This is a genomic window from Vibrio owensii CAIM 1854 = LMG 25443 (assembly GCF_000817815.1).
Classification (GTDB): domain Bacteria; phylum Pseudomonadota; class Gammaproteobacteria; order Enterobacterales; family Vibrionaceae; genus Vibrio; species Vibrio owensii.
The window spans coordinates 115,343-173,013 of record NZ_JPRD01000005.1 but is presented as its reverse complement, the minus strand read 5'-3'; the positions used below and the strand labels follow the sequence as shown (position 1 = coordinate 173,013).

Annotated in this window: 48 protein-coding genes (1 of these 48 cut by a window edge); 17 read left to right on the top strand and 31 right to left on the bottom strand. The window is 45.2% G+C overall.

Annotation, left to right across the window (positions count from 1 at the left end; all coding sequences use genetic code 11):
- Positions 1 to 1,009, top strand: the 3' end of a protein-coding gene (locus H735_RS02225) for a LysM peptidoglycan-binding domain-containing protein (protein WP_020196419.1). The gene continues 1,553 nt to the left of window position 1, outside the view; only the last 1,009 of its 2,562 coding nucleotides appear in the window; its start codon lies beyond the left edge, outside the window; the stop codon is at positions 1,007 to 1,009.
- A gap of 35 nt (positions 1,010 to 1,044) precedes the next feature.
- Here the strand turns inward: H735_RS02225 and H735_RS02220 are convergent, their stop codons facing one another.
- The gene (locus H735_RS02220; protein WP_020196418.1) at positions 1,045 to 2,124 is read right to left on the bottom strand and encodes a formylglycine-generating enzyme family protein; all 1,080 of its coding nucleotides are present in this window, start codon (positions 2,122 to 2,124) and stop codon (positions 1,045 to 1,047) included.
- A 306-nt stretch (positions 2,125 to 2,430) separates the two neighbouring features.
- Between H735_RS02220 and H735_RS30680 the strand changes: the two genes are divergently transcribed.
- A complete protein-coding gene (locus tag H735_RS30680) occupies positions 2,431 to 2,607 on the top strand; it encodes a hypothetical protein (RefSeq protein WP_155399391.1) in 177 nt (58 codons plus the stop codon).
- 200 nt (positions 2,608 to 2,807) lie between these two features.
- Here the strand turns inward: H735_RS30680 and H735_RS02210 are convergent, their stop codons facing one another.
- From H735_RS02210 to gmtY, 5 genes are read right to left on the bottom strand one after another with little or no spacing between them, the layout of a single operon-like run.
- A complete protein-coding gene (locus H735_RS02210; RefSeq protein ID WP_020196416.1) occupies positions 2,808 to 4,973 on the bottom strand; it encodes an AAA family ATPase in 2,166 nt (721 codons plus the stop codon).
- Positions 4,970 to 5,407, bottom strand: coding sequence for a VPA1267 family protein (locus H735_RS02205; protein ID WP_020196415.1), 438 nt, complete (start codon positions 5,405 to 5,407; stop codon positions 4,970 to 4,972). Before H735_RS02205 ends, H735_RS02210 begins: the two co-directional genes overlap by 4 nt.
- Positions 5,407 to 6,084, bottom strand: a complete 678-nt coding sequence (gmtX, locus tag H735_RS02200) for a gamma-mobile-trio protein GmtX (protein WP_020196414.1) — start codon at positions 6,082 to 6,084, stop codon at positions 5,407 to 5,409. Before gmtX ends, H735_RS02205 begins: the two co-directional genes overlap by 1 nt.
- Positions 6,084 to 8,753, bottom strand: coding sequence for a gamma-mobile-trio integrase GmtZ (gene gmtZ / locus H735_RS02195; RefSeq protein WP_020196413.1), 2,670 nt, complete (start codon positions 8,751 to 8,753; stop codon positions 6,084 to 6,086). The genes gmtX and gmtZ overlap by 1 nt, the downstream gene beginning before the upstream one ends.
- Complete coding sequence (gene gmtY / locus H735_RS02190; RefSeq protein WP_020196412.1) at positions 8,753 to 10,210, bottom strand: gamma-mobile-trio recombinase GmtY; 1,458 nt, start codon at positions 10,208 to 10,210, stop codon at positions 8,753 to 8,755. The genes gmtZ and gmtY overlap by 1 nt, the downstream gene beginning before the upstream one ends.
- A gap of 217 nt (positions 10,211 to 10,427) precedes the next feature.
- On the opposite strand from gmtY, the gene imuA reads away from it, so the two are divergent.
- Genes imuA through H735_RS02175 form a run of 3 tightly spaced genes read left to right on the top strand, consistent with a single transcriptional unit; the run spans position 10,428 to position 15,630 of the window.
- Positions 10,428 to 11,120, top strand: coding sequence for a translesion DNA synthesis-associated protein ImuA (gene imuA / locus H735_RS02185; RefSeq protein ID WP_020196411.1), 693 nt, complete (start codon positions 10,428 to 10,430; stop codon positions 11,118 to 11,120).
- A gap of 4 nt (positions 11,121 to 11,124) precedes the next feature.
- Entirely contained in the window at positions 11,125 to 12,528 is a 1,404-nt protein-coding gene (locus tag H735_RS02180; protein WP_020196410.1) for a Y-family DNA polymerase, read from the top strand.
- 27 nt (positions 12,529 to 12,555) lie between these two features.
- The gene (locus H735_RS02175) at positions 12,556 to 15,630 is read left to right on the top strand and encodes an error-prone DNA polymerase (protein WP_020196409.1); all 3,075 of its coding nucleotides are present in this window, start codon (positions 12,556 to 12,558) and stop codon (positions 15,628 to 15,630) included.
- Positions 15,631 to 15,946: 316 nt separating this feature from the next.
- Here H735_RS02175 and H735_RS02170 read toward each other — a convergent pair whose 3' ends face one another.
- On the bottom strand, positions 15,947 to 16,903 hold the full coding sequence (locus tag H735_RS02170; RefSeq protein WP_020196408.1) for a chemotaxis protein CheV: 957 nt from the start codon (positions 16,901 to 16,903) through the stop codon (positions 15,947 to 15,949).
- Between the two features lie 232 nt (positions 16,904 to 17,135).
- Positions 17,136 to 18,353 (bottom strand): sugar metabolism global transcriptional regulator Mlc, encoded by a 1,218-nt coding sequence (gene mlc / locus H735_RS02165; RefSeq protein WP_020196407.1) that lies wholly within the window; start codon positions 18,351 to 18,353, stop codon positions 17,136 to 17,138.
- Between the two features lie 318 nt (positions 18,354 to 18,671).
- Here mlc and pyk point away from each other — a divergent pair, with 318 nt between their 5' ends.
- Entirely contained in the window at positions 18,672 to 20,114 is a 1,443-nt protein-coding gene (pyk, locus tag H735_RS02160; protein WP_020196406.1) for a pyruvate kinase, read from the top strand.
- A 67-nt stretch (positions 20,115 to 20,181) separates the two neighbouring features.
- On the opposite strand, the gene H735_RS02155 is transcribed toward pyk, so the two are convergent.
- Both H735_RS02155 and cydH read right to left on the bottom strand, forming a co-directional pair.
- Positions 20,182 to 21,327, bottom strand: coding sequence for a patatin-like phospholipase family protein (locus H735_RS02155; protein WP_020196405.1), 1,146 nt, complete (start codon positions 21,325 to 21,327; stop codon positions 20,182 to 20,184).
- A gap of 18 nt (positions 21,328 to 21,345) precedes the next feature.
- Positions 21,346 to 21,438, bottom strand: a complete 93-nt coding sequence (gene cydH, locus H735_RS30675) for a cytochrome bd-I oxidase subunit CydH (RefSeq protein ID WP_005444835.1) — start codon at positions 21,436 to 21,438, stop codon at positions 21,346 to 21,348.
- A gap of 127 nt (positions 21,439 to 21,565) precedes the next feature.
- Between cydH and H735_RS02145 the strand changes: the two genes are divergently transcribed.
- The 3 genes from H735_RS02145 to H735_RS30670 all read left to right on the top strand — a co-directional run bounded on the left by H735_RS02145 (position 21,566) and on the right by H735_RS30670 (position 24,196).
- A complete protein-coding gene (locus H735_RS02145; protein ID WP_020196404.1) occupies positions 21,566 to 22,156 on the top strand; it encodes an outer membrane beta-barrel protein in 591 nt (196 codons plus the stop codon).
- Between the two features lie 481 nt (positions 22,157 to 22,637).
- Entirely contained in the window at positions 22,638 to 24,098 is a 1,461-nt protein-coding gene (locus H735_RS02140) for a sodium-dependent transporter (protein WP_020196403.1), read from the top strand.
- Positions 24,098 to 24,196, top strand: a complete 99-nt coding sequence (locus H735_RS30670) for a MetS family NSS transporter small subunit (RefSeq protein ID WP_005536518.1) — start codon at positions 24,098 to 24,100, stop codon at positions 24,194 to 24,196. Before H735_RS02140 ends, H735_RS30670 begins: the two co-directional genes overlap by 1 nt.
- A 69-nt stretch (positions 24,197 to 24,265) precedes the next feature.
- Here H735_RS30670 and H735_RS02135 read toward each other — a convergent pair whose 3' ends face one another.
- The 15 genes from H735_RS02135 to yceD form a co-directional block, all read right to left on the bottom strand.
- Positions 24,266 to 24,667 carry a hypothetical protein gene (locus tag H735_RS02135; protein WP_009707021.1) on the bottom strand — a complete coding sequence of 134 codons (402 nt, stop codon included), beginning with the start codon at positions 24,665 to 24,667 and terminating at the stop codon, positions 24,266 to 24,268.
- A gap of 289 nt (positions 24,668 to 24,956) precedes the next feature.
- Positions 24,957 to 26,387, bottom strand: coding sequence for a PTS glucose transporter subunit IIBC (ptsG, locus tag H735_RS02130; RefSeq protein ID WP_005439576.1), 1,431 nt, complete (start codon positions 26,385 to 26,387; stop codon positions 24,957 to 24,959).
- 445 nt (positions 26,388 to 26,832) lie between these two features.
- Positions 26,833 to 27,600 carry a TatD family hydrolase gene (locus H735_RS02125; RefSeq protein WP_005439577.1) on the bottom strand — a complete coding sequence of 256 codons (768 nt, stop codon included), beginning with the start codon at positions 27,598 to 27,600 and terminating at the stop codon, positions 26,833 to 26,835.
- A complete protein-coding gene (locus tag H735_RS02120; RefSeq protein ID WP_020196400.1) occupies positions 27,591 to 28,553 on the bottom strand; it encodes a DNA polymerase III subunit delta' in 963 nt (320 codons plus the stop codon). Before H735_RS02120 ends, H735_RS02125 begins: the two co-directional genes overlap by 10 nt.
- Before the next feature lie 24 nt (positions 28,554 to 28,577).
- Positions 28,578 to 29,210: a dTMP kinase gene (tmk, locus tag H735_RS02115; protein WP_042979413.1), complete on the bottom strand. Its 633-nt coding sequence runs from the start codon at positions 29,208 to 29,210 to the stop codon at positions 28,578 to 28,580.
- Positions 29,207 to 30,223, bottom strand: a complete 1,017-nt coding sequence (gene mltG / locus H735_RS02110; RefSeq protein ID WP_020196398.1) for an endolytic transglycosylase MltG — start codon at positions 30,221 to 30,223, stop codon at positions 29,207 to 29,209. Before mltG ends, tmk begins: the two co-directional genes overlap by 4 nt.
- The gene (gene pabC / locus H735_RS02105; RefSeq protein WP_020196397.1) at positions 30,220 to 31,035 is read right to left on the bottom strand and encodes an aminodeoxychorismate lyase; all 816 of its coding nucleotides are present in this window, start codon (positions 31,033 to 31,035) and stop codon (positions 30,220 to 30,222) included. The genes mltG and pabC overlap by 4 nt, the downstream gene beginning before the upstream one ends.
- 107 nt (positions 31,036 to 31,142) lie before the next feature.
- Positions 31,143 to 32,390: a beta-ketoacyl-ACP synthase II gene (gene fabF, locus H735_RS02100; RefSeq protein WP_020196396.1), complete on the bottom strand. Its 1,248-nt coding sequence runs from the start codon at positions 32,388 to 32,390 to the stop codon at positions 31,143 to 31,145.
- 93 nt (positions 32,391 to 32,483) lie between these two features.
- The gene (gene acpP / locus H735_RS02095; RefSeq protein WP_004406112.1) at positions 32,484 to 32,717 is read right to left on the bottom strand and encodes an acyl carrier protein; all 234 of its coding nucleotides are present in this window, start codon (positions 32,715 to 32,717) and stop codon (positions 32,484 to 32,486) included.
- A 245-nt stretch (positions 32,718 to 32,962) separates the two neighbouring features.
- Positions 32,963 to 33,697: a 3-oxoacyl-ACP reductase FabG gene (gene fabG, locus H735_RS02090; RefSeq protein WP_005444803.1), complete on the bottom strand. Its 735-nt coding sequence runs from the start codon at positions 33,695 to 33,697 to the stop codon at positions 32,963 to 32,965.
- Between the two features lie 34 nt (positions 33,698 to 33,731).
- Positions 33,732 to 34,655, bottom strand: coding sequence for an ACP S-malonyltransferase (fabD, locus tag H735_RS02085; protein ID WP_009707028.1), 924 nt, complete (start codon positions 34,653 to 34,655; stop codon positions 33,732 to 33,734).
- 75 nt (positions 34,656 to 34,730) lie between these two features.
- Positions 34,731 to 35,681 carry a beta-ketoacyl-ACP synthase III gene (locus H735_RS02080; protein WP_009707029.1) on the bottom strand — a complete coding sequence of 317 codons (951 nt, stop codon included), beginning with the start codon at positions 35,679 to 35,681 and terminating at the stop codon, positions 34,731 to 34,733.
- A 5-nt stretch (positions 35,682 to 35,686) separates the two neighbouring features.
- Positions 35,687 to 36,712, bottom strand: coding sequence for a phosphate acyltransferase PlsX (plsX, locus tag H735_RS02075; protein ID WP_009707030.1), 1,026 nt, complete (start codon positions 36,710 to 36,712; stop codon positions 35,687 to 35,689).
- 10 nt (positions 36,713 to 36,722) lie between these two features.
- Positions 36,723 to 36,893, bottom strand: coding sequence for a 50S ribosomal protein L32 (gene rpmF / locus H735_RS02070; protein WP_005396978.1), 171 nt, complete (start codon positions 36,891 to 36,893; stop codon positions 36,723 to 36,725).
- Positions 36,894 to 36,952: 59 nt separating this feature from the next.
- A complete protein-coding gene (gene yceD / locus H735_RS02065; protein ID WP_005439592.1) occupies positions 36,953 to 37,477 on the bottom strand; it encodes a 23S rRNA accumulation protein YceD in 525 nt (174 codons plus the stop codon).
- Between the two features lie 149 nt (positions 37,478 to 37,626).
- On the opposite strand from yceD, the gene H735_RS02060 reads away from it, so the two are divergent.
- On the top strand, positions 37,627 to 38,208 hold the full coding sequence (locus H735_RS02060) for a Maf family protein (RefSeq protein WP_020196394.1): 582 nt from the start codon (positions 37,627 to 37,629) through the stop codon (positions 38,206 to 38,208).
- A gap of 375 nt (positions 38,209 to 38,583) precedes the next feature.
- Here the strand turns inward: H735_RS02060 and rluC are convergent, their stop codons facing one another.
- The gene (gene rluC / locus H735_RS02055; protein WP_020196393.1) at positions 38,584 to 39,528 is read right to left on the bottom strand and encodes a 23S rRNA pseudouridine(955/2504/2580) synthase RluC; all 945 of its coding nucleotides are present in this window, start codon (positions 39,526 to 39,528) and stop codon (positions 38,584 to 38,586) included.
- A gap of 638 nt (positions 39,529 to 40,166) precedes the next feature.
- On the opposite strand from rluC, the gene rne reads away from it, so the two are divergent.
- Positions 40,167 to 43,256, top strand: coding sequence for a ribonuclease E (gene rne / locus H735_RS02050; protein ID WP_027726713.1), 3,090 nt, complete (start codon positions 40,167 to 40,169; stop codon positions 43,254 to 43,256).
- Between the two features lie 325 nt (positions 43,257 to 43,581).
- Positions 43,582 to 45,141, top strand: coding sequence for a SulP family inorganic anion transporter (locus H735_RS02040; protein WP_005439600.1), 1,560 nt, complete (start codon positions 43,582 to 43,584; stop codon positions 45,139 to 45,141).
- Positions 45,142 to 45,221: 80 nt separating this feature from the next.
- Here H735_RS02040 and H735_RS02035 read toward each other — a convergent pair whose 3' ends face one another.
- Complete coding sequence (locus H735_RS02035) at positions 45,222 to 45,671, bottom strand: low molecular weight protein-tyrosine-phosphatase (protein ID WP_020196390.1); 450 nt, start codon at positions 45,669 to 45,671, stop codon at positions 45,222 to 45,224.
- 117 nt (positions 45,672 to 45,788) lie between these two features.
- Here H735_RS02035 and cobO point away from each other — a divergent pair, with 117 nt between their 5' ends.
- Positions 45,789 to 46,394, top strand: a complete 606-nt coding sequence (gene cobO / locus H735_RS02030) for a cob(I)yrinic acid a,c-diamide adenosyltransferase (protein WP_020196389.1) — start codon at positions 45,789 to 45,791, stop codon at positions 46,392 to 46,394.
- Between the two features lie 75 nt (positions 46,395 to 46,469).
- Here cobO and H735_RS02025 read toward each other — a convergent pair whose 3' ends face one another.
- The 3 genes from H735_RS02025 to apbC all read right to left on the bottom strand — a co-directional run bounded on the left by H735_RS02025 (position 46,470) and on the right by apbC (position 50,649).
- Complete coding sequence (locus H735_RS02025) at positions 46,470 to 48,560, bottom strand: AsmA family protein (RefSeq protein WP_020196388.1); 2,091 nt, start codon at positions 48,558 to 48,560, stop codon at positions 46,470 to 46,472.
- Between the two features lie 189 nt (positions 48,561 to 48,749).
- Complete coding sequence (gene udk, locus H735_RS02020) at positions 48,750 to 49,391, bottom strand: uridine kinase (protein WP_005439612.1); 642 nt, start codon at positions 49,389 to 49,391, stop codon at positions 48,750 to 48,752.
- 181 nt (positions 49,392 to 49,572) lie between these two features.
- Positions 49,573 to 50,649, bottom strand: coding sequence for an iron-sulfur cluster carrier protein ApbC (gene apbC / locus H735_RS02015; protein WP_020196387.1), 1,077 nt, complete (start codon positions 50,647 to 50,649; stop codon positions 49,573 to 49,575).
- 158 nt (positions 50,650 to 50,807) lie between these two features.
- On the opposite strand from apbC, the gene metG reads away from it, so the two are divergent.
- Positions 50,808 to 52,868, top strand: a complete 2,061-nt coding sequence (metG, locus tag H735_RS02010) for a methionine--tRNA ligase (RefSeq protein ID WP_020196386.1) — start codon at positions 50,808 to 50,810, stop codon at positions 52,866 to 52,868.
- A 212-nt stretch (positions 52,869 to 53,080) separates the two neighbouring features.
- Positions 53,081 to 53,887: a hypothetical protein gene (locus H735_RS02005; RefSeq protein ID WP_020196385.1), complete on the top strand. Its 807-nt coding sequence runs from the start codon at positions 53,081 to 53,083 to the stop codon at positions 53,885 to 53,887.
- A gap of 85 nt (positions 53,888 to 53,972) precedes the next feature.
- On the opposite strand, the gene fadR is transcribed toward H735_RS02005, so the two are convergent.
- On the bottom strand, positions 53,973 to 54,812 hold the full coding sequence (gene fadR, locus H735_RS02000; RefSeq protein ID WP_005439619.1) for a fatty acid metabolism transcriptional regulator FadR: 840 nt from the start codon (positions 54,810 to 54,812) through the stop codon (positions 53,973 to 53,975).
- Between the two features lie 639 nt (positions 54,813 to 55,451).
- On the opposite strand from fadR, the gene nhaB reads away from it, so the two are divergent.
- Both nhaB and dsbB read left to right on the top strand, forming a co-directional pair.
- The gene (gene nhaB / locus H735_RS01995; protein WP_005439621.1) at positions 55,452 to 57,038 is read left to right on the top strand and encodes a Na(+)/H(+) antiporter NhaB; all 1,587 of its coding nucleotides are present in this window, start codon (positions 55,452 to 55,454) and stop codon (positions 57,036 to 57,038) included.
- An 86-nt stretch (positions 57,039 to 57,124) separates the two neighbouring features.
- Positions 57,125 to 57,661: a disulfide bond formation protein DsbB gene (dsbB, locus tag H735_RS01990; protein ID WP_020196384.1), complete on the top strand. Its 537-nt coding sequence runs from the start codon at positions 57,125 to 57,127 to the stop codon at positions 57,659 to 57,661.
- Positions 57,662 to 57,671: the final 10 nt, after the last annotated feature.

Here is a 57,671-nt window from a genome sequence, read left to right as displayed (position 1 = left end):
GAGCATGGGCAACGCAGGAGGTGGTCAAATAGGCATCAAGGCCAGTGTTTTTGGTGGTGGCCAGTTAAGTGGAGAGTTTGCAGGTGGCGTTCAATGGAAAGCGCCAGAAATAGATCAAATCACAAACTTTAACTCTTTGGCTGAAATTCAGACCGAAGGTAATGTTTCCGTTGGTGGTGGTTATAACGCAGATTTTGAGCTTTATTTAGATGGTACAAAGTTCTTCCTTAAAATCTCAGCCAAACTGGTTTGGGGGGCTGGCGGCGGCGGTGGCTTTTCTGTCGCTATAAACGCAGAAGAAATTTGGAATCTAGCGAAAGTAATCTGGCAAGGACTTCAATATGTGGATTATCGGATGCTACAAAACATTAATTCTCTGGCTTATGAATATTTAGTTGACGCTACTTACTTTGCGTTTGCCCTTGCCAAAGGTTTTGTCTCCCCACACGATGCATTAAAAAATGCCATTGCTAAAGGCGAGGAAACTATAGAAAAAATTAGGGTTGCTCGGGAAAAAAGGCTTGATCTAGAAGCAGAAGCAATTACGTTAGCTGACAGAGTGTTGAACGATTCGGCACGTAGTGGGGTACCTTTTGACCAGCTTCTTCCCGAGGCGATAGGCAGAATGCTAGATACATTAACTCGGACCTTCACATTCAACTGGGAAGAGAAACAAGAGGCAGCGATTTGTAAACTACTCGAAGAAAGTACCTACAGTTGGCATAAGTTTGAAGAGATTCTCGCACGAATGAATGATAAGGGGATAAAAGTTTCGGGGGAACAAACTCTTTTTAAAAATATTCAACGAATTAATGCCTTACTTGACGGTAAGCAACAAACTCAGTTCAATAATTGGGTAGCGACCTTAGCAGAAACGAACTCGGCAGTTAAAGTTGCAGGGGCACCTTTTACTCCCTACGATAACAGTGCTTTTACTCTAAAAAGGGAACGGGTACAGCAACAATATGCTTCGCTATTCGGTAGTAACGGTAGCTACCCTTACGCATAAACATAAACAAACTGGCCCCGTAGGCCAGTTTAAATTTACTTCGTTATTGGTTTCGGTTGCTGAATTGAACAACGAAAGCTCAGGCTTGGATTATAGGTATCCGACTCTATATCTTGTCCGCTACGTCCAAAGGTCATTTTGTTGCTTACGCTATCACGTATAACTTTTTGGGTTCCTGTTTTTGGACCTAAAGGGTTCGCTTCCACTGAACTCAGGTAATAGTCTTTTTCGTACCAATCATTAACCCACTCATAAATCCCATTACTCATTCCATAAATACCAAGCGGATTAGATGGCCAACGTCCAATATATTCCTCGCTACTTCTGCCAGTATTTACTTCCGATGCCTTTACATCTATGTATCTCTCCGCTGTTGGAGAGAAATATTGCCCTTCAGAAAGAGAGCGGTAACCGTCATTGGTCGCATAGTAGTAATGCTGTCCACGACTTCGTGCGGCATATTCCCATTGCGCCTCTGTGGGAAGATCAAAAGGCAAGCCTGAAACTTCCCCAAGCCACTGACAGTAGTCTTTGCTCTCTTGCCAAGTTTTTGTTTGAGCTGGTTTGTGGTTTTTATAATGCCATTTCATTAACTCAGAGTATTCTTCTGTGTCGCGTTGGACGATATCTTTAAGTTGTGCGTAGCCTTCCCATTTGTTCGCACCTACTGGTAGTTGATTAATCTGTCGCATCCACTCCATATCGATAAAGCTTGCTTCATACTTAGATATCGAATAGGAGTCGAGGGTCACTTTGTGTAAGTACTGAGCACCAAACATACTACTCGCAAAATGACTTAAACATTGCGCATCAGGAGACCAATCTAAACGGTTCTCAGATTTTGTTGGGAAATCACAATCCATCTTGAAATCGCCCATATCAAAGCTTCCGCCTTCGACGAACACCATGTTCTCGATAGCTCGTACCACCACTTCTGCCGCTTTCTGCTTTTGCTCTTGGGTTGCCTCTGGGTAGAGCTTATTGATGTTCGACACAATTGTATCGATTTGCTTTTGTGAAACGGTCTCGCTAGACACCTTAATTGCTGAACTTTCGCTATTGCACGCAACCAATAAAGGAAGCACACAAGCCATACCTAACCATCTGTTTTTCATTTGGTATTCCTTTTACTTTATGAGCATATTTTACGCAAAAATAAAAGGAGAGAACAGTTTCAAAGCCACTGTATGACTAGTTATAACGACTGCGTTCCTGTTTTAGGAAAGAGTCTGGTTGTTGCGAATTCTAAAGCATACTGCCTTGTTAAGTTTTATCTCAATAGCAGACGTATCGATCCCAAAATGACCTGTGACTTTGCCTATTGTATGAATAGATGCTTAAATTGCATACAGAAACGCTTATATTGGGACGAAGAACTGCATGATTTTGTCCTATACGGGATCGGTTATTGGGAATTGAAAGTGGAAAAAGTTGAATCAGAAGATGCGCCAAAGATTGATGTGAAAGAAGTCATTGAACAACGTAGACTTAGTAAAATAAAGATGGCTAACAAACGTCTTAAGCAGGCATTTAAGCAATCCTCTATGACGTACTCAAAAGTTACCGTTAGAAAAATGAAATTCCCCCGAATACTGTAAATCAAGATCATGAGAGTCTGTGTAACACTTAAGTGCTTAAATCAGGTTTAAGATACCACGCCATTGTTGCGCAATTGCGAAACAGTTTGATTCTTGAATTTCATGCCCTGAATTTAGTCAAAAGGCTGTTGAACAAATTGTTCTTATGAGATTTTACTGCGTTCTAAACACATTTTGGGGCAAAAACGAGTTTGAAACTGCTAACCGAGTAGCTCTTTCAGATAGCTATTCCGCTTGTGAGAGTGACTAGGTGCCTCGGTGATCTGCTTCATGTCATCACTACTACCAACGATATGGATTTCACTTTCAGCTCTCGTGATTGCCGTATAGAGCCATGCTCTATCTACTATTCTTCCGTTTTGCAGCGCGATAATGATGCGTGGGAACTGTGAGCCTTGGGCTTTGTGTAAGGTAATTGCATAGCCCAGTTCCATGCAGTCAAGAACGGATTGTGTTATCTCGATCTTTTCACCTGTATCTAGCGTCACTTTACCGTAACTATCACCAGAGGGGTTGACGCTGGTTAGTGTGCCAAGTGAGCCATTCTGAATGCCTTTGTCATAATGATTTTGTGTAAATAACACCGTATCATTAAGGCGAAGTGGCAGAAAGAACCTGTCGCCATTGATTTCGAATTCAAGGCTGATGCTATCTGGGTTAGCCGCTTGCTGAATGAGTTTATTGATTTCTGATACGAGTGTCTTGGTTGGAGCCATGACGCGACTGTTATCAGGGGACTGTTGGTAAAGCTCACAACAGACTTTGGCAATGTCTGTTTTACTAGTTTCGTGAAAGTGTATTGCTCCCGTACTTAATCGATCAGGCACCACACCTTGATTGATGAGCTTTGAGTATTCGGGGATACCCGTTGAACCTTCCTGTCTCTTGACGATATCTAACTTCGTATTAGCCACCGTTTTTGCTTCAACGATGTCTGCCAACACCTTGCCGCAGCCGATTGGTGGAAGTTGGTCGGGGTCGCCAGTGAATATCAATCGTACAGAGGGGTGAGTGTGATTTACAAGACGATACATGGTTGGCAAGTCAATCATGCTTGCCTCATCAATCACCAGTAGGTGATTTGTTTGCTCGACACTGGGTTCTATGGGGTCTTCACGCAGCAATTTGGCAATGGTTGAGGTAACAAAACCGATGGACTCATGAAGTCTCATTGCAGCACGACCGCTGAGCGCAACGGCGTGGATTTCAAATCCAAGTTGATGATATGCCCTGAGAGCCGTTTTGAGTACCGTTGTCTTGCCTGTTCCTGCACCGCCCGTAATACAGCTTACCGAATTATCCAGACACGTTGTTACGGCTTCGATTTGTTTAGGAGTTAATTCGTAGGGAAGCTCCGCAACCGCAGAGCAATACGCAGCATTGGCGTTTTCATCAAATAAGTCATTTCGCTTAATCAGTGTATTTAGCCGTTTGGCAACGACACTTTCCATCAGAAGTTGCGCGGTTGGATGGTAGGCTCCTGTGTCGGGATTCAAAATATACTGAGCTTTATCATGACCTGATTGGAACGCCTGAGTGACCAGTGTTTTGTCTTTCAATAGTTTGTTGAGGTAAGGGCGCACATTGGCATGAGTGGTATAGGTGTGACCTTTTTCAATCTCCTTGCGAATCGCCATTTCCAGAGCAGCGCTGAGCCTTCTTGGGTCATCCTTCGCAACATCGCTCTTAAAATCCGTTACCTTGATAATATCTTCAATGGCACTGAACGAAAGGCCAAAGCCCATCAAAGCATAAGGATTATGCTGGATGACCTCTATGGAGGCTTCACCGTGATGCTTGAGCAGCCGTTGCTGCACACTGGCGGGGATGTTGTGCTCACTCATCCAATTGCAATGCGCCAGATTTTTGTATTTGACGTACCCCTTAAAGAGCGATTCCACTGAATCTTCACTCAGAATCGATGTCAGACGCTTTCTGGACTCTAGGGTGTCATTTCTCAGTGTGGCATGGAAGTCTTTACCCAAGAGCTGCCAGAGCGCCCTAGCTTTGCTTTCGCCAATGCCCTTGAAGTCACTTTCTCTGGCGATAAAGCGTATCAGTTGCTCACCCGTTTCGGGCAAGGTGCATTCAATATGTTTGGGTGATTCATACGTGTGCTGCTGCATCACATAATCACCCATCTTCATATTTTCTATCTGGCGAGCGCCCTTGACTGACCAATGCTGACCCAACGTGGGTAGCACAGGGATGCTGTCGGGGTCGGCTTTGATAGTGACGTAATACTTGCCACTATTGGTTTTATAAGAGTTCTTCGCCAGCGGCACACCGCTGAATATCACCATCTTGGTCGAGCGGTAAGGGATACTGGTCACGCGCATCTGGTCTTCATGCAAAGCAATACTCATCGTGGCATCAATCCCATTTCAGACAAGGTTTCAGATAGCTCACCGAAGCGCTCAAGTCGCTTTTCAAGCTCCTTGACCTTGGCTTTCAATTCAATATTTTCAGCCTCTAACGAAGAAACCCGCTTCGAATCAAGCAACTTACGGGTCGCGGTATTATCGTAGGCTTGGGGTTTGCCCTCATTCTTCTTGGCAGCGTCGCTCAACGGTGGCAGGATACCCTTCATGCGCAGCTCGTCCTCTAAGGTTTTAAGTGCTTTCTTGAGGGCAGGATTTTGGTTTAACGCCGATTTGCCACAACCAATACCCTTTGCCACTTCGATACGATTAAGCTGACCTCGGAATACGATTTGTTTAAACTCATCGTCCGTCTGCGTGGCTTTCCAGACCTCAAATGCCTCAAGGTTTTGCTGCGCTTTCTGCTGCCCACTTGCCATTAGTCATCTACCTCACCCAATAGTTTGCGAAGTCCTGTGACAAAGCCTCTAGGGAATACTTCACTGTTGTATTCCATCTCTTTCACCTGACCCGCCTGAGTAGTTTGCCAGTTGTTCTTGTCCATACATTCATCAGAAATTGCATACGCTAAGGCTTTTTTCTCTGATTCGGTGAGTACGCCTGATAGGGATGGCAGCACTTCCACGCTTGGTTCTGTGGTGGTGTCAAACTGGCGTACAGGGCGTTTGTCGATGGTGATATTGGCGTGTTGCTTGAGCAAATTGACCTCTTTGCGGTAGCGGTTACGCTCGGCAATGATTTGACCAAACAAGGCGCGTACCGCAGGATCTGGGATGCGTTCTAACAGTTTATTATCCGCAGGTATGGATTTAGACCGTGAGGTGTTGGATAGCGGTTTTTTGGTACTGGTATTGCACTTTGCTGCCCATGCTTCGATGAGCGTTCGGTAGTGCTTATTACGGGTAGCACGCAAAGCCTCATACGCCAATCCGCCATTTTCAGCAGATACTCGCCCAATTTGCGTAATAGAGAAGTCGCGCTGACCTGATTCTGCATAGGCTTTCAGCGTGTCGTTGAGCTTATCGAGGTTTTGTTGCGTGCGAGGCACTTTACCTTCTTTTAAGTCAGCCAGAATGACATCAATATCAAGTTCCATTAGTCCTCCAATAAGTTCGGCAGTGCGATGCCATCTAGATTAATGGCTTTATCAGTCAGTGCATGAATACCCTGAGAGAGCAGTTTGTTATCGGTCAGGTATTCACCCGCTTCGATGTAGTTCGCCACCTTGCGGTAGCCTTCAAGTTTGTCGTCAGGGTCAGCGATTTTCGCCATTTGGCGGAGCATGGCATTGGCAGCGATGAGCTGTTGTTTGTCGTCCATTTCCATGAAAATTGGCTCAAAGCCTTTTTTCATTAGCACACGACTGAGTTGCATCGAGCGCTTTTGAATAGCAGGGGTTTTACGCAGTTCGTCCTGTAAATCAGGAAAGAATTCTGCATCATCACAAAGCAGTGATAGATGCAGTAACTCAGAGTCGGTTTCGATAAACTTTAAGGCATGGCTGACATCTTGCTCAGAGCCAACCGCAATCAGTTTATCTTTGCTGTCATCTTCATTTCTGGTCTCTTCAACACGAATGATTTTGTTGATAAGTTCAAAGCACGCAATCCAGTCTTTGGCGTATTCATCCGCTTCGACTTGCTGTTTTTCATAGCGGCGCTGCAAGGCTTGCAGTTCATCGTGTTTGATAAACGGCTTACCTTGATCTTCACAAAAGAACTGTTCGTCTTTGAGGGCTTCCAGTTCACCTTCAATCTCAACAGATAGGTTCGCGGCCTGATGCGCTTTGTAACTTAGTTGATTGAAGTGCGCATTAAGCGCAGGTAGGTATCGTGCTTCGGTAATAAACCAACGGCAGCGGATACAGTTTTCAGAGCCGTGTGGCACGCTGGCATAAACCCGATTGGCAGCGGTTTTTGAATCTTTAATCAACTCTCCACCATTCCAGCAACCACCAAGAGTACTCACTTCATCCGATTTCACTGTGTTGCCCCCGACCAAACACAATCCACACGAGCGTTCTTCCCAACCGATTGGATTGCGGTTAGCCAAGACCGCCTGAATGCTGTCATCGCTGTGATACACCATCTTGCATTGGATTTGTTCCATTGAGGCATCCTTAAGGAAGTTGCGCACTGATTGTTTGGATTTGGCATCCAATTCACCATGCGCTTCATCCATTTTCTCTGCCATCACGGACGGGGTAATTTTGTTGTAATAGATGGTCATCAGCAGGCGTGTATGCCCAGCTAATAGCTTAGAAATCACAGGCAGTGGTAATTGCGTGTCCATCGTATACGCCGTGATGAGTGAGACTCGCAAACAGTGTAAAGGAAAGAGTGTGGCAACCTTATTCCGTTCTGGCGTACCCTCTGGGTAGTCCACAACCAGTTTCAAACGTTCTCCGTTATCCAAGGCATTACCTTGCTCTGCGAGGTGATTTTCTAATGCCAATAGGAGTCGATACCATAAAAACGTAGGAGATATATCTTGGACTGGCTTGTATTTATCTTCTCCCTTGGCTGCTGCATCACGAAACAGAAAGGTAATTTCCCCCATACTTTCTTGCTGTTTATTCGATTTTTTAAAACCAATGTGCTTTTTGAGCAGGGTGGCGCAATCGGTAGGTTTTGTAATCGGGTTGTATTTTTCTTGCCAGTTACGTAACTTTTCCAACCAGTACAACACTTCCTCGTTTTGCCAAGAAATAATGTAACCCCGCTCAAGTTCGTCTTTATTTTGGTCAGCGGTTTTGTTGGTGTTGATGTACAAGCCTGTGGAGCACAGTCCTGTCATGGTGTCGTGTATGCGGCGGAAAATACCTTTCCCAAATGGGCGTTTTTCGTTGCCAAGTACGAAGGCATGTTTGGTGTTAAGTACCCATTGCCCTTGCTCATAGCGCCATGTATCGGCCTCACCACTGTCCAGCATACGCACCTGATAGGTACGCAATGGCAGGTGTAGCTTAATGAAAATTACCATCGCTTTAACGGGCGACCAAATTTGGTGAAGGGTGATACTCTCACCTTTGCGAGTCACTTCTTTAGTACGCCACACGCAGTCAGGGTCGGTTTTATCAATCAGCTCTGGGGCTACTTCAAACCAGTAACCATCGCCACCTCTTTTTCCTTGTCCTGATTGCTGCTGCGCCCATGTCCAGTGTTTGAAATCGCGGTAGTGATAAGCAGGTAATAAAGTTTCACCTTGTTTAAGATTTTGCTCAATGACGGTGAGTTCGGTTTTGTCAGGTAACGGGCAAAGGATTTGGCGTAAGTCCTGAATGTAGCGATACGGCAGAGGGTTACGGACGGTTTCAGTCGCTTTACCTTGCTTTTTGACCCTACTGAGCGGGTTTTTAACCAATGGAACAAGGTTGCCATTGTCATCTTCTTCCGAGAACACTTTTTCAATAACAAAATTAGTGAATTCAACACTAATATTTATGTAATCCGCAAGAGATCTATAATCTGAGAGGCCTTGCTGTGTTAAAGCTTTTTGGAACTCCTCAGAATTGCAATAATGTCCTTTATATCCAGTGAAAAACAATGAAACATCGCCTGCTGCATAAGGCGCACACTCAAGAAGATAAGTTTCAAAGAATTCTACCAAAGCTTTTCGCTTGCGGTCAGTCGATGTAATTTGTATCGCCATCCACTCTGCCGCTAGCTCTTGCCATTGTTGCCACTCCGCACCAAGCGTGGTGAGCATCCATGAGAAGGTTAAATCCGTTGAGCGTCCGTCCTGTTTTTTGCCTTTTATCGCCATTATTTGCCCCTCAATTTTGGATGTTTGCCAGTGAAGTAACCCTGCGGGTCGATGTCATCAAAACCGTGCTCGACCAGTGCTTTCCAGTCGAGCGCGTTAATTTTGGATTCAGGGTTTGCCAGTTGCTGTGTGGCTTGGGTGAGTTCGTCAGAGATTTCCTGCTGACCTTTGCCTGTGTAGGGTATTTGTGAATCTAGGGACTTATGGTGCATACAGCGTCGAATCACCAACGGGTTCAATCCTGAGCATTCTAATCGTCTACCGTAATTATGACGATGCCCGTGAGGGTCTTTACCTTCAGCCTTGCTTTGCTCCAAACCAATGCGTTTCAAGCCGTTGGCGTAATTATCATGGAAAGCGTTGATGGTGTAAGGGTTGCCGAAGGCACTGTGATGAAAAGAAATAAACGCATAAGGGTGGTGACAGTCGATGTTGGCGCGGTACTTTTGATAGTTTTTCCACAGTGACATAAACACTTTGCCATAGTCGGTGGGAAACCACTGAACCTGTATGTAGTTGTCTTTATGGTCAACCACACGGTTTTTCCAACCAAGATGTGCTGTGCCTTTCATGCGCTGGCGAGGGATACGTGCATACTTTTCTTTTAAGTACGTCTCTCTAGTTTGATTTTTAGAACGAACTTCAGGGTCATTTGGCGCTTTGCCATCGACTTCATTGTAAATTCGAACGATTGCACTATCTGGGTTATAGGGATCTTCAAACACATCTGTCACCCAAAGGGTTAAAGCCTCGCTTTCGCGCAGTCCGCCACCGTGCATGAGTAGGAGTATTAATTTGTCCCTGAGTGCCACTCGTGGATCGCTTGCGCCACCAATACCGTTCATATAAAAATCTTCCCAATGCTTTTCAGGAAAGGCGATAGCGTCATCTTCGGTTTTGGTGAGAGGTGTGCGTCCCTTAATGGTTCGCGCTTTACGGATGGTTTTATTGACGGTCTTATCTTCAATATGACCAAGGAAGTCATTTTGGTTTTTGCGATACCATGCAGCGTAATTCAATCGTTGCTCATGCGGGGTGGCATCACGCAAGGGATTCATCGGCGCAGTGCCTTGCTTGTCTGCCAACCAATTGGTGAATGCCGTCAGTCGGTGAATATGTTTATTGACATTACTGGTTGAACTTGGCACCCAATACAAACCTGATGGGTCAAGTCCATCCTCACCAATCGTTCCTGTATACAACCGCTTAGAAAAGGTCTGAAAGAGCAACTTCGGATCGTCAAACAACCCTCTGTTAGCTTCCATATAATCCAGCAACAAGGACACCGCTTGAATAAACCCATTCATGACGGAGATACTCACACCGTCCGCCTCTAGCTTGAGTAGGTAGTCTGTGACCGTACTTAACTCTCCTTGCTCAGTTAGCAAGATAGGCAGTTGGCTTTTGATGCCCGTATTGTCCTCTACAATCGTCGCTCTGACTTTTACTGATGACAAATTATGCTTTCTCTATACATAATGTACACGTAATACACTATATACCCGCATTAATAATTGAGCAATAAAAAGGCAGATTTCTCTGCCTTAATACACAATATACACCCTTTAAGTTACTATATATAACAAACGCTGCCTTTTTTCGTATTTCTGCCTATAAAAATCTTGCGACTTTCCATTACAGAAATATACTGTACATATATACAGGTATTTATTTATGCAAGACATCATCCAACACTTAAAAAGCCAACACCTTGTTTGGCAAGCAAATTTGACCAAAGCGGACGAGCATCAGTTCCTTAATAGATCAGGTTTCCCTGAACTCGACGCCCTGCTTGGCGGTGGCTTTCCTCCTCACGGCGTGGTGGAAATGGAATCTGTTGGCAGCATTGGCGAACTGCGCTTACTTGCGCCTTATTTAGAAGCGTCTCTTTCGAGAGGGGTGACGGCATTCATTCAACCACCAGCGTTGATGAATTCATTGTTCCTACACAGCATTGGCTTGGACATCAACCAAGTATGGGTAATCACGCCTGAACATCAACGCGATGCGCTGTGGGCAGCAGAGCAATGCCTCAAGAGCGGCGTGTGTACCAACGTTTTGTTATGGCAAGATGAGCTAGAGATCCACCACGTAAAACGCCTGCAAGTGGCGAGTGAGCAAGGCTCCTGCCCTCTGTTTATGCTCAAACCTAACATGACAAATCGCTTGTCTTTGCCTGTTTCATTGAGCCTAAAGCTACAAGGTCATGAGCAAGGTGTGAGTGTAGAAGTTCTCAAACGAAAAGGCGGTTGGAGCAAAGGCAGCGTCGATATCAACTTCCAGCACCACTATCCGCAACTGGTGATGCCAAGCACAACTCGTATTCCATCCACGGTGGTCAATTTCCCATTGGCGAACCAAGGTTAGTGATATGGCTTTGTGGATATACTTGCACTTCCCTCGCCTACAGTTAGATGCCCTCTTTGGTGATAACCAAGAGCAGCCTGTGGTGATTGTAGAAAGCCAACGTTGTCGGATCATTCAATACAACGAGATTGCCGCGCAACAAGGTATTAAGCCAAATATGGGCTTGGGTAGCGCGGCTTCTTTGTGCCGAGATTTGCAAGTGCATCCTTATCATCCGCAAACCGAATTGAGCAAGTTACAAGAAATTGCTCAATGGCTGTATTTGATTACGTCTGATGTCGTATTGATGCCAAGCCAAGGTATTCTGCTACGCGCAACCCCGATGCTTAATCTGTATGAAGGGCTACAAAACTATTGGACTAAAGTCAGTGCTCATTTATCGGAGCTGAAACTGAGTTTTCAATTCGGGTGTGGCTTTTCGCCTTTTTCTGCCAAATTGATGGCATTAGCAGGAGCGAACTTCATCAGTGAAGATAGGTCTGTCATGCAACAAGCCTTATCACCGCTGCCACTAACATTGACGGATTTATCAAGCACTACCGTAGAGAAACTACAACGTGTAGGTGTCACCACACTGCAAGGGTTACTTGAACTACCACTGCAAGACATCGCGCGTCGATTCGACATTGATTTGGTGAACTATGTTGGTCGCCTGACAGGGCAATTTAAACATCCTGTCGACTTTTATCATCCAACCGAATCCTTCCAAGTCTATTTGGAACTGTTGTTTGAGATTGAAAACGTCCAATGGGTGGAGAAACCACTAGCTAAATTGCTTCGTCAACTCGAAACCTTTCTCAAACTGCGCGATAAAGTCGCGTTTGAGCTGTGTTTAACCCTGCATCAGCGGGATAAACAAGCACAGCACCTTCAGCTCACATCCGCGCAAGGCGATTACTTGTGCCAACGCTGGCAACAATTGGCGAGTTTGAGTTTGGAATCCGTCACGTTAAACGGTCCTGTTATCGGCCTGACGTTAAAAGTAGAGCGCCAAGGTGAACCTTTAAGCTCTGCTCGTGATTTCTTTGCCGGGCAAAAAGGGCAAATGAACGCGCTAGAGCTGCTTTCTTTACTGCAAGCTAAATTGGGCAAAAGCGCGGTACTCAAACCCAATATAGCCTGCGATCCAAGACCAGAGAAAGCCAGTCAATATCGCCAAGCCGATGAGCCGGATGTCCCGATTAACACCATCCCTGCTCTGCTGCGCCCAGCGATGCAATTACCCGCCCCTATCGCGCTACAAGAGCAAGTATCTCTAGTACATGGACCTGAGCGGATTGTCTCAGGATGGTGGGATGGTGACGAGATCATGCGTGATTATTACATTGCGCATACCAAGCAAGGTCGCTGGTTATGGGTGTTTCGCGATCAGCACAAGCGCTGGTTTCTCCATGGCTATTTTTGTTAAATCGACAGTTATTTTTGTTAGGTCGTTATGAGTTACGCAGAACTGTTTTGTCAGTCCAACTTCTCCTTTCTCACTGGCGCTTCTCATGCAGAAGAGTTGGTGCTGCAGGCGGCATTTTATCGCTATCAAGCCATTGCGATCACCGATGAGTGCTCAGTTGCAGGCGTAGTAAAAGCTCATGCGACCATCGAGCAACACAAACTCGACATCAAACAAATCGTCGGCAGCATGTTTTGGCTCAATGGCGAGTGCCAAGTCGTGCTGCTTTGCCCTTGCCGTAAAGCTTACGCTGAGCTGTGCCGTATCATCACCAATGCCAGACGACGCAGCGAGAAAGACACTTATCAACTGTCGGAGTGGGATTTGATGTCGATTCGTCACTGCCTTGTGTTGTGGCTCCCGACTCATCAAGAGAATGACCATTATTGGGGGCGCTGGCTCCAGCAGCATCACGCTCATCGCTTATGGGTCGCGATTCAGCGTCATTTAGGTGGCGATGACGATGCTTACACCACACACTGTGAATTATTAGCAAACGAGTTCCAACTGCCGATTACCGCTTGTGGTGGCGTTTTGATGCATGCTGTTGAACGCTTACCGTTACAACATGTCCTGACAGCAGTAAAACACGGTTGTAGCGTTGATAAGCTCGGCTTTGGTCGTTTATCCAATGCCGAACGAGCATTGCGTCCATTGAACAAACTGTCTCGAATTTACAGACCCGAATGGTTGGCAGAAAGCACCCATATTGCGAGCTTGTGCGAATTCAACCTCTCAGATTTGAAATACGAATACCCGACAGAGCTCATCCCTGACGGTCACACTCCAACCTCTTATCTGCGTCTGTTGGTCGAGCGTGGTAAGAAACTGCGCTTCCCTGAAGGCGTACCCACAGACATTCATCAGACCATCGAGAATGAATTAACCCTCATTGAAGAGCTGGAATATCATTATTACTTTCTGACCATTCACGACATTGTAATGTTCGCTAAGCAGCAAGGCATTCTCTATCAAGGACGAGGCTCTGCGGCAAACTCGGTAGTGTGTTACTGCTTAGAAATCACCGCTGTCGATCCTAGGCAAATCTCGGTTCTATTCGAACGCTTTATTAGTCGAGAGCGAAAAGAGCCGCCAGACATTGATGTCGACTTTGAACACGAGCGCCGTGAGGAAGTGATTCAATATATTTACAAAAAGTATGGCCGCGAGCGTGCCGCTTTGGCAGCCACCGTGATCAGCTATCGCTTTAAAAGTGCCGTGCGTGAAGTGGGCAAAGCGTTGGGGATTGAAGAAACTCAGCTAGACTTCTTCATCAAAAACGTCAATCGCCGTGATCGTAGCCAAGGTTGGCAAGCGCAAATCATCGAATTGGGGTTACAACCAGAGTCGTTAAAAGGGCAGCAGTTTATCCAGTTGGTGAACGAGATCATCGGATTCCCGCGCCATTTATCTCAGCATGTAGGCGGCTTTGTGATTTCATCTGGCCCTTTGTATGAACTGGTGCCTGTCGAGAATGCTTCGATGGAAGATCGCACGATTATTCAATGGGATAAAGATGATTTAGAAAGCTTAAAGCTGTTGAAAGTCGATGTACTTGCACTCGGCATGTTGAACGCGATCCGTAAATGCTTTCAATTGGTCGAGAAGCACCACCAGCGATCCCTGTCGATTGCTGAGATCACGCGCCTGCAAGACGATCCGCACGTATACCGCATGATCCAAAAAGCCGATACCGTTGGCGTATTCCAAATTGAGTCTCGCGCGCAGATGAGCATGTTGCCACGCTTAAAGCCTGCACGTTACTACGACTTAGTCGTGCAGATTGCTATTGTCCGCCCGGGCCCAATTCAAGGTGATATGGTGCATCCGTTTCTAAAAAGGCGCAACGGTGAAGAACCTATCAGCTATCCATCGGAAGAAGTGAAAAGCGTACTAGAACGCACTATGGGCGTACCGATTTTCCAAGAGCAAGTAATTAAACTCGCGATGGTCGCCGCTGGGTTCAGTGGTGGTGAAGCCGATCAACTGCGCCGAGCAATGGCAGCATGGAAGAAGAACGGCGATCTTGCCAAGTTCAAACCTAAGTTGATCGACGGGATGCGTGAGCGTGGTTATGACTTAGAATTTGCGGAGCGAATCTTCGATCAAATCTGCGGTTTTGGTGAATACGGTTTTCCGGAAAGCCACTCAGCCTCTTTCGCAGTGCTGGCTTACTGCTCTGCATGGTTGAAGTTTTACTACCCTGCTGAGTTCTATACTGCCCTACTCAATAGTCAACCGATGGGGTTTTATAGCCCTTCGCAATTGATTCAAGATGCGCGCCGACACGGTGTCGAAGTGCTGCCTGTTTGTATCAACCACTCGTCGTATCAGCATCATTTGGTCAAACGTCCTAATGGTCGTCTTGGTGTACAACTGGGCTTTCGCTTAGTAAAGGGCTTTAATCAAGAAAGCGCTTCTCGGCTGGTCGAGCGCCGACCAAACAATGGCTATCGTACTATCCAAGAGGTGAAACAGATCTTAAGAAACCGCCGTGATATTGAACTGCTCGCTTCTGCCAATGCGTTTCAGATCCTTTCAGGTAATCGATATAACGCTCGTTGGGCTGCGATGGATTCGTTATCAGATTTACCCTTGTTCAACCACATGGAAGAGCCAATGGCGAATTACCAAGCTCAACCTTCTGAATACGAGAACTTGATTGAAGATTACGCCAGTACAGGGTTATCACTGAGTCGCCATCCGATTACTCTGCTAGAAGAAGCAGGAAAGTTACCGCGCTTTACTCGGATGAAGCAGTTAGTTGAAAAGGAGCATAAATCTTTAGTGACGGTCGTCGGTGTCGTGACAGGTAGGCAATCTCCTGGCACCGCAGCAGGTGTGACTTTTTTCACTTTAGAAGACGATACGGGCAACATTAATGTGGTGGTCTGGCGAGCAACCGCCCGCGCTCAAAAGCAAGCGTATCTCACTTCAAAAGTCTTGATGGTTAAAGGGACTTTAGAAAGAGAAGGAGAAGTGACACATATAATTGCAGGAAAGCTCATCGATTGCACACACAACCTTGCTGAGCTAAAAAGTAAGTCACGCGATTTCCATTAAATCATCATATTTTGAGGGCTGGAAAACACATTTCGCCGAAAAAAGTAAAGGGAGGTAAACCCTCCCTTTTTCGATTCTGCTGAATTAATCCTCAGCCATCGTTTCCGTACGCTTACTCTTGTATTTCCTATACAGTAACAAGGATAAAGTCATAATGACTTTAGATGTTAGCCATATCATTAAACGGAAGTACCCTAGGTTAATAGGTGAAAAGTGACGTGATATACCTACATATTTCATTGTCAGAAATATGTAAAATAGTATAGCAATCGCACTTCAATTAATTACCTACCCCTATGGATTAATTCTTCGCCGATTAATTAACGCCCGTATATAAAACTTGACGCATTCTATCTTGTGAAACTTCAACGAGAAGGTCCGGTTGGAACTTAGAAATAAAGCGGTCGCAGCCCACTTTCTGCACCATGGCCTCGTTGAAACTACCACTTAAGGAAGTGTTCAGCGTAATGAACAGTTTGGACATTCGCGGGTCAGAGCGCACTTCATGCGTCAGTCTGTAACCGTCCATTTCTGGCATCTCTGCATCCGTGATCATCATCAGCAGTTCTTTCTCGACGTCTTTACCTTCATCACACCAACGTTTAAGGACCGTCAATGCTTCTAGACCATCGCGGCATTCAATGATGTTCAAACCAAGCTGAGACAAGGTATCTTTCACCTGATTACGGGCCGTTGAAGAATCATCAACAATCAGAACATTACGACCAATCATGGCTTGCGCTAACTCTTGATCTAAAATGCCATCAGAAATGGTGACGTCGTAATGGACGATTTCCGCCAACACTTTTTCTACATCAATGATTTCAACGATTTGTGATGAATCACCGTCCTTCACTTGCGTGATTGCTGTTAGGTAGTTAGAGCGGCCAGATGTCGATGGCGGCGGCTGAATCTCTGTCCAAGCGGTATTGATGATGTTACGCACGGGTCCGACAAGGAAACCCTGAATAGAGCGGTTGTATTCGGTGATGATCAAGTTTTCTTCTTCTGCTTCACCACGCAGTGGTGGGAAGCCAATCGAGTAACGCAGATCAATCACTGGCACGGCTTCGCCGCGCAAAGACGCTACACCACGGATGTTGTAATGAGAGCCCGGGAGTTTCGTCAGTGGAGGCAGCTTAATCACCTCTTTCACTTTAAAAACGTTAATCGCAAACAATTGGCGACTATTCAGTGTGAACAGCAAAAGCTCCAGTCGGTTTTCACCTACTAGATTCGTACGCTGATCAACCGTATTTAACACTCCGGACATACCACTACCTAACTTTGAACGACAACCTATCACTCTTTACAGAAAACCGTGTTGAAACAACAAAGTAAACCTTTTGTATGAGTGCTCTACATTACTTACGTAAAATTACATTAATGCTATAGATATAGCAATGAAACAGCGCCCAGATTGGCGTTTTCGGCACTGAGAAGATCAAAAAAGGGCGAACTGTAACGCTCACCCTTTTCTTCAAGTTCAGTTGATGCAAGAAAGATTAACCTTCAATCACCTTCATCAACAGTTGTCCATCGTATAGCGCCTGTTTCACTAGCGCAGCGCCCGGCATCGTCGCTTGCTTATAAAAACGAGATTCCACCAGCTCAAGGTCTTGATGATAAACAGGTAAACTTTGCTCTTCGATACAACGACGAATCGCAGGATAAAGCACATCTTTAGCTTGGTTGATTACCCCACCAATCAAGATTTTCTCTGGGTTGAATAGGTTAATCACAATCGCAATCGCAGAGCCTAAATAGCGACCCAATTTCTCAATCACATCAACCGCAAGAGGATCACCATTCGCCGCCGCTTCACAAATACTCTCGATGCTAATTTCTTCGTGCTCAGCAAGAATAGAAGCTTCACCGTTAGCAATACGAGTAACCACCTCTTCGCGGATTGCTTGCGAACTCGCCACCGTTTCAAGACAACCAATGTTGCCACAATGACAGCGCTTGCCGTTTGGATCGATTTGGATATGGCCAAGTTCGCCGATGTTACCGTGACGACCTTGCAGCACGCGACCATCTAAGATGATACCCGCACCTAAACCGTGGTGGATGGAGATAAGCACCGAGTTATCGTTCTCTTGAGAATGTCCGAACAACTTCTCTGCCAGCGCCCAAGCGCGCGTATCGTTGGCAATAAAAACAGGTAAGCCCGTTGCTTTATAGATTTCTGGGCCTAACGCCAAGTTCTCAACATTGTAATGCGGCATTTGCAATACGATGCCCTGCTCTGAGTTCACCAGACCAGGCAAAGTAATCGCGATACTGGTGACACGATCGAGTTGATCAGCATAGGTTTGGAAGAATTCATCAATTTCGTAGAGTAAGCGTTCAAGCACGTCGTCTTGGTCGCGTTCATGGATATCGATTTTGGTATCGATAAGAACATCACCGCCAAGCTCGTGCAGTGCAATGGTCAAGTACCCTCGACCTAAGCGCATCGACAAGAATTGCCAACCTTCATTATTGACCTGTAAACCCACTGCAGGACGGCCACGGCTCGTCGCTTCCTGAACAGTAGTTTCATGAATCAGATGGGCTTCAATCAACTCTCGAGTGATCTTAGTGATACTCGCAGGCGCAAGCTCACTTTGCTTGGACAAATCGATTCGAGATATTGGACCCTTCAGGTCAATTAGTTTGTATACACGACCAGCATTGACCTGTTTGATATGATCAATATGGCCCGGTTGAGCCATGTACATCTTGCACTCCGAAATTCTATAACGGGATAATTTTTTTACTTTGCGAAGTAATTGTGAAGTGAATTGATAAATCCCCGTGACAAGCATCACGTATAAACATGTTTGTTTGTGTATTCAATCAAATAACCAGAAATCTACTCCTGTTAAATTGTTTGAAAAATAACTTATTTTATTCATCAAATTAGGTAACAAAGCCTGCGCCTTAATGTTTTTCAGCACTTTGACCTAAATGCGAACAATCTGCGCATACTGTGCATATACTTAGCGAGAATAGAATTCGAGTTATCTAGTCCTACACCTGCATTCTTCGGAGAATCTATGACTTCCATATTAAGAAGAACAAAAATTGTCACAACGCTTGGCCCATCAACCGATAAAGACAATGTCCTTGAGGAGATAATCAAAGCTGGAGCAAACGTCGTTCGTATGAACTTCTCACACGGTACCAGCGATGACCACGTTCAACGTGCAGAAAAAGTAAGAGCTATCGCGGCGAAGCTTGGTCGCCAAGTGGCGATACTTGGTGACTTACAAGGTCCAAAAATTCGCGTTTCCACCTTCAAAGACGGCAAAATTCATCTCAACGTCGGCGATAAATTTACGCTAGACAGCGACCTACCAAAAGGCGAAGGCGATCAAGACTCCGTTGGCTTAGATTACAAAGAGCTCCCACAAGACGTCTCTCCTAATGACATCTTGCTGCTTGACGATGGTCGCGTGCAATTGCAAGTGACTAGCGTTGAAGGCAACAAAGTCCACACCCGAGTAACGGTCGGTGGCCCTCTTTCCAACAACAAAGGCATCAACAAAAAAGGCGGCGGCCTATCTGCGGATGCACTTACTGAAAAAGACAAAGCTGACATCCTCACCGCTGCCAAAATCAAAGTCGATTACCTCGCTATCTCATTCCCTCGCAATGGCGAAGATATGCATTACGCTCGTCGTTTGGCGCGAGACGCAGGTCTTGAAGCGAAACTCGTGGCAAAAGTGGAGCGTGCTGAAACCGTCGCTACCACAGAATCCATTGATGACATCATCTTAGCGTCTGACGTTGTTATGGTTGCTCGTGGCGACTTGGGGGTCGAAATTGGTGACCCAGAGCTTATCGGTGTACAGAAGAAGCTTATTCGCCGTGCTCGCAGCTTAAACCGTATCGTGATTACTGCGACCCAAATGATGGAATCGATGATGGCTGCACCAATGCCGACTCGTGCGGAAGTCATGGACGTAGCAAACGCTGTCCTAGACGGTACGGATGCAGTGATGCTTTCTGGTGAGACTGCTGCGGGTCTATACCCTGTGGAAACCGTGAAATCCATGGCGGAAGTATGTATAGGTGCAGAGAAGATGTCGGAAGCAAGCCTGTCGACTTACCGATTGGACCGCACCTTCGCAACCGCTGAAGAGACCATAGCTATGTCGACAATGTATGCAGCCAACCACATGGAAGGCGTCAAAGCGATGGTTTCTCTGACCGAATCCGGTCGAACTGCTTTGATGATGTCTCGCTTAAGCTCTGGTTTGCCGATTTTCGCACTGTCGCGTAATGAATCAACGCTAAACCGAGCGGCATTGTATCGCGGCGTCACACCTGTGTATTTTGACTCCAAAGGCGGTGCTGGCTTAACGACGGCTCATGCGGCGATCGTGACATTGAAAGAGCAAGGGTTATTGGATGAAGGGGACTTGGTGATCTTCACTCAAGGTGATGTGATGGATGTAGTAGGTTCGACCAACTGTATGCGTATTTTGTCCGCTTAGTACCTTCCCAAAAAACCATAAAGGCTCCACAAGGAGCCTTTTCTTTTTTCAGATACTTGATTTCAATCTAAGCCGTTTCTCGACCATCTATGTTCAATTTGTCATAGAGTTGAATCAAATTAAAACCCGTTTGTAGACCAAGTTGATAATCGTGCTCTAACGCTTCTGGATCGCTCAACAAAGACGATGACTGTAACTCTTCTTTAGGTGCCAATTGCAGAATAAAGGTATCGTCTGGCGGAGCGGTTAAGAACGCTTGTGTCAATTCGAAGGTTTGGTAGTGAATCATCAACATGTCAGCCAATCCAGAATCGAAGTTTTCACCAATCAGGTGGCTCAAGCGATAAAGATTATCCGCCCCAAACAACCAGCGTCCGCCATTGAGCAGCTTTCTACCAGACAATTTCGACTGATGAGCCGCATTAATTTTCTGCTGCAAGAAGCTACTCCAGTCCTCTTTCCATTGGTGAACCTTGTGTTGCCAAGACTCTTGCACAGAGTTGATAGACTCACGGTACCACTTGATCCCCTCTTCACCAATCTCGGCTTGTACTTTGGCTTCTGCCTCAGAAAAAGGCTCGGTACGAATCACAATGATATTACGCGCATTCTTTCTCCATGCTTCTTGCACAGGAATCGAGGCAGAGACCCCACCATCAACATAAGGATGCCCATTTACATCCACAGGCCCCAGATACAATTTAGGGATCGCGCAAGTGGCAACCATGGTATTGACCCAGTCCCCACCGAGTATCGGCAAGTATTGATCAGAGAGAGTATCGACATTTGTCACCGCAGCAAACGCACCACGGGCACCTAACGCAGTTTTCCCCATATCGAGGTCAAGTTTATAAGGGTAATCTTGAATGCGCTCTAAGGCCCATTCCAAGCCCAAATATTGCTTCTTGCGGATATAACGGAAAAGATTAAAGAATTCGTTGGAAGTAGTGAGATCCGTAATGAAAGCCTTGCCCATGCCGTGTTGACGACAAAGGTAAGCACACAAATTCAGAGCTCCGGCTGATGTGCCATAGAATTCATCGAATGGATCGAAATTAGAAAGAAGGAATGCATCCAACACTCCAGCGGTAAAAATCCCTCTCTGCCCTCCTCCTTGTGCGACAAGGGCAGTTTTGCCATTTCTATAGCGCTCATACATCTCAATGTCGAGCTCTGCATGGCGATCAGTGATAATACCGCTGTTGCGTGTCATAGGCGTATCGCCAATGCATTAAGCCGTAGTAATCGCAATGATGCCGAAAGAGAGTAAAACTGCGAATACTGTAACGACGATGAGTAGGGCTGATTTTAGATCGTGTTCCATAGACACCTCCTTTAGTTGTAACAAATTAATAACACCAGTGTGAATTATGTTCAAGAATTGCCTAATTTAGTCGCACGATTTTGGCTAAGGCATCACAATTAGCTTAGTCATAATAAGGAGATAGCAAATGAACTATAAAATTGACTGGCTAGTTGGGAGTGTATTATTGAGCTGTTCTATGGCTGCTCAAGCGACGGTTATCGTCACGCCCTATGTCGGCTTTACAGGAGGCGGTAAAGTAGAGGATGAGAATGACCGCACCTACGATTTAGACCCTTCAATCAATTATGCTTTGTCAGTTGAAACCCCTTTTGAGATGGGTCGCATCGGTTTTTTCTATTCCAATCAGTCGTCAGAATTGCAAGACATTAATAACTCGGCAGACATTCACTATCTTCAATTTCAAAGCAGCATTTACTACCCTCTCGCTCAGGGCTGGCAAACCTACGTTGGATTGGGCATAGGCGCGTCATACGCCGACGTAGACTGGGTAAACGACAAGTATGGCTTTTCTGGCAGTGCATTCGCCGGCCTTGAGTACGAATTCTCGAAAACCTTTGCAATGACCGCGCAAATCCGTTGGTTAGGCACAGTTGTAGACAACGACACCTCAGGTGCTTGCGTCGTACCAACGGACGGTTCGTCTTGTATCATCAAGTTTGAAACCGACTGGATGAACCAATTCCAATCCAACATTGGCTTTCGTTTCCGTTTCTAACGACTTTCACTTCTAATGTGTCGTTTTAACGAAATATTCTCTATTGGGTGTGTCTAACACAGAGATACACCCTAATAGCCAAAAAGAGTTTATTTGACCAAGATCACATCGACCATACAGTCATTTATTTCAAAACCTACCCAACTTTACCGATCAGATAGCCTACCAAATCACTAATTAACAATATTTAAACCAGATAAAATATCGACATTAACATTTAGAGTCTATTGCGCTAAATAATGTAAAAAGTTAGTCTGAACACAGAAAGCAGAAGAATATTTCAGCTTTTGCAAACACACATCAAAATTTAAAGCATTTAATTCTATTTCTTGTTAGGTAACACAAAGCAAAACACCAGAATTTTATAACAATACCGAACATCGAGCAGAAAACTGACGGATAACAGTTGCTCTTTGCTCTACTGGTGTTGCACGTTGCCGAGAAGAGCTTCATTCCTTAGGGAGTTGTACAGGAGTCAAATATGAAGCGAGAACAATGGGGATCCCGTGCGGGATTCATCTTAGCAGCAGTCGGTTCAGCCATCGGCTTGGGTAACATCTGGCGTTTCCCTTACATGGCCTATGAGAATGGCGGCGGTGCCTTCTTTATTCCTTATCTTTTCGCCATGATCACCGCAGGTATTCCATTCATGATCCTTGAGTTCAGTATGGGTCAAAAATACCGCGGTTCTGCACCAAAAACATTGGCAAAAATCCACGCGAAATTTGAATGGCTTGGTTGGTTCCAAGTTGGCGTTGCTGCCGTCATCGCCGTTTACTATGTTGCGGTTATTGGTTGGGCAATTTCTTACTTTGGGATGTCGTTCACTCAAAGTTGGGGTTCCGATACCAACGCCTTCTTCTTTAGTGAATACCTAAAACTTGGTGATAACTCTCCAACTGATTTAGGCAGCATTCAATGGAAGATCGCCGTATCTATGCTGATTGCTTGGGCAATTACCTATACTGCGATTGTGAGCGGTGTTAAATCAGGTATTGAACGCGCATCTAAGATCATGATGCCTATATTGTTCATTATGGTGATCTTCTTGATCGGTCGCATGATTTTCCTTCCTGGTGCGCTAGACGGTGTGAACTACATGTTCGAGCCAGACTTCAGCAAAATCTGGGACGTAAAAGTGTGGGCAGCGGCTTACGGCCAGATCTTCTTCACACTAAGTATTGGCTTTGCCATCATGCTGGCTTACTCAAGCTACCTGCCAGAGAAATCAGACATCACCAATAACGCCTTCATGACGGTATTGATCAACTGTGGCTTCTCTATCCTTGCCGGTATCATGATTTTCTCGGTATTGGGTTACATGGCCCAAGAACAAGGCAAACCGCTTACTGAGGTAGTCTCTGCGGGTGTAGGCTTGGCATTTGTGACGTTACCTGCGGCAATTAACCTACTACCAGCGCCATACATCCTTGGTCCTCTGTTCTTCTTTGCTTTAGTTGTTGCAGGCTTAAGCTCGCACATCTCAATCATGGAAGCGGTAACCTCAGCAGTTATCGACAAATTAAAATGGAGCCGTAAGAAAGCTGCAAACGTAGTAATCGGTATTGGATTTGTTGTCTCGATGGCATTCGCGACCAACGGCGGATTGCTTCTGCTGGACCTTGTCGACCACTTCGCAAACAACGTTGGTATTATGGTTGGTGGCCTAGTAGAAATCGTTCTGATGGCTTGGTTGTTGAAGCAAGTGCCTGAAGTTCGTAACTACGTAAACGAGCGCTCTGACTTCTCTGTTGGTCAATGGTTCGAAATCTGTTTACGCTTTGTAACACCAATCATGTTAGCAATTATCTTGGCAACCAAGCTGTACGCACTTCTCACCGAAGGTTACGGTGGCTACGACCTAACGCTGGGTTGGGTAATGATTGCCGCACTGTTTGTGTTTGGCGTATTGATTAACGTAGCGAGCAAGGAGAAAGCGTAATGACTACAAGTGCAATCATCATGATGGTTATCGGACTTGGCATCACTTGGGGTGGTGCTGCGGTATGCATCAAACGAGCAATGAATAAACAGCAGTAAAGCTAACTGCCAGCGAAATTAAGGCTCACAAAACAAAATGCCGGCTCAGTGCCGGCATTTTTGTATCTGTTAGAAATTGTACTTGATACCAAGCGCCCCACCGATTTGCAGATCAGGCCCTTTGTAGAAGTCCACTTCAGGATGGATTTGCGCGTACAGATCCCAGCCTTTTGATAGATCCCAATTTAAACCTAGTGGGACACGAACACCGAATTCATCATCCCACTCGTACCAGCCACCAACACCGACATACCAAGTTAATGGCATGCTTTGATCAAATGTACCGCGCTTCGCTATGTAATCAAACGCCATACCATCGTTACCAATAATACCGCGGTACTTGTCATCAATTTCAACGACAACGCTGAGCTCTTGATCGACCGCCATACCAACAGAAAAATTCTTCGCTCCATCCGCCGCCATTACGGCACTCGGCAGCATTGTTGCCGCCAATAAAATTCGCTTTTTCACAGCCTTCCCCCACTTAAAAAAACAGCGTGCATAATTCAAACATGTTGTCATTTTGTTGTGTCAGTAATGAGTAAGAATGACGTACGAAAAAAGCCACAAACGTAAGGGTGAGCGTGAGATCACGGCTAAAACACCAAAAGTAAGTGCTAGTGAAAAAAAGATTAGAGATTAGAGATTAGAGATTAGAGATTAGAGATTAGAGAAGAATAAATACTGGAGAGGTATGAAGGGAAAGATACAGAAAGCAAAAAGGAGGCCGAAGCCCCCTTTTTCTTATGAATGACTGAGATTAGCCGTGGTTACGAATCCACTCATCCATTTCAGTTTTCAGGTTGTCAGACTTAGTACCGAAGATAGCCTGAACACCACCTGCTACAACTACAACACCAGCAGCGCCTAGTTGTTTTAGTTTGTCTTGGTCAACTGCAGCTGTGTCAGCTACTGCTACACGTAGACGAGTGATACATGCGTCTAGACCAGTGATGTTTGCTTTGCCGCCGAATGCTGCAACAAGCTCACCTGCCATGTCAGAACCAGAAGTTGCAACAGCTTCTTCAGATTCGTCTTCACGACCTGGAGTTTTAAGGTCAAGAGCAGTGATTACTGTGCGGAATACTACGTAGTAGATTACTGCGTAAACTAGACCAACAGCTACCATCAGACCCATCTTCTGAGCGTGGCCAGATAGAACTAGGAAGTCGATCAGACCGTGTGAGAATGATGTACCGTGTACGAAGCCTAGAGTGTTAGCAACAACGTATGCAGAACCAGCTAGTAAAGCGTGGATACCGTATAGTACCGGAGCAACGAATAGGAATGAGAATTCGATTGGCTCAGTAATACCTGTTAGGAATGAAGTCAGAGCAGCTGACGCCATGATACCCATTACTTTCGCGCGGTTTTCTGGTTTAGCACAGTGAGCAATAGCGATTGCTGCAGCTGGTAGACCGAACATCTTGAACATGTAACCACCCGCTAGCTGACCGAAGCCATTACCAGCAGCGCGAGAAGCATCATCTGCAACTAGGTAACAAGTTAGTACGCCGTTTTGAGTTTCACCAGCAGCGTTCACACAAGTACCTGCTTCGAAGAAGAATGGCACGTTCCATACGTGGTGTAGACCGAATGGGATTAGAGAACGCTCAACTACGCCATAGATACCGAACGCAAGTTGTGGGTTTTGGTGCGCAGCCCAGTCAGAGAATGCAGAGATTGCACCGCCGATTGGTGGCCATACGATAGATAGTACAACACCTAGGATGATCGCAGCGAAACCAGTGATGATTGGCACAGCACGCTTACCAGCGAAGAAGCCAAGGTACTCTGGAAGTTGGATTTTGAAGAAACGGTTGAATGCCCAAGCAGCAACACCACCGACAAGGATACCACCTAGTACACCTGTATCGATTTTCTCAACGCCCATGATGCCAGCCATAACGCCAAGCGTTGCTGTCATGATGCCGTAACCAACGATTGCAGCAAGACCTGCTACACCGTCGTTGTTTGTGAAGCCAAGTGCTACACCAACAGCAAATAGAAGTGCCATTTGGCCGAATACTGAACCACCAGCTTGTTCCATTAGGTTAGAAACAACCTCTGGAATGAAGCTTAGGTGGGCAGCACCAACACCTAGTAGGATACCTGCGACTGGCAACACTGATACTGGTAGCATCAGAGCTTTACCAACTTTTTGCAGGTTTGCAAAAAGGTTCTTAAACATGTTTATGCTCCTGATAAATTATAAGTATTATTTGGGCACTAACGGCACACCCCCGTAGCCTAAATGTTAGCACCCAATGAAAATGTAACCACACGTTGCATTATATTTTCCGGCTCTAAATATATATTGATGGCCCTCAAACTTTCCACACAGTTACGAAATTTAGTTTCAAAACAAGCCGCAGATCACACCCAAAAACAGTAGATGAAAAGGTTTGCATTAAACTTATATTACTGTTTTATAACGACTTTATTATCAACATAATTAATTTTAAGGCGTAAATAAAATAAAGACCGATGTTATTTTTAGTAACAAAATTACATTTAAGAGATTTGATTGGGGTTAAATCAACAAATTTAGTAAACATTAAACTAAATGATCTTTTTGGCGTATTTCTAAACAAAAAAAGGGCAATAGCCCCTTTTTTAAACCGTGTATTGATTTTTCATCGCAAAAAAAGATTTCGGAAGTTTTCGGTTGTTTTTTGCCCTACTTCAGCAATGGAGCATCCTTTTAGCTGTGCAATATAGGCTGCAACTTCGACAACATAGGCTGGTTGGTTCTCTTTTCCACGATGTGGAACGGGCGCTAAATATGGAGAATCCGTCTCAATAAGCAGCCTTTCTAAAGGCAAAGCTTTCACGACTTCTTTCAATTCTGTCGCCTGACGGAAGGTTACAATGCCCGAAATTGAGATGTAGAACCCTAAATCTAATGCAGCTTCTGCAAATGGTAGATCTTCGGTAAAGCAGTGGATCACACCACCACATTTTTCAGCGCCACCATTGCGTAGAATTTCTAATGTATCTTCACGAGCGTTACGGGTATGAATGATAAGCGGCTTGTTAAACTCCACCGCTAAATCTACCTGCTGTTCAAAACGCTCTTTTTGCAGCGCTGCAGTCTCTGGTTTGTAGTGATAATCCAGACCTGTTTCACCAATCGCTACCACTTTTTCGTGCGAAGCGTGTTGGCGTAAGGTCTCCATAGAGAACGCGCTCTCCACATCAAGCGGATGCACACCACAAGACGCATAAACGTTGTCGTATGGCGTAATCATTTCCAACATTTTTGGAAATGAATCTAACGTAACGCCTACCGACAGTAGCTCTTTTACGTTCGCTTGTTTTGCTTTGTTAATAACGTCTTCAACATTGATGTGAAGATCATCGTAATTCAGTTTGTCTAGATGACAGTGCGAATCTACGAACATAATGCCTCTCGTGATTCAATTAACCAATTCATTGATAGTAGTTCAAGGTTCAAGCCAGGAAAGCGTTGAATTTGCCCTTTTAGCTCAAGCAGCTTCTTCGACGCCAGGTATAAACCGTCATAACTGTGTGTTGGGAACAGAGTTGCGCCCGGAAGTTGAGCCGCTTCCGCCACCCCAAATTGGGCTTTCTGAGCGTCCGTTAATAGATACCAAGCCCAGTCGAATGCTTTGTCTGGGTTCTTTGCCATTAACGATGCACACTGGAATACATCTGATACCGGCGAAGATAGCGTCTCAATAAAACAACGCTCAAACGCTTGGTACTCATCAAGCTCACCACTTTTCACCGCTTCTAGGGTATTAATTGGCGACCCTAAATTCAGTTTAAGCGCATAAGTTGGTACTTGTGATGCTCCCTGCTCGCTCATCCAATTCATCGCCTGCTCTGTTGATGGTGGTGTCACCACCCATTGTTGGCAACGACTCTGGATAGTTGGCAGCAATCGCTCTTGGTTATGCGTCACGAGCAAGAACAAGCATTTCTGTCCCGGCTCTTCGAGTGTTTTCAACAACGCATTGGACGCAGACTCATTCATCGCATCGGCTGGCTCTATGATGAACACGCGATAACCGTTTAGTTGTGAAGACTCGTGCGCAAGCCGATTACATGCTCGAATCTGGTCAACGGTGATCGACTTTCCTTCTTTCTCTGGCTTAATCCAGTGTAAATCAGGATGGCTATGAGATTGAGTCAACTGGCAACTATGGCAGAAGCCACACGCTTCACTGGTGTAATTTTGACACAGCAACGAGTGACTAAAGAGCTCAACCAGCTTCTCTACCGCTAATCCCTTTTCACTTTGCAGCAGCAGTGCGCCCGGAATTCGTTCTGAATCCAAGCTTGTTTTGAGGTTATCCCAAACGGGTAGTAACCATGGAAAGTCATTTAACATGAGCGACCTCAATCCACATTCTGCTTACAGTGACGCTAGCCATTCGTTTAGCGCAGCTTTGATGTCTTGTGCAACCTCTTCAATCGACTGCTCAGCGTTGATCACCACGATGGAATCATCGGCATTAGCCAACACTAAGTAACGCTCACGCGTACGTTCAAAGAAGCTGATGTCCATTTTTTCAATACGATCTAGTTCGCCACGTCCACGAGCACGTTCAAGTCCAACTCGAGGATCGATATCCATGTACAATGTGAATGCAGGCTTAAACTCACCTAGAGTCGTATCGCGCAGGTTCTTCATCAGTGATGCGTCGATTTGGCGGCCACCACCTTGGTAAGCTTGAGAAGACAAATCATGACGGTCGCCAACTACCCATTGATCGTTTGCTAGCGCTGGCTTAATCACGTTCTCAACTAACTGAACTCGTGCTGCATAAAGCAAAAGCAATTCAGTCATGTCTTTTAGATCTTCGCCTTCGTGCTCTTCTTTTACTAGTGCACGCATTTTCTCTGCTAGCGGCGTACCGCCTGGTTCACGAGTATTAACGATATCTTGGATACCTGCAGCTTTCAGCGTATCTAAAACGGTTTTAATCGCAGTGCTTTTACCCGCGCCCTCTAGGCCCTCAACGACAATAAAGTTTGCTTTCATCATTTGTTCTTTCTTAGTTCTCTTAAATAGGCACGTACAGCACGGTTGTGCTCAGCAAGGGATTTCGAAAACACATGTCCACCCTTTCCACTTGCTACAAAATATAGGTAATTACTGTTCTCAGGGTTGAGAGCAGCTTCAATAGATGCTTCACCGGCCATAGCGATTGGCGTTGGTGGTAACCCATTAATGGTGTATGTGTTGTATGGCGTTGGTGTACGCAAATCTTTCTTACGGATATTGCCATCGTACGCATCCCCCATACCGTAGATAACGGTTGGGTCAGTTTGCAAACGCATACGTTTGTTGAGGCGGTTAACAAATACCGACGCAACACGTTCGCGCTCGGCATCAATCGCCGTCTCTTTCTCAATAATAGAAGCCAAGATCAGCGCTTCGTATTTATCTTTCAGTGGTAACTTCTCCTGACGCGCTTCCCATTGTTCATCAAGAATCTTGTTTAGCTTGCTGTGTGCACGCTCTAAGATCTGACTTTCACTTGCGCCAGCAGTGTAGTGGTAAGTCTCCGCAAGGAATAAACCTTCAAGCTTCTCACGCTCAATACCCAGCTTTTCTGCCATTTCTTTTTCAGACAAGCCAGTTAAGTCATGTTTTACATGAGGTGCAGCCCTTAACTGTTCAACCCACTCAGAGAAACGGCTGCCTTCGACAAAAGTAATCGCAAATTGATGCTCTTTGCCGGTATTGAGCTGTTCTAACGTTTGATAAAGCGAAACTTTTGGCTCAAGTTGGTAAGTGCCTGCTCGCACCTGAAGAAGCTCTGGGTAAAGGTGGGGCATTAAACGAATGTAATCAGAAGCTTCTATGATGTCGTCTTTTACAAGATCACGCATCACTCGGTGAAAGCTGGTGCCATTTTCTACGGTAAACAGCTGAGGCTGCTCTATAAGAATTGGCGAGTTAACATATTGCTTAGTCTGTGAAACAACGTAAAAAACACCTGCTGCACCAATAACGGCAATCAGTACAACAAAAGCAAACAGTTTTTTAATCACGAATTTAGATTCCCTTGAAGTCGTCGAGTCAATTTTCCTATTGGAAAGTCAATCTTGTTATCTGGTGTCGAAATACCGCTGACCGGTGCCACACCTAATAGTGAGTTACACATCAACACCTCGTCTGCATTAAGCAAATCAGAGAGTTCGAATGTTGCTACCTGCACTGGGTAGCCATTGGTTTGGAGAAATTCCAATACCTTACGGCGCATTACGCCAGCCACACCAGACAAACTCAAATCGGGTGTGTATACCTTTTTATCTTTAACCCAAAAAAGGTTTGCCATTGTAGTTTCAATGACATGATTTTGCACATTTAACGTCACAGCATCAGCAAATTCAGAATCATCAATTTCTGCCTTTGCGAGTACCTGCTCTATTCGGTTATTGTGCTTGTGACCAGCCAGAAGTGGTTGAATACCAAGACGGGTTTCACAAACCCCTAACGGCACGCCATTTTCTTGCCATGAAGAGTAATGAGAAGGAAACGCAAAATTTGAAATAGTCACGACTGCCCCTTCAATACCGCTAGGACTATACCCTCGCCCTCCAGTACCGCGACTAATATGAATTTTGATTCCAGCAAGCTCGTCATTCAAAACCGCTTTCATTGCCCAATCGAACACTTGGCTCCAATCAGGAAAAGGGATGTGTAATGTTTTTAGGCACGCTTCCATTCGCTCAACATGCGCTTGCCAATGCTCTAATTCACCCTTCTTAGTTTTAATAGTGGTGAAACAGCCATCGCCATATTGAAACGAGCGGTCTCCAAGCGAAATGTGTGTTTGTGGCAGTCCATTGACCCAGAACATTCAGATACCTTTACTTTCCGATCGACATATAAAACAAAACGGCTCAATGCTAAGCATCGAGCCGTCAGAATACAAGTATCGCTTCTCTAAAACAGTGTTAGAGATTTTTACTCAGCGAATTTTTTGAATACTAGCGAACCGTTTGTACCGCCGAAGCCGAACGAGTTACAGATTGCGTATTCCATATCAACTTTGCGTGCTGTATGCGGAACAAGATCGATATCTAGACCTTCTTCTGGATCATCTAGGTTGATCGTTGGTGGAACGATTTGGTCTACCAAAGAAAGAACTGTGATGATCGCTTCAACTGAGCCAGCAGCACCTAGAAGGTGACCAGTCATAGATTTAGTTGAAGATACTAATACTTGCTTAGAGCCTTCTTCACCAAGAGCACGTTTAACACCCTTGATCTCAGCCACATCACCAGCAGGTGTCGATGTACCGTGAGCGTTCACGTAACCAACTTGAGTACCAGTGATGTTTGCGTCACGCATTGCCGCTTCCATTGCTAGAGCGCCACCTGAACCATCTTCACTTGGAGAAGTCATGTGGTAAGCGTCACCAGACATACCAAAGCCAACTAGCTCTGCGTAGATCTTAGCGCCACGTGCTTTTGCGTGCTCGTACTCTTCAAGAACCATAATGCCCGCACCGTCACCAAGAACAAAGCCATCACGGCCCTTATCCCATGGACGAGAAGCTTTTTGAGGCTCATCATTACGAGTTGAAAGTGCTTTTGCTGCACCGAAACCAGCCATACCTAGTGGTGTAGATGCTTTCTCTGAACCACCAGCAACCATCGCCTCAGCATCACCGTATGCAATCATACGCGCTGCGTGGCCGATGTTGTGTAGACCTGTAGTACATGCCGTAGAGATCGCGATGTTTGGACCACGAAGACCACGCATGATAGATAGGTTACCTGCAACCATGTTTACGATGGTCGAAGGAACAAAAAATGGGCTAACTTTGCGAGGACCTTTTTCAACAAGCGCTGTATGGCCTGTTTCGATTAGGTCTAGACCGCCGATGCCTGAGCCGATTGCTACACCAACTCGAGCTGCGTTTTCTTCGGTAATTTCTAAGCCAGAGTCATCCAGTGCTTGGATACCCGCTGCAATGCCGTACTGGATGAATAAATCCATTTTACGAGCATCTTTCTTAGACATGTACTCTGTGCAATCAAAATCTTTCACAAGACCAGCAAAACGAGTCGAGAAGTTCGTTGCATCGAAATGTTCGATGTTCACGATACCGCTTTGACCTTCTAGCAGGGCTTTCCAAGATGATTCTACTGTGTTGCCTACCGGTGACAACATACCCATGCCTGTGACAACTACACGACGCTTGGACACGATATAATTCTCCGGGAATTGAATGTTTCTATGAGAGGATAGAAGAAGTTAGAAAGAACACAGGCGGTCTAGGAGACCGCCTGGGAGAGATAATTACTGAGCGCTGTTTACGTAGTCGATTGCAGCTTGAACAGTAGTGATTTTCTCAGCTTCTTCGTCAGGAATCTCAGTGTCGAATTCCTCTTCTAGAGCCATTACTAGCTCTACAGTGTCTAGAGAATCAGCACCTAGATCGTCAACGAATGAAGCTTCGTTTTTAACTTCTGCTTCGTCTACACCTAGCTGTTCAACAATGATTTTCTTTACGCGTTCTTCGATGTTGCTCATTTTTCTTTTCCTTTACAGATTTCGCCTAATGCGATGATTCCGTAGTTTATTCGAACTATTGAAAGTTGCAAGGGGGTCCTTGCTGGTCAAACCACAAAATTAGCGAATTTAACCGAATTTCAATACATTTTTGACTTAAATCATGCACAAATCTTGCGCATGAGCATGACAACTTAATGACAGTTAACAGCAACTATAGGCTATTTTTCACAAAGTAAAACAGCTTATTTTGCACGAACTGTGCATTAAACCATGTACATGCCACCATTTACATGCAAAGTTTCACCAGTAATGTAAGCCGCTTCAGGTGAAGCTAGGAATACAACTGCTGATGCAATTTCACGTGGGTCACCTAGACGACCTGCTGGCACGTTCGACAACGTTGCTGCACGTTGGTCATCATTTAGCGCCTTAGTCATGTCAGTTTCGATGAAACCAGGTGCGACTGTGTTTACTGTTACGCCACGAGAAGCTACTTCACGAGCCATCGATTTAGTGAAACCGATAACGCCTGCTTTCGCTGCTGCGTAGTTAGTTTGACCAGCGTTACCCATTGTACCAACAACAGAACCAACGTTGATGATGCGACCAGCGCGTTTTTTCATCATGCCGCGTAGAACCGCTTTAGACATGCGGTAGATTGGCGTTAGGTTTGTGTTGATGATGTCGTTCCACTCGTCATCTTTCATACGCATTAGTAGGTTATCGCGCGTGATACCAGCGTTGTTTACTAGAATATCGATTGCACCAAACTCATCGTTGATGGTTTTTAAAGTAGCTTCGATAGACTCAACGTCAGTTACGTTAAGTGCTAGACCTTTACCGTTTTCACCTAGGTATTCGCTGATAGCCGCTGCGCCACCTTCTGAAGTTGCAGTACCGATTACCGTTGCACCGCGCTCAACAAGAAGTTCAGCAATCGCACGACCAATGCCACGGCTCGCGCCTGTCACTAGAGCGATCTTACCTTCTAGATTCATCATGTTGTGTTTTCCTTTTCTTATCGTGAATAAATTACTTAGCGGCTTCTAGCGACGCTACGTCGTTAACTGCTGCTGCGCTTAGTGTTTTCACGATACGTTTAGTCAGACCTGTCAATACTTTGCCAGGGCCAAGCTCAAGAAGATTTTCTACGCCTTGTTCGCTCATTAACTGCACGCTCTCAGTCCAACGAACTGGGCTATGAAGTTGACGAACAAGTGCGTCTTTGATTTTTGCAGGATCAGTTTCAGCCGCCACATCAACATTGTTGATCACAGGAAGTTGTGGTGTATTGAATTCGATAGACTCTAGCGCAACGGCTAGTTTCTCTGCTGCAGGCTTCATTAGTGCGCAGTGTGAAGGTACTGAAACAGGAAGAGGAAGCGCACGCTTAGCACCTGCTTCTTTACATAGTGCACCAGCACGTTCTACCGCGTCTTTACTACCTGCGATAACAACTTGACCAGGTGAGTTGAAGTTTACTGGAGAAACGACTTCACCTTGTGCTGCTTCTTCACAAGCTTTTGCAATTGCTTCGTCATCTAAACCGATGATCGCGTACATTGCACCAGTACCCGCAGGTACCGCTTCTTGCATCAGTTGACCACGTAGCTCAACCAGTTTGATTGCTTCTTTAAAGTCAATCACACCAGCACACACAAGCGCTGAGTACTCACCTAGGCTGTGACCCGCTAGGTTTGCTGGTTGCTCAAGACCAAGCTCTTGCCATACACGCCAGATAGCAACAGATGACGCTAGCAAAGCCGGTTGAGTACGGAAAGTTTGGTTTAGATCTTCTGCAGGTCCATTTTGAACAAGCGCCCATAGGTCGTAACCTAGTGCGTCAGATGCTTCTGCAAATGTTTGTTTTACTACGTCATATTGTTCGCCTAGATCAGCAAGCATACCGACAGCTTGTGAACCTTGACCTGGAAATACGATAGCAAACTTGCTCATGTTGTTTTCCTTTAAGCAAAGTAAAAAGAAATAAGATGCACCGTAGCGCATCTTAAATTTTGAATCTTGTGAAACTTAGAATTTCACCAGGGCAGAACCCCAAGTGAATCCGCCGCCAAACGCTTCAAGAAGTAGAGTTTGACCACGTTTAATACGACCATCACGTACCGCCTCATCCAGTGCTGTTGGCACGGTTGCTGCTGATGTGTTGCCGTGTTTATCAAGTGTGATCACGACTTGGTCTAGTGACATCGAAAGCTTTTTCGCTGTCGCTGAAATAATGCGGTAGTTCGCTTGGTGCGGAACCAACCAGTCTAGTTCAGACTTATGCATATCGTTCGCTTCAAGCGTGTCTTTAACCAGCCTTGATAGCTGAGTAACGGCTACTTTGAATACCTCGTTACCGGCCATATGCAGCCATTTATTTGCATCTTTACCACGTTCAGGAACAGGAAGGCTCAATAGATCACCAAACTGGCCGTCTGAATATATGTGCGTAGAAATAATGCCAGGCTCTTCGCTTGCACCAAGAACAACGGCACCCGCAGCATCACCAAACAAGATGATGGTTGAGCGATCCGTTGGGTCACATGTTTTCGACAATGCGTCTGCACCAATCACAAGCACGTTTTTGCACATGCCAGATTTGATGTGTTGGTCAGCAACAGATAATGCGTATACAAAACCTGAACAAGCAGCGGCTAAGTCGAATGCAGGACAACCTTTAATGCCAAGCTTTCCTTGCACCTGACACGCAGATGAAGGGAAAGTATGGCTACTGCTAGTAGTAGCAACGATAATTAGGTCGATATCATTTTTATCAATGCCGGCCATATCGATAGCGTTTTCAGCTGCGTAGAATGCCATGTCCGCAACAGTTTCATCTTCTGCTGCAATTCGACGCTCTTTAATACCAGTACGAGCTACGATCCACTCATCACTTGTATCTACCATTTTCTCTAGGTCTGCGTTAGTACGCACCTGAGATGGCAGGTAGCTGCCAGTACCTAAAATTTTGCTATACATGAAGACTAATAATGCCTCTCGAGTAAAACCGCTTCCAAACGATCGCTAATACGGCTTGGTACTTGTCGTTTGACCTCGTGTACTGCCTCGCCAAGTGCATTGACAATCGCAGATACATCCGCACTTCCATGGCTTTTTATGACAATGCCGCGCAATCCTAGCAAACTTGCGCCGTTATACTGGTCGGGGTTCAGTGTTTTTAGTTCATTAAATAGCCGAGAAAACAGTTTTCTAGCAATCCATCCCTTTATCGTTGATGCCATCATGCTGGTTTTTAGTTTTTCGATAAAGAGTTGCGCTGTTCCCTCGCTGGCTTTTAAGCATACGTTACCGACAAAGCCATCACAAACAATGACATCGGCAACGTCATGCAAAATTTGATTACCTTCAATATAACCCACAAAATTAATTGCGTCGGTTTGAGAAAGCATTTCTGCGCAGCGTTTGACTAAATCGTTTCCTTTAATTTCTTCAGCACCAATATTCAGCACCGCCACACGAGGTGGATGACCGAGATGTTCCTCGGCTAACGCACTGCCCATCACTGCAAATTGAAATAAGCTGTCTGCATCGCAAGATACATTCGCACCAAGATCTAACATCCAAGTACGTTTGCCACTAATGGTGGGTAATGCGGAAACTAAAGCAGGACGCTCAATACCAGGAAGCAGTTTAAGAATGAATCGTGAGAGCGCCATCAAGGCTCCGGTGTTACCACCGCTCACACACGCATCTGCTTCGTTATCAGAGACCAGGTCAATGGCCATACGCATGGAGCTATTTTGGCTATTACGTAATGCTAAGGACGGTTTTTCTGAATTAGAAATTACTTTCTCGCTATGAAGAATGCTTAAGCGAGAACTGGTAGAGGTACCTAGTTGAGATAATTGAGACGTGATCAGAGGTTGATCACCTATAAGAATCACTTTTAGCTCTGGGAAATGAGACAGTGCCTGCACGGCGGCAGGCACTGTTACGCGTGGACCGAAATCCCCGCCCATTGCATCAAGTGCAACGGTAATACTTTGCAAAGGTTCAACCTTACTTGTTGATAACCTTTTGACCACGGTAGTAACCTTCAGCAGTTACGTTGTGGCGTAGGTGAGTTTCACCAGAAGTCGCGTCTACAGATAGTGCAGCTGTAGTTAGCGCATCGTGTGAACGACGCATACCGCGCTTAGAACGAGTTTTACGGTTTTTCTGTACGGCCATTGACCCTACTCCTATACTATTGGGTTAAAAACCTAAAGAAGAAGCGGCTACCACACCAGTTACTTTTTCAGATTTTTCAAAACGTCGAATGGATTCGGTTTTTCTTCCTCAATTTCTTCAGGAATCTCACCAAAAACCATGTTATTTGAATCAACGCTACAATCCGCTTCATCGTGCATTGCGATTTGAGGTAATGTTAAGATGAACTCGTCTTCAACTAGTTGTATAAGGTCTAATTCACCGTACTCATTTAGATCTACCAAATCATAAATTTCTGGTGCTTCCTCTTCTGTCTTCTCACCGTAGTAAGGAGTGTAAAGGAATTCAACTTCACACGGATGTGTGAATACCTCATTACAACGCTGACACTCTAAATCGACTTCGATGTTAGCTTTACCAGAGATAACAACAAGTCGCTGTTCATCAATATCAAATGACAATGAGACTTCTGCGTCGCGTTTTACGCCTTCAGTTGTTTCCGCTAAGCGCTTGAAAAGACTAGCTTGGATGATGCCATCGTAATCTAATCGTTTCTGTGCGGACTTCGCCGGATCAACCGTTCGCGGTATTTTTACCTTTTGCATAGGGCGCGAATATTATCTTCCAAATCAAAATTAGTCAAAGAAAAAGGCAAAAAAGTTGTACTTTTTTACGCTTAATATAGAGAGCATTAGCCAGAATCGATTTTGATCGATTATCCTATTGGAAATGCTTGTGCGAATTGTAATTCAAAATGAAAAATTACCAACTGGTTTTAGCCTCAACCTCCCCTTTTCGTAAACAACTGCTGGAAAAACTAGCAGTGCCTTTTACTTGTTTGTCACCCAACTGCGATGAGACCCCTTTAGCTAACGAAACCCCTTTAGAACTGGTACAACGGCTTGCTATTGGTAAAGCCACTTCTTGTGACACAACCCATGACAGTTTGGTCATTGGCAGTGACCAAGTGTGTGTCATTGACGGCAATATCGTTGGTAAACCGTTAAACCGAGAAAACGCCATCAAACAATTATTGGCTCAAAGCAGTAAAACCATCACTTTTTATACCGGACTAGCTGTCCACAACACAGCAACTAATCATACCGAAGTCGGCTTCGATACTTTTGAAGTGCACTTTAGAGATTTGACGCGTGAACAAATCGAACGTTATGTCGACAGAGAAGAACCTTTTTACTGTGCTGGTAGTTTTAAAAGCGAAGGGATGGGAATTTGCCTGTTTAAGAAGTTAGTCGGCAAGGATCCGAATACGTTAGTTGGCCTGCCTCTTATTGATTTGATCGACATGCTGCAAAAACAAGGGTTAGAGGTTTTGTAGGGAATACAGAAGACTCCAAAGAGTTAATATGGACGGTGTAAGCAGTCATCAAGCTAATGACTTTGCATCTCAACCAGAGATTCCCGACAACGCTCCTTCGTTGCTTTCGGGAATGACGTCGTTTAAGCTCATCCATCAAAAAGTAAGTCATAACCCACTTAAATTCAGAATTCACTGCACGTCATCCTCAAGAGTGAGGAACGAGCGAGTTGGGGATCTCTTTCAACGGTATCGCTGAGCACAAAGTTCTCATAACTCAACAGGCAAAGCTGCCGCCACTCTCTAAGAAGCTTTCTACGATCAAAAAAGCCGATGTATTAACATCGGCTTTTACATAGCTTTTTGCGATGGCGAGGGATGTAGATACGCCTGCCTCTACTTTTTACGCAAACCCGCTAAAACTTTCTCTAATTTCGCTTCCATCGGCGCGTTGATTTCCATCCACTCATCATTCGATGGGTGCTGGAACTTGATGTTCGCTGCATGTAGGAACAAACGGTTCAAACCAACCTGACCCGTGTACGCATCAAAACGGCGATCGCCATAACGGTCATCCCATGCAATCGGATGCCCCGTGTATTGAGTGTGCACACGAATCTGGTGAGTACGTCCAGTAATTGGACTTGCTTGAATTAACGTTGCTTGTTCGAATTTCTCCAATACTTTAAAACGCGTCTCAGACGGTTTGCCGTTTGGATTCACTCGTACAATGCTGTTCACTTCGTTTTTAAGCAGTGGCGCATTAACGACTTTGCAGCTGTTTTTCCACTCACCCATGACAAGCGCGTAGTAGAACTTCTTCACTGTCTTTTCACGGAACTGTGCTTGTAAATGACGTAACGCAGAACGTTTCTTCGCAACCAGCAAGATGCCAGATGTATCACGGTCGATACGGTGAACGAGTTCAAGAAAGCGAGCTTGTGGTCGTAATGCTCGGAGCGCTTCAATCGCACCAAACTTTAATCCACTGCCGCCGTGCACTGCTGTGCCAGATGGCTTGTTGAGAATCAATAGATGATCATCTTCAAAAATGATCTTGTCTTCCAACTCTGCCACTTTGTTTAGCTTCGTGCTCGGCGCGACGTCGTCCTCTTTCTTTTCTACCGTAACCGGAGGAATACGGACAAGATCGCCTGCTTTTAGTTTGTACTCTGCCTTAATGCGCTTTTTGTTTACGCGCACTTCCCCCTTGCGCACGATTCGGTAAATCATGCTTTTTGGGATGTCTTTTAATTGGTTACGCAAGAAATTATCAATGCGTTGACCCGCCATATCTTCGTCGATATCAACGAACTGGACTTGTGTTCTTATTTCGCTCATGGGCGCTATTGTAAACTCAAATCTGTACGACTTCACATTATTCTTGCTGCAAAAGAAACACTTGTTGTCATAAATAGTTCCAAAACACGCCAAGCTTTTGTTTAGATTATTAAAAGTCTTTATCAACTTCTCTATTTGTTTCTCGTCTTTCTCAGTTTGCGAGACTCAAGTGCTTATGAAACAGCCAGTTATAAATTACAAAATTTGAATTTAGCACCAAATTTTCCATCGTTTGCGCTAAAGCAGATTGCTGATATCAACCTGCGCTGCTATAGTTCACAGCTGCTAAGGAAGGTTTGGTTACATTTTGTTCATTACCAATCATTTATCCCCAAGCAATGTGAGTAGGTTGTTGAATGTCAGGTGCAGCATTGGCGTAAGACACATTGAGTTCAACACACTTGTCACTCTACTCCTCGCATATTCACGTTGAGTATCTACCGCCCGATATAGCGGGTCACAAGTTTCCGTTTCCAACGAAACCCAAAAGAATTTGTGATGACTGAAGTGCCCTAGAGCATCCCCTTCCAGCCGGGAGGCTGCAAAATATAAGCCATGGGATCAGGCACCGTGAAAGAGCGAAACAAAAGTGACAAGTTGCAAAGAAATATAAAAGAAAAGACAACGAGAAATTTTCAATGAAAAGAATGTTAATTAACGCAACTCAAAAAGAAGAGTTGCGTGTCGCTCTGGTTGATGGCCAGCGACTTTTCGATCTTGATATCGAGAGTCCAGGTCATGAATCTAAAAAAGCGAATATCTACAAAGGACGTATCACACGTATCGAACCAAGCTTAGAAGCCGCATTTGTTGATTACGGTGCTGAGCGTCACGGTTTCCTCCCTCTCAAAGAAATTGCCCGCGAATACTTCCCAGAAGGTTACACTTACCAAGGTCGCCCAAGCATTAAAGAAGTGCTGACTGAAGGTCAAGAAGTAATCGTACAAGTGGAAAAAGAAGAGCGTGGTAGCAAGGGCGCAGCTCTTACTACTTTCATCTCTCTTGCGGGTAGCTATCTTGTTCTTATGCCTAATAACCCTCGTGCCGGCGGTATTTCTCGTCGTATCGAAGGTGATGAGCGCACTCAACTAAAAGCTGCTTTAAGCACGCTAGAACTACCGCAAGGTATGGGTCTAATCGTACGTACTGCTGGCGTAGGTAAGAGTGCAGAAGAACTTGAGTGGGACTTGAACGTACTACTTAACCACTGGGGTGCGATTAAGGGCGCGGCAGATTCTAATCCTGCTCCTTTCCTAATCCACCAAGAAAGTAACGTAATCGTTCGTGCGATCCGTGACTACCTACGTCGTGATATCGGTGAAATCCTAATCGACAGCAACACCATCTATGAGCGTGCACGAGAGCACATTCAATTGGTACGCCCAGATTTCATCAGCCGCGTTAAAAAATACGAAGGCGAAGTACCGCTATTTAGCCACTACCAAATCGAAAGCCAAATTGAATCTGCTTTCCAACGTGAAGTGCGCCTACCATCAGGCGGTTCTATCGTAATCGACCCGACAGAAGCTCTGACTTCTATCGATATCAACTCTGCTCGCGCAACAAAAGGCGGCGATATCGAAGAAACAGCACTGAACACTAACCTAGAAGCAGCAGACGAAATCGCTCGTCAATTGCGTCTACGTGACCTTGGTGGTTTGGTTGTTATCGACTTTATCGATATGACGCCAGTTCGTCACCAACGTGAAGTAGAAAACCGTCTACGTGAAGCCGTTCGTTTAGACCGTGCTCGCGTTCAGATCGGTCGCATTTCTCGCTTTGGTCTTCTAGAAATGTCACGCCAGCGTTTGAGCCCTTCTCTAGCAGAAGCAAGCCACCATATCTGTCCTCGTTGTAGTGGTACAGGTGTTGTTCGTGATAATGAATCTCTAGCTCTGTCTGTTCTTCGTTTAATTGAAGAAGAAGCACTGAAAGACAACACGGCGCAAGTTCTTGCCGTAGTACCTGTTCCGATTGCATCTTACCTTCTGAACGAAAAACGTCGCTCAGTGAACCACATTGAACGCATCCAAGAAGTGAAGATCACGGTTGTTCCTAACTCTGATATGGAAACACCACACTTCGAAGTGATTCGCGTACGTGAAGGTGAAGAGTTCGATCTGCTTTCTTACCTACTTCCTAAGAAACTGGAAGCAATGAAAGAAGCTGAAGGCAAAGAGCCTGCAGAAGCTGACATCAAGCCTAAACGTATTGAAGAACCAGTTCTAAAAGGTTTCGCTGCACCAGCTCAAACTGCGCCAGCTCCTAGCGCGACTTCTAAGCCTGCTCCGGCAGCGAAGAAGAAAGAAGTGGTTCAAGAAGAAAAGCCAGGTCTATTTAGTCGTCTATTTAAAGCGATTGGTAGTTTCCTATTCGGTGGTTCTGAAGAAGTAAAAGAAGAGCCTAAGAAAGAAGAAGAGAAGAAACCAAGCCGCGATAACAAACGCAACAAACGTGACCGCAACGACCGTCGTCGTAACAACAACCAACGCGATAATCGCGAAGGTCGTGACAACCGCGACAACAAGCGTCGTCGTAAGCCACGTGAAGAGCAAGCGACTGAGCAGAACGAAGCGCAGCAGCAACCTAACAAGCAGCAAAACCGTAACCAGAAGCGTAAGCCAAAAGCTCAGCAAGCTGAAAAAGCACAAGAGCCAAAAGCAAATGCTAAAGTGGCGGAAAAAGGCCTGCAGCTTGCTGCTGAAGCACGCACTGGTTCAGAAGCGAAGCCTGAAGAAAGCAAAGCTAAGCCAAACGCAAAAGCAGAGAAAGTGAAAGAGCGTCGTCAACGTCGCAAACTAAACAAATCTGTACGTGTGAAAGACCAGCAAGCGGCTGAGCAAGCTGAACAGGAAACACCAGTACAAGCAATTGAAGCGGTTGAAGCACCTGTTGAGAAGCCAGTAGAGGCGGCAGCAGAAGCGCAACAAGACAAAGCTGAATCGAAACAACACCGCAACCGTCGTTCACCACGTCACCTACGTGCAAGTGGTCAACGTCGTCGTCGTGGTCGCGATCGTCGCCCTAACCCATTCCGCCTGCGTAAAGGTGGTGTAGCCTCTCCTGAGATGGCTATGGGTAAAGTGATGCCACGCTACATTCCAAAACCAGCGCCTAAAAAGGAAGAGCGAGTGAAGGAAGAAGTGGCAGTAGCAGCGACATCTGTACCTGCAATGCAAGGTGGTTTTGCTTGTCCAGAAATGGCTATGGGTAAAGTGATCATTCGCCGCGAGCAACCTGCAGTAGCTGAAGCGCAAGTCGTTGAACCAAAAGTTCAACAGCCAGTAGAAGCGAAAGTTGAAGCTCCAGCTGTAGAAACGCCTGCTGTAGAAGCACCAGTGGTTGAAACAGTCGTTGCACAAAAAGCGGAACCTGCAGCAGTAGAATCAGCACCAGTAGAGCCAATCATTGAACCGGTTGAAGCACCTGTCGTTGAAGTTACAGAAGCAGCTCAAGAGCCAGTGGTTGAAGTGGTAGAAGACACTGTAGAGCAAGTTGCAGTAGAAGCACCAATCGCTACACCAGCTCCTAAAGCAGAAGTTATCAAAGTAGCAGCTAAGCCACGTGCTAGCGCTCCGATGACTAAAGCACCAGGTCCTCAAGAGCTTCGTGAAATCACGGTTTCAGCAGCACCGTTTAAAGCAGACCGCTACGCTCCAAAAGGCGCAGGTAGTCAAGTTGCAACAAACCGTGCATCAGCACAGATGACAAAACCAAACTTTAGCTAAGCTAGAATTTGTCCTCGCGAACGCGAAAGTGAAACGAAAGGCTGCCAATTGGCAGCCTTTTTTGTTGCTGTGAGTGTTAACTATAATTGTTCATATTAATATCAACGACTGATCACATTTGTGCGTCAATATCCCCTTCATTGTTGAACTTAATCACACTTTTCGGTAGCATTCGCCGACTTAAGTTTTCGACACCATTCTGCTGCTGCTCTTTTTTTACTACTGTTTGTGCTGATAAAAGTGAAGACACTTTACCCATCAGCGCTCGTGCAAATACGAATATGTGTCGGGAGAAATTCATCGCCAAGAGAACTCAATACAAAACATGTTCGAATTTCCTCAATTTTCTAAGCACTCCGTAAAAAACGATGTGCTATCAGGTCTTACGGTTGCGCTAGCACTGGTTCCTGAAGCTGTAGCATTTGCATTCGTTGCTGGTGTAGACCCGATGGTTGGTCTGTACGCAGCCTTTATCGTCGGTCTTATCACCTCTATCTTCGGTGGCCGTCCAGGTATGATTTCTGGTGCAACGGGCGCTATGGCTGTTGTAATGGTGTCGCTAGTTGCGACTCACGGCGTTCAGTACCTATTCGCGGCTATCATGTTAGCCGGTATTCTTCAGGTCGCAGCGGGTCTATTCAAGCTGGGTAAATTCATTCGAATCGTACCTCATCCTGTAATGATCGGTTTTGTCAACGGTCTGGCTATCGTTATCTTCCTAGCTCAGTTAGGTCAGTTTAAAGCGCCAGACATCAACGGCATGCTGACTTGGCTACCACAAGACCAAATGCTACTAATGCTTGGCCTAGTTGCGCTAACAATGGGTATCATTCACTTCTTACCAAAAATCACCACAGCTGTACCTTCTTCATTGGTTGCGATCGTAACAGTAACAGCTCTAGTGGTTGGTTTAGATCTAGAAACACGTACGGTAGTCGACTTCCTACGTACTATGTCTGGTGACGAAGCAGCGACTTTGGCGGGCTCTCTTCCGACCTTCTCAATTCCAGCGGTTCCTTTCACTCTTGAAACACTGCAGATCATCTTGCCTTACGCAATCATTCTTGCAGCTATCGGTCTGATTGAGTCTCTATTGACGCTAACAGTACTAGATGAAATGACCAACACTCGCGGTCAGTCAAACCGTGAATGTATCGGTCAAGGTATGGCAAACATGACATGTTCAGTGTTTGGTGCAATGGGTGGTTGTGCGATGATTGGTCAGTCAATGATCAACGTAAACTCAGGTGGTCGTGGCCGTCTATCAGGTATCGTTGCAGCTATTGCACTTCTGATGTTCATCCTGTTTGCATCTTCTCTGATTGAGATGATTCCACTTGCTGCGCTTGTTGGTGTTATGTTCATGGTGGTTATCGGTACGTTCGAATGGGCTACCTTCAAACTTGCACGTCGTGTACCTAAACAAGATTTCTTCGTTATCGTTCTAGTAACGGTAGTGACGGTTCTGACTGACCTAGCAGTTGCTGTAGCGGTTGGTGTTATTGCCTCTGCACTTATGTTCGCATGGCAACACGCTAAACACATCTACGCTGACACACGCCTAAATGAAGAAGGCTCAAAAGAGTACAAGATCCACGGTCCTATCTTCTTTGGTTCTGCGGCCAACTTCTTAGAGTTGTTCAACGCACACGACGATCCAAAAGACATTATCGTCGATTTCGCGGACTCTCGTGTAACAGACCACTCTGCAATCGAAGCGATCGAAACACTGGCTGAACGTTACGCTGCACTAGGTAAAACGCTTCACCTACGTCACTTGAGCCCAGATTGTCGTAAGTTACTAGACAAAGCAGGCAGCTTGGTTGAAATCAACGTGAAAGAAGACCCAAGCTACAAGGTTGCGACTGACATACTTGCTGGCTAATAAAACTAAAAAGGGATGAGCATCACTCATCCCTTTTACTATCCAGCTTTCGGGCTCTTCGCCCTATCCAAACTATTTGATTAAAGCTTCTTTAAAATCGTTTCCGACGCGTCTTCAATCAAATCTAGTACCAATTCAAAACCTGCATCACCGCCATAGTATGGGTCTGGGATCTCGTCATAGTCAGAATCACCATGACTTAAAAATAACGACACTTTATGGCGATACTCTACCGGGCAAATATCCAATAGATCGGCAAGATTCGCTTTATCCGCCGCCAACACCATATCAAATTCATCGAAGTCCCCTACCGTTACCTTACGAGAGCGCATCCCTTTGAACGAATAACCTCGCTGCTTTCCTGCTTGCATGGAGCGTGCATCAGGCGGATTTCCAGCGTGGTAACCAATCGTTCCTGCCGAGTCCACTTCCACTGAAATACCCAACTCTTTAGCTTTTGCTCTTAATACCGCTTCACCAGTTGGCGAACGACAAATATTTCCCATACAAACAACGAGTAGTTTCTTCATTTTATTCCCTGAATTATCGATGGTTTTTCTTCACGATATGTTGGTCTATCATAGCGAGATAATTCGATGAACCCAAGTTAGCACGGGCAAAGCACACAACGGAATTGAGGAAGTACTATGTCTATCGAAGAAAACAAAGAAGCACGCCATAAGGCTCGCCAACAAAAAGTAAAAGAACAGGTAGACGCAAAAATCGCGGCCGCCCAAGAAGAGAAGGGCCTACTGCTGATCATTACCGGCAATGGTAAAGGCAAATCGACGTCAGGTTTCGGCACGATTGCTCGCGCTGTTGGTCATGGGTTGAAGTGTTCCGCTGCTCAATTTATCAAAGGCACATGGGATAATGGTGAACGCAACCTACTCGAAAAACTCGGCGTTGAGTTTCAAGTAATGGCAACAGGCTTTACTTGGGAAACGCAAAACAAAAGCGCAGATACCGAAGCAGCACAATTGGTATGGCAGGAATGTAAACGCATGCTTGGCGATGAATCAATTGATGTCGTCTTGTTTGATGAACTAACGTACATGGTGAGCTATGGATACATCGACTTGGATGAGGTTGTAGAAGCCCTAAACAGCCGTCCTAAAATGCAGTCTGTCGTGATCACTGGCCGCGGAGCACACCGCACTCTGATTGAAATGGCCGATACCGTATCGGAAGTAAAGAACGTCAAACACGCTTTTGAATCTGGCGTAAAAGCTTTAAAAGGTGTGGATTGGTAATCTATTCATCGTGTAATAAGTAATAAAAAGGGTTGGCGCATTGCCAACCCTTTCTCTTTTGGATTTAGACCGCTGTTAATTAAACAAGCCTTTCAATAGACCATCAACGGCTTCTTTAGTCTTCTCATCTTTGATCTTGTCCGTTAGCTTCTCTACGCCACGATCAATTTCTTTCTGTGCTTTTTGCTTCAACACATCGTCAAAGACCAACTTAAATTTAGGCTCAGCCCATTTGCCAGAAACGTTGATAGGAATAGTGATGTCTTTAAGCTCATCGATATTCTTACCGCCCTGACCTTCCAGCGAACCTACAATCGAGGTGCTGATGGTAAAGTCGACCGTTTCGTTTAGGTAGTTCGCTTGACCTTTACCACGAATGCGAAGAAGTGGAGACTGCGCTTTCATGTTATCGGTAGAAACCACACCTTTGTTCAACTTCAAGGTCGCTGTCATCGCGCTGAAGTCCGTTTTCTTGACTTCATCAGTGCCATCTACGCTCTGGCCTTTGAATCGCGCGTAGTTTTCACGGATAAGCTGAGCGACGTTAATGCCATTAACAGCGCCATCCGCAAAGTTAATCACAACCGTGCCTGTTAGATTTTTCTTGATGCCTGTTGGCGTTAGGCTCTTACCACTAACGTTCACATCAATGTTACCTGTGCCCTCTAGCATGTCGTTATTTGCTACATCAACAAGTAACGGTTGGACTTGCACGCCTTTGATAGATTTCTTCGCAGAGTAAGTGGCTGGCGATTTACGCGCATCCAGTTTGGCTGTTGCGGTGATCGTGCCTTGGTACAACTTAGAGCTGAATGAAGTAAGATCAAATACACCACGATTAACAGAGAAGCTTGCTTTTACCGCTTCCATCTTCGCGTTCGCTGCTTTGAACTTATCAATCGTAATATCACCCTTCACATCAAGCGTTTTTAGTGCCGATAAGTCTGGTTCAACTTCTGGCCCTGCTGCTGGTGCTTTGCTACCACCTGATGCTGGTTTATCACCCGCAGACGCTTGATTATTCAAGCCTAGGAATTCATCCAAATCGATATTAGGACTATGCACTGCAAAACGTACTTTCGGAATATCACCCAGAGTGACATCCGCTTTACCATCTAGTGCGATGGCGTTCGCCGTCAGCTTCTCCAACACAAAGCTCAGGTGGCTCTTAGTTAGGTCGAACGAAAGATCCGAAGCCATATCCACTTTCATTGGTGATTGCGGTAGTGCATCCCCCTCAAAAGTTGAGTTGAGCGTCAACTTGTTCAACTGCACTTTGCTGATGGCTTTATCGACAGTTAATTCACCGCCACCCTGCATATCCAGCTTCATACCACCAGCTTCGCCTTTCAATGCATAGCTTAGGTTGTTGACTTTATCGAATTCAAACGTTTCCAAACCAATCGTTGCTGATTCAATCTTGTTTGTCGCATCTGAATAGGTTGCATCGAAGTTGATGTTTTTCAAAGCGTAGCTTACAAGGCCTTTTGCCAATTTGAAGTCTGCTTTACCTTGCGCGGTGAAGGTTTGCTCATTCATCTCACCTTTCACGCCAAAGTCTGCGGTTGTCCAGTTATCGAAAGCAAACTGAGAAAGGTTTAGTGAGATATCAGAAAGCTTGGTGTAGCTACCGGCTTGTTTATCTTGGATTTCAACATAACCATTTGAGATACTGACACCGGCAAGATTGATCGTCCAATCAGAAGCAGCGCTTTGTGAGTCTGCGGCTTGCTCTGGTGCTGCATCCGTCGTTTGTTCTGCTTGTTGAGTTTGTGCTTTGGTTAATGCATCAATGTTCTTGGTGCCATCTTTCAGTGTTTCAAGATAGAACTCTGCACCATCAAGGGTGACGTTACCAATTTCTAGCTGTTTGCTTAATAGCGGGGTAACCGAGACATCAACACCGACCGTATCGACTTTAAATAGATTTGGCTGGCTAAAACCTTGTGGGTTTCTTAGCTCAGTACGACCCAATTCGAAGCCAATCGATGGGAAAAACTGCCAACTAATATCCCCTTCAATGACTAATTCCAAACCGGTTTGCTTTTGCGCTTGCTCCACAATAAGTGGTTTAAACTGGTTTGGATTGACAAAAATCACTAACCCTAAAATAACAGCCAAGATCGCCACAATTGGGATGGCAATGATTAAGAGCAGTTTCTTCATTCGCTTTTTCCTTGCTCGAGTGTTTTTACAATTATAAGCGCAGACTTGTTTTATCGCCGACAGTTCCACAAAAGCGTGAAAAATGTCCGGTTTTCCGTTGCAACTGACTAATTTAAAAACAAAAAAAGAAGTGGCACCTAAGGTGCCACTTCTTCATACAAAAATAAAGCGATATAGCCGTCTAAAGGCTTAAGCTTTCAGAAGTTTTGCAATGTGCGCTTTAAGAACGTCGATTGCGATACGGTTTTTACCACCGCGAGGAACGATGATATCCGCGTATTGCTTAGAAGGTTCGATAAACTGCATAAACATCGGACGAACAGTCTGTTGGTATTGCTTAAGAACAGACTCCATAGTACGACCACGTTCTTCAACGTCACGCTTAACACGGCGTAGTAGACAGATATCAAGTGGTGTATCCATAAATACTGTCGCATGCATTAGATCACGTAGACGAGGGTCGGTTAACAGCAAGATACCTTCAAGAATGATTACCTTTTTAGGGGTCATTGGAGTGGTGTTGCTTGTACGAGTGTGCTCTGTGTAGCTGTATTCTGGAACTTCTACAGCTTCTCCACGCACCAATTTCTCTAGGTGTTCACAGAGTAGGTCGTGGTCCAACGCGCTCGGGTGATCGTAGTTAGTCTTTACACGCTCTTCCATGCTTAGGTTGCTTTGGTCGTTGTAGTAGCAATCTTCCGTGATGACACCGATTTGATGATCGCCCACTTTCTCGCGAAGCTCATTGTAAATTGTGCTCGCGATCAGACTTTTTCCCGAAGCAGAAGCGCCAGCAATACCGACGATGACGCATTGATTATTATCAGACATTAATTTGCACCCGATGATGATTTTCTAGTCACATAAAAAGATAAACTGGCTGATTATAGGGAGTTCACCCCCTCGTGACTAGCTGGAATTAGGGTTTCGTTATAAGTTTCTGTCAGCTCAGAGGATTAACCTCCGAGCAAACGTTTAAATGTGTAATATTCAACCAGCGTTGATATTAAACTCAGTTCACCATAGTAAAACTGATTGCATCCGGTTTGGCTTTACCTTGCCAATACATGGTGCCACAAACTCGGTCAGCAAGCTGTTTGTAGTAGCCCGCATGCTCACTATCAGGGCGTCTCGCCACTGTTGGGATACCAGCATCGATATCTTCTCGCATAGAGATATGAAGCGGAATTTGCCCAAGCAGCGCCAAGCCAAATTCTTGTGACATTTTCTCTGCACCACCAGTACCGAAAATATGCTCAACAGCCCCACACTGACTACAAATGTGGTAACTCATGTTCTCAACGACGCCAACAACTGGCACGTTGACTTTATGGAACATAGCCGCACCTTTACGTGCATCCGCTAACGCAAGATCTTGTGGTGTAGTAACAAGGACAGTGCCTGTAACTGGAATCTGCTGTGACAACGTTAGCTGAATGTCACCCGTACCCGGCGGCATATCGATAACCAGATAATCAAGCTCTGGCCAATCCGTTTCGGTTAGCAGTTGTGATAACGCTTTAGAAGCCATAGGGCCACGCCAAATAGCCGCTTCCGATTTATCCACCAAGTAACCGATAGAATGAGTATAGATGCCATGAGCAAAAATTGGCTCCATCCATTTAGCGTCACGAACTTCAGGCTTTGCATCTTCTTGACCTAGCATCATAGGAACCGATGGGCCATAGATATCAGCATCTAACAAGCCAACTTTCGCACCCGACTGTGCAATGGCTAAAGCAAGGTTAACAGCCGTTGTCGATTTACCAACGCCTCCCTTTGCTGAGCTAACTGCGATAATGTTTTTCACGCCTTTGACAGCATTGGTAACTTGCGTCTCGAGCGCTTTGATATTCAGTTCGATGTGAAAATCAAACGCTGGAACATCACCCGATGACTGCTGCCCTTTAATCCAACTGCTCAACGCCACTTGGAGTTCGTTGCTCGCAAACGGTAAGGTAATTTGAATGCCACCTTGTGCGGGGATCGTAACCATACCATTAATATCTGCCCAGTTTTCCACCAACTGTGGATGTTGAAACTGGTTAAGCCAATGACAAAAATCTTGTTTTGAAGTGAACTGATGCATGAGGCCTCCTTTATGCATCTAATCGTAGCACCCAGCGGCGAGATTCAGAACCCCAAAAAAAACTAAGGCAATCCATGGTTTGATGCCTTGGCGTTAGGGAACTCATGGGGTAGTATTAGTCTCTATTTTTTATACCTATCAAAAAGCGATTATTAAGTATGGCAAACGATCCAAGAAAACTGCTGGTAACTTGTGCCCTTCCGTACGCTAATGGTTCGATTCACCTAGGTCACATGCTTGAGCACATTCAAGCTGACATCTGGGTTCGCTACCAACGCCTACGTGGCAACACTGTAAACTTCATCTGTGCTGACGATGCTCACGGCACGCCAATCATGCTAAAAGCACAACAGATGGGTATTACGCCAGAAGAGATGATCGCTGCAGTGAGCGAAGAGCATCAAAAAGACTTCGCTGGCTTTGATATTAGCTTTGATAACTACCACAGCACACACTCAGAAGAGAACCGTGAACTGGCTTCTCACATCTACCTTGAGCTGAAGAAAAACGGTTTTATCTCTAGCCGCACGATTTCTCAACTGTTCGACCCTGAGAAAGAAATGTTCCTACCGGATCGTTTCGTAAAAGGTACTTGTCCTAAGTGTAAGTCGGAAGATCAATACGGCGATAACTGTGATAACTGTGGTGAGACGTACAGCCCAACTGAACTGATTAACCCGAAATCAGCAGTATCTGGCGCAACTCCAGTAATGAAAGACTCTGAGCACTTCTTCTTCGACCTACCTCAGTTCGAAAGCATGCTAAAAGAGTGGACTCGTTCAGGTTCTCTACAATCTGAAACGGCTAACAAGATGCAAGAGTGGTTCGAATCTGGTTTGCAACAGTGGGATATCTCACGCGATGCACCTTACTTCGGCTTCGAAATCCCAGGCGAGAAAAACAAATTCTTCTACGTATGGCTAGACGCACCGGTTGGTTACATGGCTTCTTTCAAGAACCTATGTGACAAGACTGAAGGTCTAGACTTCGACGAATACTGGAAGAAAGACAGCACAACCGAGCTTTACCACTTCATCGGTAAAGACATCGTTTACTTCCACTCTCTATTCTGGCCAGCAATGCTAGAAGGCAGCGGTTTCCGTAAGCCAAACAACGTATTCGTACACGGCTACGTAACGGTAAACGGCGCGAAGATGTCTAAGTCTAAAGGTACGTTTGTTAAAGCAAGCACTTACCTAAACCACCTAGACCCAGAGTGTCTGCGTTACTACTACGCGGCAAAACTGAACAGCCGTATCGACGACTTAGACCTTAACCTTGAAGACTTCACTCAACGTGTTAACGCTGACGTAGTAAACAAGATTGTTAACCTAGCTTCTCGTAACGCTGGTTTCATCTCTAAACGTTTTGAAGGCAAGCTTGCTGAAAACTTTGCAGAGCCTGAGCTATACAACGAATTCGTTGCAGCAGCAGACCGTATCGCAGAGCTTTACGAAACTCGTGAGTTTGGCCGTGCGATCCGTGAAATCACTGCACTAGCAGACAAAGCAAACCAATACGTTGACGAAAAAGCACCTTGGGTTGTTGCAAAAGAAGAAGGTAAAGATCAGGAACTGCAAGAAATTTGTTCTGTGGGTATTAACCTGTTCCGCGTTCTAATGACTTACCTGAAACCAGTTATGCCTGCACTAGCAGCGCGTACTGAAGCATTCCTAAACGAAGAGCTAACTTGGGAAGGCATTGCTGCACCACTGACTGGTCACGAGATCACTAAGTTCAAAGCACTGTTCAACCGTATCGATCCTAAGAACATCGAAGCGATGATCGAAGCATCGAAAGAAGACGCTGCGGCAGAAAGGGCAGCAAAAGAGAAAGCGAAAGCAGAAAAGAACAAAGCTAGCCAAACTGAGCTAGATAAAGATCCAATCGCTGAAGAGATTGAGTTCGATGCTTTCGCAGCGGTTGATATGCGTATTGCTCGCATCATCTCATGTGAAGAAGTGCCAAAAGCAAACAAACTGCTAAAGTTCCAACTAGACATCGGCGGTGAAACTCGTCAGGTGTTCTCTGGCATCAAGTCAGCGTACAAACCTGAAGAGCTAGAAGGCAAGCTAACTGTAATGGTAGCGAACCTAAAACCACGTAAGATGAAGTTTGGTATGTCTGAAGGCATGATCCTAGCCGCTGGCCCTGGTGGTAGCGATCTATGGATTCTTGAGCCACACGAAGGTGCTCAACCAGGTATGCGTGTAATGTAATTCGTTACTTCGCGACGAAATTAAAAAATCCCTGCCCGATTCGGCGGGGATTTTTTTGACCAAATTCACACTTTTGGGGAGATTACGCACCAAATTCGTACAGCTTCTTTTTCGTTATAAATATAAGTCATTGTTTTAAATAACTTTAATTGTTGGCATCAAAACTGCTCCTTCATCGTTGCTAAGTCAAAAGCACTAACAAGGAGTTGGTTATGTTTGTTTTGATTTCTACTTTGATCTCAATTGCCATTCTGGCAGGGATCTATCACTTGGCTGCGAAGCGAGAAAAGCAACATGCTCGCAAATATCAATTACTCACCTTATTACGCGATGTGGTTCACCTACTGCGCCGTCACCGAGCGGTGACCCACTACTCTATCCAATACCAACAACATCATGAAAAAGAGATAGAGCAAATTCATCAGGAGTTAGATTATAAGCTGCATCAGCTCGTGGAAACTTCCCGCTTTGAGAACAAACCCATGTATCGCGTGCTGCAAATCAAAATCGATAAGTTGATGGAACAATGGCAGGACAACACGGTAGCGCGGAATCAGATGGAACATGGCAAACTGATCCGTCATAGTTTGTTCTTGATGGATGAAGTTACCATCGCATGGCTCGCTATTGCCCAGAGAGACGAGTTACATGACGAGTACCATATGAACTGGCAAACCGTGATTGATAGCTTAGAAACGCTGACACAGCTTCGTATCAGCATTCAAGACTTGCAAGACAGAGGCGGACCTGAACGGATGAGAAATTACGCAGCGGTAATGATTAGAAGGCTTAATCAATTGGCAGTAATTAGCCCCTTGAGCGTTGCCTCTCCGATGTCTGCAAGATCGATTCAATCCCTAAATGAATACATAGAAGGTGAAATACTGTCACTGAGTGAAGAGGAGTTATACGACATTACCTCTGACTTGTCCCTTACTGTGTTCAATACCTATGACCAGATGCTATCAGACATCATTGAGACCCTTTACCTACCATTACCCAGACTGTCCTTAGCCTAAATCGAACTTCGGAAAAGCAAACACAAAAAAACCGCAGGGTGATACCTGCGGTTTTTATATGAAATCGTTGGACTTCAACAATCGATTAGCTGTCGTCTTCTGTAAAGTTCGTTGGCAGCTGTTGTTTCATCTCATTCCAGATTTGCGCACTTTCCATACCGTAATGACGAATCACCACTGGAAGTTGCTCACGCTGGCCTGTTTCACAGGTTTCTAGAAGCTGGCGGTAGAAGCGCAGTGCTAAATCACGTGATGCAGGGTTTGAGAAGTAGTAACTACCTACACGGTCGTATAGTTTTCTCAAGCCATTAAAAATCAAACCGTAGATCTGGTTGCCTGAGTGGAACGCCAAGCGTTGGAACAGCATGTAGTCGTAGAAGTTGAATGTCTTAGCAATCAGGATTTCCTGACGCTTCGCTTCATCCTTCTCGTTGTCTTCTTTCACACTTTGCAGAATTTTGTCTGCGTATGGAGATGCTGCAATAAAGTCATCCCATGAAGGTGCTTTCACTAGCGCTTCACAAGAGTCGATAACATTTTGAATAGTACGTTCAGACGCTTCTTTATTCGCTTTAAACGCGTAACGCATAAAGATTGGGCTGATGTTAGTACGTGCAGCAAGCAAATCTTCCACAATGTTCGTTGCGTTATCAACATCAAGTGTCATTAGTGTATCCAAAATATGCAGACCTGACGTCTCCATGAATTGGTTCACTTTAGTTGGCTTACCGTGCTGGATGGTCAACCAACCGTCGCGCGCAAGGCGCTGAAGCACTTCACGTAAAGTCGTACGGGTAACACCAATAAGTTCAGATAGCTCACGTTCAGCGGGTAATATTGAGCCAGGTGGAAAACGGCCGTTCCAAATGCTCTCGATTATGTATTTTTCTGCGAAACCCGCAGGGCTTTTAGCCTTAATGACCATTCTGTTTTTATCCAATATTGATTTCTAAGGGTCGATGCGACTCATCATACCACTACTTAACGATTTGCGAAAATTAACGATCAACAAATGAAACGAAATCTCAATATAGAGTTAATACTCTACATATATCCTTAATTTAAAACCCTAATCACTTGGAACCAAACGCGCAAAATTTATATTTTGCAAAAATTAGAACAGCCACAAACTCACGGAAAATAAAGCCTACCCCGTCACATTTTTCTGCTCAAAATATGCAAAATAAATTTGTGCTTTACGATTAATATTCTTTCTTAATTTATCTTTTCTCGTAATTGACTTTGTTTTAAATTCCAAGGTGATTTTTTTTAATCTTTTCGTGGTATAGTAACGCCGTTTTGATCGCGTTATTACAAATAAAAAGCAGTTTTAGTCGGCAGCATCACGTTTTGTTATTGACTATAAAATGCCGAGGTGTAGAGTTGCGGTCGAAAGTGAGCGGTGCTTAAGTTCAGGGGAAGTAACTTGGCAAGACTACAGTAAAACAATGGATTGTTGTTTTTCTAAGTTATTGTTTTAAAAGACTAGATAATAAGTCTAACAAACAGATACTTAAGCACTATTGTAGTGTCTATTCATAATTTTGTTATAAAGAGAATTATCATGCCGATGTCGCTCGGAAATGCCTTTATCAAGAACTTCCTTGGTAAAGCGCCTGATTGGTACAAAGTTGCCATTATAGCCTTCCTAATTATTAACCCGATTGTATTCTTCCTAATTGACCCATTTGTTGCAGGTTGGTTGCTAGTAGCGGAATTTATTTTCACGCTAGCAATGGCGCTGAAGTGTTACCCACTTCAACCAGGCGGTTTGCTTGCAATTGAAGCGGTTGCTATCGGTATGACCAGCCCTGCACAGGTGAAGCACGAGCTGGTAGCGAATATCGAAGTACTTCTACTGTTGGTATTCATGGTTGCGGGTATCTACTTTATGAAACAGCTTCTGCTGTTCATTTTTACAAAGATCCTGCTTGGTATTCGTTCGAAAACGTTACTTTCACTCGCATTCTGTTTCGCAGCAGCGTTTTTGTCAGCATTCTTGGACGCGCTGACCGTTATTGCCGTTGTAATCAGTGTTGCAGTTGGTTTCTACTCGATTTACCACAAAGTGGCTTCTGGAAACCCTATCGGTGACCACGACCACACTCAAGATGACACCATCACTGAGCTAACGCGTGATGACCTAGAGAACTACCGCGCATTCCTACGTTCATTGTTAATGCACGCAGGTGTTGGTACAGCACTAGGTGGCGTTACTACCATGGTTGGTGAACCGCAGAACTTGATCATCGCTGACCAAGCGGGCTGGTTCTTTGGTGAGTTCTTGATTCGTATGTCTCCAGTAACTTTGCCAGTATTCATCTGTGGCTTGATCACTTGTGCGGTTGTAGAGAAGCTAAAAGTGTTTGGCTACGGTGCGCAACTGCCTGATAACGTTCGCCAAATCCTAGTCGACTTCGACCGTGAAGAGCGCAAGACTCGTACTAACCAAGACGTAGCGAAACTTTGGGTTCAAAGCCTTATCGCTGTTTGGTTGATTGCCGCACTTGCACTCCACTTAGCTGCAGTTGGCCTGATTGGCCTTTCTGTGATTATCCTAGCGACTTCGTTTACTGGTGTTATCGAAGAGCACTCGATGGGTAAAGCGTTTGAAGAGGCTCTGCCATTTACAGCACTACTTGCAGTATTCTTTGCGGTGGTTGCCGTTATCATCGACCAAGAGCTATTCAAACCTGTTATCGATGCAGTACTTGCTGTTGAAGATAAGGGCGCTCAACTTGCTCTGTTCTATGTTGCTAACGGTCTGCTTTCGATGGTTTCGGATAACGTATTCGTGGGTACAGTTTACATTAACGAAGTGAAGACAGCACTTATTGAAGGCCTTATCACTCGTGAACAGTTCGACCTACTAGCCGTTGCAATCAACACAGGTACTAACCTACCTTCAGTTGCAACGCCAAACGGCCAAGCTGCGTTCCTATTCCTACTGACATCAGCACTAGCACCTTTGATTCGTCTATCATACGGTCGCATGGTTATCATGGCGCTTCCTTACACGGTTGTATTAGCGCTTGTTGGCTTGATGGGCATCATGTTCTTCCTAGAACCAGCAACAGCATTCTTCTACGATGCGGGCTGGATTGTGCCAAGTAGTGGTGATCTAACTCCAGTTGTGTCAGGTGGACACTAAAAATTTGAGTTGATTAGGAAACTTATCCAAGTTAAAAAGCTCTGAGTAATCAGAGCTTTTTTATATTTTCAGACAGGATTGTAACCGTGAGTATTTTTGCATCACTTAACCAGTTTTCGAAGGGGCGCTTATCTTGGCTCCTGCTCCTTTTGGCCATCATCTTTTTTGAAGCTTGTGCCCTATTCTTTCAACACGTCATGATGCTAGCACCGTGTGTTATGTGTATCTATGAACGTGTCGCTATGATGGGAATTGGTGTCGCGGCAATGATTGGTCTTGTTGCACCAAACAACCCTCTCGTGCGCTGGATAGCGTTAGCTGCATGGGGAGCAAGTGCTTATAAAGGTTTGATGCTGGCGATGCAGCACGTCGACTATCAGTTCAACCCATCACCGTTCGCAACGTGTGACTTATTCGTGACTTTCCCGAGTTGGGCTCCGCTAAACCAATGGGCGCCTTGGATGTTCGAAGCGTATGGTGACTGTGCGAAGATTGTTTGGCAATTCTTTGGCCTTTCTATGCCTCAGTGGTTGGTTGTCATCTTCGCTGGTAACTTGGTTGCACTTGCATTCATCGTGATTGCTCAGTTCTTTAGTGGTAAGCGCAAAAATCCAATTCAGTAATCGGTAATAA

Coding starts and splice junctions, on each gene's coding strand:
- H735_RS02220 (WP_020196418.1), bottom strand. CDS start 2,124: ATGAAAAACAGATGGTTAGGTATGGCTTGTGTGCTTCCTTTATTGGTT.
- H735_RS02210 (WP_020196416.1), bottom strand. CDS start 4,973: ATGAGTATTGCTTTGCATGAAGACCAGATGCGCGTGACCAGTATCCCT.
- H735_RS02205 (WP_020196415.1), bottom strand. CDS start 5,407: ATGGCAAGTGGGCAGCAGAAAGCGCAGCAAAACCTTGAGGCATTTGAG.
- gmtX (WP_020196414.1), bottom strand. CDS start 6,084: ATGGAACTTGATATTGATGTCATTCTGGCTGACTTAAAAGAAGGTAAA.
- gmtZ (WP_020196413.1), bottom strand. CDS start 8,753: ATGGCGATAAAAGGCAAAAAACAGGACGGACGCTCAACGGATTTAACC.
- imuA (WP_020196411.1), top strand. CDS start 10,428: ATGCAAGACATCATCCAACACTTAAAAAGCCAACACCTTGTTTGGCAA.
- H735_RS02180 (WP_020196410.1), top strand. CDS start 11,125: ATGGCTTTGTGGATATACTTGCACTTCCCTCGCCTACAGTTAGATGCC.
- H735_RS02175 (WP_020196409.1), top strand. CDS start 12,556: ATGAGTTACGCAGAACTGTTTTGTCAGTCCAACTTCTCCTTTCTCACT.
- H735_RS02170 (WP_020196408.1), bottom strand. CDS start 16,903: ATGTCCGGAGTGTTAAATACGGTTGATCAGCGTACGAATCTAGTAGGT.
- mlc (WP_020196407.1), bottom strand. CDS start 18,353: ATGTACATGGCTCAACCGGGCCATATTGATCATATCAAACAGGTCAAT.
- pyk (WP_020196406.1), top strand. CDS start 18,672: ATGACTTCCATATTAAGAAGAACAAAAATTGTCACAACGCTTGGCCCA.
- H735_RS02155 (WP_020196405.1), bottom strand. CDS start 21,327: ATGACACGCAACAGCGGTATTATCACTGATCGCCATGCAGAGCTCGAC.
- cydH (WP_005444835.1), bottom strand. CDS start 21,438: ATGGAACACGATCTAAAATCAGCCCTACTCATCGTCGTTACAGTATTC.
- H735_RS02145 (WP_020196404.1), top strand. CDS start 21,566: ATGAACTATAAAATTGACTGGCTAGTTGGGAGTGTATTATTGAGCTGT.
- H735_RS02140 (WP_020196403.1), top strand. CDS start 22,638: ATGAAGCGAGAACAATGGGGATCCCGTGCGGGATTCATCTTAGCAGCA.
- H735_RS30670 (WP_005536518.1), top strand. CDS start 24,098: ATGACTACAAGTGCAATCATCATGATGGTTATCGGACTTGGCATCACT.
- ptsG (WP_005439576.1), bottom strand. CDS start 26,387: ATGTTTAAGAACCTTTTTGCAAACCTGCAAAAAGTTGGTAAAGCTCTG.
- H735_RS02125 (WP_005439577.1), bottom strand. CDS start 27,600: ATGTTCGTAGATTCGCACTGTCATCTAGACAAACTGAATTACGATGAT.
- H735_RS02120 (WP_020196400.1), bottom strand. CDS start 28,553: ATGTTAAATGACTTTCCATGGTTACTACCCGTTTGGGATAACCTCAAA.
- tmk (WP_042979413.1), bottom strand. CDS start 29,210: ATGATGAAAGCAAACTTTATTGTCGTTGAGGGCCTAGAGGGCGCGGGT.
- pabC (WP_020196397.1), bottom strand. CDS start 31,035: ATGTTCTGGGTCAATGGACTGCCACAAACACACATTTCGCTTGGAGAC.
- acpP (WP_004406112.1), bottom strand. CDS start 32,717: ATGAGCAACATCGAAGAACGCGTAAAGAAAATCATTGTTGAACAGCTA.
- fabG (WP_005444803.1), bottom strand. CDS start 33,697: ATGAATCTAGAAGGTAAGATCGCTCTAGTGACAGGCGCGAGCCGTGGC.
- fabD (WP_009707028.1), bottom strand. CDS start 34,655: ATGAGCAAGTTTGCTATCGTATTTCCAGGTCAAGGTTCACAAGCTGTC.
- H735_RS02080 (WP_009707029.1), bottom strand. CDS start 35,681: ATGTATAGCAAAATTTTAGGTACTGGCAGCTACCTGCCATCTCAGGTG.
- rpmF (WP_005396978.1), bottom strand. CDS start 36,893: ATGGCCGTACAGAAAAACCGTAAAACTCGTTCTAAGCGCGGTATGCGT.
- yceD (WP_005439592.1), bottom strand. CDS start 37,477: ATGCAAAAGGTAAAAATACCGCGAACGGTTGATCCGGCGAAGTCCGCA.
- H735_RS02060 (WP_020196394.1), top strand. CDS start 37,627: ATGAAAAATTACCAACTGGTTTTAGCCTCAACCTCCCCTTTTCGTAAA.
- rluC (WP_020196393.1), bottom strand. CDS start 39,528: ATGAGCGAAATAAGAACACAAGTCCAGTTCGTTGATATCGACGAAGAT.
- rne (WP_027726713.1), top strand. CDS start 40,167: ATGAAAAGAATGTTAATTAACGCAACTCAAAAAGAAGAGTTGCGTGTC.
- H735_RS02040 (WP_005439600.1), top strand. CDS start 43,582: ATGTTCGAATTTCCTCAATTTTCTAAGCACTCCGTAAAAAACGATGTG.
- H735_RS02035 (WP_020196390.1), bottom strand. CDS start 45,671: ATGAAGAAACTACTCGTTGTTTGTATGGGAAATATTTGTCGTTCGCCA.
- cobO (WP_020196389.1), top strand. CDS start 45,789: ATGTCTATCGAAGAAAACAAAGAAGCACGCCATAAGGCTCGCCAACAA.
- H735_RS02025 (WP_020196388.1), bottom strand. CDS start 48,560: ATGAAGAAACTGCTCTTAATCATTGCCATCCCAATTGTGGCGATCTTG.
- udk (WP_005439612.1), bottom strand. CDS start 49,391: ATGTCTGATAATAATCAATGCGTCATCGTCGGTATTGCTGGCGCTTCT.
- apbC (WP_020196387.1), bottom strand. CDS start 50,649: ATGCATCAGTTCACTTCAAAACAAGATTTTTGTCATTGGCTTAACCAG.
- metG (WP_020196386.1), top strand. CDS start 50,808: ATGGCAAACGATCCAAGAAAACTGCTGGTAACTTGTGCCCTTCCGTAC.
- H735_RS02005 (WP_020196385.1), top strand. CDS start 53,081: ATGTTTGTTTTGATTTCTACTTTGATCTCAATTGCCATTCTGGCAGGG.
- fadR (WP_005439619.1), bottom strand. CDS start 54,812: ATGGTCATTAAGGCTAAAAGCCCTGCGGGTTTCGCAGAAAAATACATA.
- nhaB (WP_005439621.1), top strand. CDS start 55,452: ATGCCGATGTCGCTCGGAAATGCCTTTATCAAGAACTTCCTTGGTAAA.